Raw genomic sequence first — 56845 nt, forward strand, 5'->3', positions numbered from 1 at the left:
TACGTCAGGGGCGCGGGCGCTTGGTTACTTGGCGCTCTTCCAAGTGACCCGCCGTAAGGGCGGAACCAATAGCCGCCGTTACCCCAGTAATGGGTATGTACACCATCAAAAAACTCGTCACCAGACACACAGCCTTCGCGAGCAAGCCCGCTCCCACAAAGGTGCCGGATACATCCGCAGGACCACCCCGCTAACTGCGTTCTCAGGTAACAGCACTACTGCAATGACAAGGATTATTCAGCCCACACCCAACAATCATCGTGATCCCCCCCGCAATTCAAGATGTATCCGATTGTTAAAAACCCGCCAAATGGCTAACCTTCGCGCCTTCTACGACCCAATAGTCACGGGTCTTTCTGACGAAACGCAGTATTTGGATCTGTAACGCGCCGAGGATCAGGCGCAAGGTTTCGTTATGCATGGCAGGAGGCATCACATGCGTTCATTTCTTCTATTGCTGATGGGGTGGGTCTGCGCGACCGCAGCCTGTGCCGAACCGACAGCCGAGCTGTCGGAACCGGTGGGCGGCTGGCGCTACAACGGCCTGCTCGATCGCAGCGAAAACCCGCGAGTCGCCTACCCAACGCCGCCCATCGACCGGGGCGTACAGCGCAATCGCACGATGATCGAAGGCCAGCTCAAGGCCATCGGCACTCAACGCGGGCCGCACACGCTGGCGGTCAACGGCAATCCTCTGAACCTGTACACCGACGACCAGGGGCGTTTCGCCCGGCCGTACGCGTTTGGCGCGGGCTCCAACAGCGTCGAAGTGCGCAGCGTCGAAGGCCAATCCCTCAAGCGCGTCCAATTCTATGAAGCCAACAACCTGCGTACCCCGGCGCGGATTCGCGTGGTGCTGGGTTGGGACGATCCGAAAGCCGAGCTCGACCTGCACATCATTACCCCCGACGGCCAACATGCGTTCTGGGCTCGCCCGGCGATGAGCAACGGCGGCGGCCTCGACCCGGACGGCGTCGACGGCCCCGGCCCGGAAATGTTCACCATGACCGCGCCGCTGCATGGCACCTATCTGGTTTACGTGAACTATTGGGGCAACTTCGGCAGCGGCGGCTATAACTTCGATGAGACCAGCAACCAGAACGAGGTGATCACCTCGCAGATCAACCTGGTGCTGAACGAAAACACCGTCGACGAAAAACGCGAGACCTTCATCGTGCCCCTGCGCGCGATCGGTGACCTGCTGCTGGTCAAGACTTTCAACTATTAAGCATCCCGCTCCACGGATGAAATGGGCTTTGTGAACATGAGCGATAACACTGTTACCCCGGCCGCCGACGCACCTGCTGCCAAACCTTCCCGGCGCTGGCCGTTGCTGTTGGGCGGGCTAATCCTGGTGGCTGGCGTGGCTGCCGGACTTGGCTGGTTCATGCACAAACCCAAGGCGCCGGCGGCGCAATTGGCCAGCGACAAACTGGGCATGAGCCGCCCGGACGGCCTGCTCGAAGCCCATTCCTTGAGCCAATTGCCCAAGGACTTGCTGGCGGTGCCGTTCCTCAAGGAAACCCTGACCGAAGATTTCGTCTTCTATTACGAAGCGCATGCCGATCGCCTCGGCTTGATCGGCAGTCTGCGGCGGATCATCTACGAACATGACCTGAAGTTGCAGGACAGCCTGATCGAGCAGCTTTTCGATCAACCGGCGGATGTCGCGTTGTGGCGCGGGGCGGATGGTCGCCTCAAAGACTTTTTGTTGGTGATGGATCGCGGTGGTCTGGCCAAGGTGCTAGAGCCGTTGGCCAAAGTGGCGCTGGATGATTCGCAGCTGACACAACTCGGTGACATCAAGGTCACCGGCGAGACGGTGCCGCTGTATCAGCTCACCTACAACAACAGCAAGGCGCTGCTGTTTGCCTCTCATGGCGACAAGCTGGTGGTGCTGTCCAATCCTTCGAAACTGTACGACAACAGTAATGGCCCGATCGATGAGCCTGGGATGGTTTCGACTCAATCGCTGGAAGCATTGCTAGGCGGTCAGAAACTCTTCCCCGAAGCCTTCGGCCTGCCACTGCGCGCGCCGGAAGTGAAACAACGTCTGTCGGTCAATTCCAGCGTGCTGGCCATGGGTTACCAGCGGTTCATCCCGAACTTCGCCGGCCTGCGTTTCGACATGGACGACAAGGGCTGGCACAGCTTCCTCGCCATGGACGAACTGGAAAACCAGCCAGACTTCGATTTCAAACCGATCTGGCAAGCCATGCCGATGGGCGCGAGTGCTTGTGTGGCCCTGCCGCTCGCCGCCGAACAACAGAAACCGTTGCTGGTGAAACTCGGTGCCGAAGAAACCGTGGCCCAGGCGCTGACCGAACACATGGCCGGTGCCGCCGGCCTGTGCTGGTACGCCGATTCTCGGCTGTACACGCCGCTGCTGGTGGCCAGTCTGAATGACGACGACAGCGCCAAACTCGACGGTGACCTGGGCAGCTTGTTCAGCTCGATGGCCGGCGCCTACGAAGGCAACGTCGAAGAACACGCGTTCCCGGTGGTCGAGAAGCAGGAAGGTGAAAACCACCAGTGGCAGCGTCAGGTCAGTTCCAATTTCGGTCCTTACAAAGCCAAGGACGCCGAGGACCCGAACGCCATCACCGGCAAGGCCTTCATGCGCGTGAGCCTGGCGCGCCACGGTTCGACGCTGCTGTTCTCCCTCGACGACAAACTCGTGGACAAAGCCCTCGGCACCCTCGACAAACGCTTCCCGCCAATGGCCGACGTGGTGCCGAAAGACCTGTTGATGCCGGTCTACTTCGGCCCGGATTCCATGGCGCAGCTGATGCAACAGGAAACCCTCGACAGCCTGCCGCAGGACATGGAGCCGGTGTTCTACAACGCCGCGCAAACTTACCTGATCCCGAAACTGCGCAAGCTCGGCGGCTACGGCAAATACGCGCTGACGTTGCCGGAAGGCAGCGAGCCCGACGGCCATTGGCAATGGCTGCCGCTGGAATGGAAAGCGCTGTGACCGCACTTATCCGAGGTCTCGGCCTGCTGGCGATGTTGCTGGGCAGTCGGGCATTTGCCAGTGACGCCGCGCCGCTCGACGTGCAGCAATCCCAGGTGTTCCGCGCCTGGTTCGTGCGCATCGCCCAGGAACAACTGACCCAGGGCCCGAGCCCGCGCTGGTATCAGCAGGACTGCGCGGGGCTGGTGCGTTTTGCCGCCAACGAAGCGCTGAAAGTCCATGACGACAAATGGCTGCGCAGCAATGGCCTGTCCAACCGCTACCTGCCGCCGGAGCTGCAATTGAGTGATGCCCAGCGTGGCCTCGCCCAGCAATGGCAGCAGGGCGGCGGCAAGGTCGGGCCGTACGTCAACGCGATCAAACTGATTCAGTTCAACAGCCATCTGGTTGGCCGCGACCTGGCGCAAGCCCGGCCCGGCGACCTGATGTTTTTCGATCAGGGCGACGACCAGCACCTGATGATCTGGATGGGCCGCTACATCGCCTATCACACCGGCACCACCACCCCCACTGACAACGGCATGCGTTCCGCGAGCCTGCAGCAACTCATGACATGGAAGGACACCCGATGGATACCCGACGCAGCCAACCCCAACTTCATCGGCGTCTATCGACTGAACTTTCTCTCCCAATGACCGGTGCCCGCATGCTGCGTTTTCTGTCTCTACTGTTGGTATTGGTCCTGCCTTTTTCGGCAGTGAATGCCGAAGACACCGTCGAACCGAGCGGCTACACGCCGGTGGCCGGTGAAAGCTTTTTCCTGCTGGCGGACAGCAGTTTTGCCAGCGACGAACAGGCGATGGTGCGCCTCGAAGCACCGGGCCGTGACTATCGTCGCTTCCGCATGGAGCCTTACGGCGGCGCGGACATTCGTGTGTACCGCATCGACAAACCGCTGGATTTCCTCAAGCGCCAGAAGAACCTGCACCGCGTGGTCAGCGACGGCCAGTTCAAGGGTGAAGGCCTGTCGAACACCCTCGCGTACCTGTGGGACAACTGGTACCGCAAATCCCGTCGCGTGATGCAGCGGGCGTTTTCCTACGAGTCCCGTAAACAAGTCACCGAGGAAGTGCCGGAACTGAAGATGGGCACTGCCATCGCCGCGCCAACGCCTTACGACGCGCAGCCGCAATTCGCACTGATTCCGGGCCTGCCGGTGGTCAGTCAGTTCCGTTATCCACTGTGGCAAGCCAAACCGATCCAGCCGCCCGAGGGCGTGAACCTCGCCGGTTCGTCCAGCGAGTTCGTCACTGTCGCGCCGGGCAACGTGTACATCCCGTTGGGCAACCTGAAGCCGGGCCTGTACCTGGTGGAAGCGCTGATTGGCAAGTACCGCGCGACCACCATGGTTTTCGTTTCCAACACCGTGGCCGTGAGCAAGATTGCCGGTGATGAACTGCTGGTCTGGGCCGCACGCAAACACGAAGGCAGTTCGGTGCCGAAGGTCAATGTGTTGTGGACCGATGGCCTCGGCGTGATGAGCAGTGGCGCCACCGATGCCGATGGTTTGCTGCGCCTGAAACACGTCAGCCCGGAGCGTTCGTTCGTGATCGGCGAGGACGAAGAGGGCGGGGTATTTGTCTCCGAGAACTTCTATTACGACAGCGAAATCTACGACACCAAACTCTATGCGTTTACGGACCGGCCGCTGTATCGGCCGGGGGATTGGGTGTCGCTGAAAATCGTCGGTCGCGAGTTCAAGAACGCCCGTGACTCGGTGTTGCCGACGGCGGCTGATGTGAATGTCACGGTACTCGATGCCACCGGCACCGCACTGCAAACGCTGGCGCTGAAGCTGGATTCCAAGGCCGGCACACAAGGTCGTTTCCAGCTGCCGGACAACGCGGTCGCGGGCGGTTATGAACTGCGTTTCAGCTACAAGGATCAGGCCTACAGCAGTGCCTTCCGCGTGGCTGAATACATCAAGCCGCACTTCGAGATTTCGCTGAACCTGGCCAAGCAGGATTACCGCACCGGCGAACCGGTGAAAGGCAGCTTGGTGCTGTTGTACCCGGACGGCAAACCCGTCGCGAATGCCAAGTTGAGCCTGAGCCTGCGTGCCCAGCAACTGTCGATGGTCGATAACGAGCTGCAATACCTGGGGCAGTTCCCGGTGGAACTGACCAGCACCGAACTGACCACCGACTCCAAGGGCAACGCGACCCTCGACCTGCCCGCCGCCGAGAAACCGAGCCGTTACATGCTCACCGTTTTCGCCAGCGATGGCGCGGCGTATCGGGTCAAGACCACCAAGGAAATCCTCATCGACCGTGGCGCCGCGAGTTTCCGCTTGAACGCACCGCAGCGCTTCAGTGCGGTGGGCGACAAGGTTGCATTCAGCTACCTGAATGAGGGTGGCAGCGAGCAAAGCAAAGCGGTCACGCCAAGCGGCTACAGCTGGGTGCGTCTGGAAGATCAGACCACGGGCGAAGGCAAACTGGCGGCAAGCGATAAAGGCTTCACGTTGGCCTTCGAACGTCCGGGGACTTACAACCTGACGTTGAAGGATGACCATGGTCGCGTGGTCGGTGCCACGGGTCATTCGGTCACTGGCGATGGCGTCAAAGCCGTGCCCGGCACCGTGGAAATCGTCCTCGATAAACCCGAGTACAAGGCAGGCGACGAAGCCCTCGCGCTGATCACTTTCCCTGAGCCTGTCAGCGATGCCTTGCTGTCGCTGGAACGCGACAAGGTCGAGGCCACCGCGCTGATGTCGAAGGGCGGCGACTGGCTGAAAATGGAAAAACTCAGCGACACCCAATACCGCGCGCGCATTCCGGTGAAGGATAATTTCGCGCCGAACCTGACCTTCTCCGTGCTCTACACCAAGGGCGGTCAGTACAGCTTCCAGAACGCTGGCATCAAGGTGGTTGCGCCGCAAATCGACGTCGCCATCGTCACCGATAAAGAGGTGTATCAGCCGGGCGATACGGTGTCTGTGGACCTGACAACGCAGTTCGCCGGCAAGCCGATTCCGGCGCACCTGACGGTCAGCGTCGTCGACGAAATGGTCTACGCGCTGCAACCGGAAGTGGCGCCGACCATCGACCAGTTCTTCTACCATCCGCGCCGCAACAACGTGCGCACCAGCGCCAGTCTGTCGTTCATCAGCTACGACGTCGCGTTGCCGGGTAGCCCCGGTGCACCGGGCAAAGCCAATCGCAGCGAACGCGGTGTGAAAGTGCTGGAGCGGCCGCGACGTGAAGATGTCGACACCGCCGCGTGGCAGCCGGAATTGATCACCGACGCCAACGGCAAAACCCGCTTCACCTTCAAGATGCCGGACTCGCTGACCCGCTGGCGCATCACCGCGCGCGCCATCGCCGATGACGGTCAGGTCGGGCAGAAAAAGCAATTCCTGCGCTCGGAAAAGCCGCTGTACCTGAAGTGGAGCGGCCCGACCAAATTCCGCACTGGCGACAAACCGGATCTCGGCGTGTTCGCCTTCAGCCAGGCGGAAAAACCGGTCAAGGCTGAGCTGGTGATTCATTTCGCCGGCGCCGAACAACGGGTGCCAGTGACGCTGAACAACGGCATCAATTACATCGCGCTCCCGGCGTTCGACTTGGCCAGTGGCGAGTGGACCGCCGAGTTGGTGCAGGACGGCAAAACCGCTGACGCCCTGGCCGTGCGTCTGACCGCGACCGGCGAAGGTTGGCTCGTTACGCAGAGTCAAAGCCTGGACGTGGCCAGCGGTGATACGCCGCTGACCTTGCCGGCAGATGCGACGGACATTCGCCTGCGTCTGGATGACAGCCCGCAAGCGCTGTTCCGTTCGGCGCTGGATGATTTGCTCAGCTATCCGTACGGCGGCGTCGAGCAGACGGCCAGTCGTTTGTTGCCGTTGAGCATTGCCTACCCGACCTTGTCGTCGAACCCACAGATCCGCGATCGCTTGCGCCTGATCATGCAGAACAGCCGTCTGCGCCTGGTGCAAATGGCCGGGCCGTCGGCGAGTTTCACCTGGTGGGGCATGGACGGTGAGCCGGACGCGTTCCTCACCGCGTACGCCTATTACGCCGACTGGCACGCCAGCAAAGCGCTGGAACTGAGCCTGCCGCCGGAGCATTGGCAGCGGGTGCTGGAGGTGTATTCGAAGCAGGCGAAAAACACGCCGCTGTTGCAGCGTGCGTTGATCCTGTCGTTCGCCAAGCAGATGCAATTGCCGGTCAACACGTTGCTCAGTGGTTTGATGGATGATCTGGCGAAAGCGGGTGAGGGCAATGCCGCGACGCTGATGGAGGATGGCGAAGACAGCATTGTCATGAGCGATCCGGATTCGGCGTTGGGCCTGGCGGCGGCGCGTGCGTTGACCGCTTCTTTGGCGAAGCAGTCGAAGGTCACTTTGCCGGATGCCTTCAATCGGCAACTGGCGGATGCGCAACAGCGTCTGGCCGTCAGTTCGCAGCCGTTTGCCGAAGCCTTGAACCTGTCGCTGCAAAGCTTCGATCAGGCTCATGCGCAAGCGTTGTTGCAACGTTTGTTGCCACAGCAATCGACCCTGGAGCGCGCATTGGCGCTGACGTGGTTGCAACGCAGCATCGAGCAGGCTTCGCCCACCATCGCACTGGCACCGGGTGAAGGCTGGAAGAAAAAATACGGTGATACCGGTGAGATGTATTGGACGTGGCAGGGCGCTTCGTCGGTGCCGGCAGTGTTGTCGCTGAGCGGGACGCAAGAACGTCCGTTGCGTGCTGCGTTGAGTTTCCAGACCAAACAACCGCCGGTTGATCCGATGGCGGTGACCATCACCCGTCGCTTGTCGCGTCTGGTGCCGGGTGACGAAGCCTTCACCTTCAAACTGGAAGCGGTGGGCACCAAGCCGTTGTCCAGCGACAGCCTGTATCTGGACGAAGTGATCATCACCAGCAAAGCCGCGAAACCGCTGCGCTACGGCATGATCGAAGTACCGCTGCCGCCGGGCGCGGATGTCGAGCGCACCACGTGGGGCATCAAGTTGATGGGCAAGGCTGGCACTGAACCGACAGCGTTGGAGAAGGCGCGCTTCGAACCGGGGCAGATGGCTTACGGGGTTCCGGTGGATGCCTTGAGCGGTGAATTGCGTCTGCGTCACCTGGTGCGCTTCTCGCAGAAAGGCCAGTTCAACCTGCCGCCGGTGCGTTTCACTCAGGTCTACGCGCCGCAGCATCAGGCTCAGGAACAGAAACCGGCGCTTGGTCAGGTCACGGTCAACTGACATGACCCGGCGTTTGCTTTGGTGGCTGCTGTGTTTGATCCCTGCGCTGGCGACGGCGCAGGACGAGCCGCTGCGTCTGGGCTTCAAGGGTGAATTGCTGTCGCTGAGCCGGACTCAGGTGATTGCTCGCGAACCGTTGCCTTCGGATTTGCAAACGCCATTGGGCAGTCTGTGGAAGTTGTTTGTGTACGGCTGGCTGGTGGATACCAGCGCCCGTGAGCCCGCGTATGAGTGTCGCGGGCAGTCGAAAGAAGAAGTCTATTGCTGCACCGCAGGCGGCAAGATCGAGCGCGATCAGGCGTTGGTGAAGTCGTGTGGCTTGTACTTCGAGCCCGCGCGGTTGGGCATTGCTGGCGCTGATTGGCGCACGTATTGGCAGGCACGGCAGGCACCGGAGTGGTTGCTGGACTTGCCTTCATTGCAGCCATCCACGCGAGTGTCGGTGGTTGAATTGCTTAAAGTGCTGGCCGTGATGCCCGCGCAGGATCAGGCTCGGCGCGTGTTGCTGGACGTGGTGTTGAATGCCGCCGACGGCAATGTCGTCGGCGAACTCGGTGGCCGGTTGCGGGTGAAAACCTGGAGCTGGTTGGGCGACCAGGATCCATCGTCGCGTCAGGGTGGGTTTGCCGGTTGGATGGCGGATGGCACGCCGATCTGGGCGGGTGGGCGCGGGACCAGTCAAATGGTGCTGCGCAATTATGGTGAGGCGTTGGCTTCGGTGCTGCCGGTTGATTGGCCTCTGGATGCGGGGCGCTGCGTCGAAGTCGGCCTGTTTTCTCGTTATCCGATCGGGCGGATTCTGGCGGGGGATCGTGTTGTTTCTTCCGGACCACTGCAGGGCGATTTTCGCGTCGAGTTTTCTAATGGCAACCAACTCGATATCCACAGCGACGGAGAACTGTTTTTGGTGGGCGATAAATTGATCGCCCGTCTGGACCGCGAAGAATATGTCGCTCGCGTCCTGCAACGAGAAGCCAAGTCCGAACCTGCTGAAGCCGCCAAAGCGTTGGCCATCGCCATCCGCACCTACCTGCTGCAAAACGCCACCCGCAACGGCGACTGCCTGAGCATCGACGACAGCAGCAGCCGCCAACGCGTCGCCCCACGCCCGGCCACCGCCGAATCACGCAACATCGCCGCGTGGACCAGTGACCTGGTACTCGCCGGCAGCACCGTCACCTATCACTCCGATCAACCCGGCCCGGACAAACTCTCCTGGCAGCACGCCGTCGAACAAGCCAACGCCGGCCAGCGCTACGACGCCATCCTGCTGCACGCCTACCCGCGTGCGAGCCTCAGCCGCTGGGACAACCCCGTCGCCTCCTGCGAAGCACTGCCCGCCGCCCAAGACTGGCTGCAAACCCAACGCCGCGGCTGGCGCCAACGCCTCGAAAACGAAACCGGCTACAACGAAGTCAGCACCTTCGCCGTCTGCCGCCTGGCCTTCGGCCGCCCTTTTGTGGACCGCGAGCGTCAGCGCATTTACGTGCGCGGCGTGCTGTCGCTGCAAGACCGCCTCGACCTGACCCACGAATACCTGCACCTGGCCTTCGAAGCACACCCCAACGGCCAGGATGAAACCTACATCGAAGGGCTCGCCCGCCACCTCTTGCTGGAATAGGCCATGAAACTCCGTTATCCACAGGTCTTCCTGTTCCTTTGTTCTGTTTGCGTGTTGCCGACGATTTTTGCGGCTGAAAGCGCCGTCAAACTCGACACCCCCGTCGGCGGCTGGCGCACGGGCGCGGCCGAGGGCGAAGGCGAAAACTTCCGCCAGACCGTCAACTACCCGGCCTCCTCGGTGAACACTCCGGTGGGCCAAGCCAACACCGCACGCATCACCGGCCAGATCAAAGCCACCCCCAAGTCCACTGAACCGGGCCGGTTGATCGTCAACGGCGTCAGCATGCCGCTGAAAATCGATCCCGCTGGCCGCTTTGACCGACCGTTCTCCTTCCCCAACGGCAGCAACAGCGTCGAAGTCCGCAGTCCCGATGGCCAACAACGCCATCGCACGCAGTTCCTCAACGCCAGCGGCGGTGCGACACCGGCGAAATTGCGGGTGCTGCTGGCCTGGGACAGCGACGGCACGGATCTGGACTTGCACCTCATCACGCCTGATGGCGCGCACATCTGGTACGGCGATCGTGTTGCGCCCAATGGCGCGGCGCTGGATGTGGACGTGACGACGGGGTATGGGCCGGAAATCTTCGCCATGCCGGCGCCGATCAAAGGGCAGTATTTGGTGTATGTGAATTACTTTGGGGGCGGGTATCGGAGCGATGAAGACGGGCAGGAGGATGCGGTTCAGCCGCTGACGACGGCGCAGGTGACGGTGATTACCGAGGAAGGGACGCCGAACGAGAAGATGGAGACTTTTCTGGTGCCGATGCGGGCGGTGGGGGAGTTGACGTTGGTTAAGGGGTTTAGTTATCCGTGATTGGGCATTGCGTACTTTCTTTCAGGCATTAAAAAGCCGGCTTGTGGCCGGCTTCTCGGGGACTGGCTTGGTTCATTTTTGGTAAACCGCGCCAGCCTTCAAAACGTACACCCGGATCTTGCGTCCGGCTGTGGGACTCGGCGAGAAAATCATCTGCCTTGTCGGTGCGATCGGAGCCGCGGGGCGGGTCGATGCGCAAATGTGGGGCGCAGCATACTGATTTTTTTGGGGAATTCCCAGTGTGGTGTGCGGGGTAGAGCTGTTAGTTGCTTGGGATCGGGTAGCTGATCCGGGTTTTGAGGTGAATGTTCCACCGCCTTCGCGGGCAAGCCCGCTCCCACAGGTACTGCGCAATCCCTGTGGGAGCGGGCTTGCTCGCGAAGGGCGCGGCGCGGTGTTACAGGAACGGAATGGGCGGGCGACGCTTATTCAGCGTCGACCACCAAAACACCCATCCCAACACCCGGATGTTCTGCTCTTCAATTTGCGCGGCCCTGAAAGTCTCATCCGGGTACTCGGCGCTGTTGTGGCTGCGCATTCGCAATCCATTGCCCGGCATTCGGTGCAGGTATTTGATGCGCAGCATCCCGTCGTGTTCGATCGCATAAATTTCTCCATCGACAATCTGGGTCAGGCCGCGATCGATGGCGATGGTTGAGCCGTCTTCAATTTTCTCGGCCATGCTGTTGCCGATCATGTAGGCGCAGATGGCATCCGCATGGTTGATTTCCAGAGAGTCGAGGTGGCTTCGGGGTAGGCGGATGGGGTGGCTGGTGTCCTCGATCACGTGGGTTTTGCTGGAGCCGGGAGCGACGTGCGTTTCTTTGTAAAAGGGCAATTCGACATCAGTGGGTTCGATGACGGTGTAGATGCCGCGGAGGGCCTGGGCGTCGAAGGTGTTACCGGTGTCGCTGACCAGCCGCAGGTGTTTGGCGTCTTTCGGGCCTTCGAGATATTTGAGCCACTCGCTGTTGACTGAGAGTTTTCTGGCGACGGCTTCCATGCAGTGATCGGGCACACCGCGGGTGTACCAGTTGTGGACGTTTTGCGGCGCCGTGCCGAGGTATTCGGCGAATCCGGTCGTCGTGATGTTCGCTACTTTGAGGAGCGCTTTAAACCGTGGACCGCTAGTGTTTTTTTTCTTCATGGGCACGAGTTTACGGGCGTATGGCGAGGCTTTGAATAAACGAAGCGTTCAAAATACGAGGGAAATTTAAGACCGGATGTAAGACGTATCGAGTAAAAATTAAACAAGAAAAAACCGATTCACCGGATGGTTAAACGGCACGTTTAAAAGCTTTTCTGCGCGCACAAAAAACCCCGGATAAACCGGGGTTTTTTCAAGTCGTCAGTGGCGCAAGGCCAGTGGCGTCTCAGCCTTTATAGGCAGCAACCGACTTGGTGATCGCTTCGCGGGCGGCGTCTGCACCGGCCCAGCCTTCGATTTTCACCCATTTGCCTTTTTCGAGATCTTTGTAGTTCGCGAAGAAGTGCTCGATCTGCTGAATCAGCAGGGCTGGCAGGTCGGTGTATTCCTTCACGTCGACGTACAGCTGGGACAGCTTGTCGTGTGGGACTGCGATGACTTTGGCATCGCCGCCGCCGTCGTCGGTCATGTTCAGGATGCCGACCGGACGAGCGCGGATCACGGAGCCTGGAGCAACCGGGTAAGGGGTCACGACCAGCACGTCGAGGGGATCACCGTCGTCAGCCAGGGTGTTCGGGATGTAACCGTAGTTGGCCGGGTAGAACATCGGGGTGGCCATGAAACGGTCAACGAACAGGCAATCGCTGTCTTTGTCGATTTCGTATTTGATCGGCGCGTGGTTGGCCGGAATCTCGATAGCGACGTAGATGTCGTTCGGCAGGTCTTTGCCAGCCGGAATCTTGCTGTAGCTCATTGGGCGGTGCCCCCGTTAGTTGACCAAAAACACTTGGCCGGATTGACCAAAAAGTGGCGGCGATTATAGGCATATTCCGCAGCCGTTGCTATGGACCAGAGGTTGTGTAGACCTTAGTCGCGTGCCTGATAGACCGGGTCTTCGGCCAGAAGTTGCCGCAGCCGGGCCAACGGATCCTGTCGATAAAACAGACTCAACTGTTCGTAGACCTGTGGATAAGCCTCATGCAGCAAATCCGGGGCGCTGAAGAAGTATTCGCTGGTGACCGCGAAGAACTCGGCGGGGTTTTCCGCGGCGTAGGGGTCGATGGCGGTTTCGGCGTCCGGGTTGCGCTCCAGTTGCCCGTCGAGGTCGTCGTAGGCCTCTTGCATGACCTTGGCCCAGTCGCTGACGCGCATGTCCGCGTGCAGCGGCGGCAGGCCGTTGGCGTCGCCGTTGAGCATGTCGAGCTTGTGCGCGAGTTCGTGGATCACCAGGTTGTAGCCTTCCCAGCCACCACTGGCCATCACGCCGGGCCAGGCCAGGATGATGGGGCCTTGCTGCCAGGCTTCGCCGCTGTGTTCGCCGTCCCACTCGTGTTCAACGCCACTGGCGTCGCGATGGCGCTGCGGGCTGAGGAAGTCGTCGGGGTAGAGGACGATTTCGTGAAAACCCTGATACCAGTTCAGATCGCCCAGCTTCAGCAACGGTAATTGCGCCTGGGCGGCGAGCAGCAAACGCTGCTCCTGATGGAGTTCGACGCCGGGCAGGGCGGTCAGGTGCTTGTCGTCGAGAAACAGTACGCAGGCTTCGCGCAACCACTGGTCTTCAGCCGCGCTGATGCCGTCGAGGAAACTCAGGTGATGGCGCACCCGTTGCCACATATCGTCGGCAATAGGGTGCCTGGCCAGGATGCGCCGGCGACGCCAGGCGCTGAGCGACCACATCGTTCAGTGTGGTTCGGCTTTGGACGCGGCGCTACCGAAGCGGCTGCGAATCACGCCGATGATCATCGGCACCAGTGACAGCAGAATGATGCCCACTACCAGCAGCGAGAGGTTTTTCTTGATGAACGGCACGTTGCCGAAGAAGTAACCGAGGGTCACCAAACCGCCAACCCAGAGGATGGTGCCGAGGACGCTGAAAAAGAAGAAACGCGGGTAAGGCATTTTCGCCACGCCGGCGACGAACGGTGCAAAGGTGCGAATGATCGGCAGGAAGCGCGCCAGGGTCACGGTTTTGCCGCCGTGCTTGTCATAGAAGTCGTGGGTTTGTTGCAGGTAATCGCGGCGGAAAATTTTCGAGTTCGGGTTGCTGAACAGTCGCTCGCCCACCGTTCGTCCGATGATGTAGTTGGTGCTGTCCCCGAGGATCGCCGCCAGCATCAGCAGGCCACCGAGCAATACCGGGTCCATGCCGCCACCGGCCGCCACGGCACCGGCGATGAAAAGAAGGGAATCGCCTGGCAGGAAAGGCATCACCACCAGGCCGGTCTCGCAGAAGATCACCAGAAACAGGATGGCGTAGATCCATGGCCCGTAGTTGTTTACCAGCAAGTCGAGGTAAACATCGAGATGCAGGATAAGGTCGAGCGGGTTGAAATCCATGGAGGCACCTGTGGTGACGGCCCGACTCGGCAGGCCTGTGCGGATGACTTCGCGTAAGGCTACAGACGGGTGTAGTTTTTCTTACAAGCCGGAAAGGTCGGCATTATACGGGCTGAGAAGTGAAAAGCGCGTCGAGTTTGTAGCGAGGAGTGTCGCGCAAGACCGGCGGCGCGGTCTGTTTTTTTTTGTAGGAGCAGCCGGTCGACGCTCGATTGCTCGCGAAAGCGGTCGGGCATCCGGCGGATATGCTGAATGACATACCGCTTTCGCGAGCAAGCTTCGCTCCTACGAGGGCTCGGTGCGGATCAAAGCTCGTCGCTGATCGGCAACACGTAGTTTTTAAACTCAGTGTCTTCCTTGAATCCGATGGATTCGTAGGTTTTCTGTGCGATTTTGTTGTCGCTGCTGGTGGAAACGCGCATGCGCACGGCATTGGTTTCCTTGGCCATTTTTTTCGCGGTGCGCATCAGGTTGTCAGCCACTAACTGCCGGCGGGCGTCTTCGGCGACATAAATGTCGTTGAGGATCCACACGCGTTTAAGTGAAAGCGACGAAAAGCTCGGGTACAGCTGACAGAAACCCATCAGCTTCTTGTCGTCATCATCGGCCAGGGCCAGGTAGATCACCGACTCCTTGCGACGCAGGCGTTTCTCGAGGAACGCCCGGGACGAGTCCGGATACGGCAGGGAACCATAAAACTCGCGATATTTGACGAACAACGGGGTCAGCAGGTCCAGGTGTTCAAGGGTCGCTTGAATAATCCGCATCGATAGGTCTCGTCTTCAAGTGGCTGTCTTCACATGCTCTGACGGCGAACGGTTCTTCACTCGGGCAGCCGTGTTTCGATCCTGCCTGAAATTGAATCAGAAACGCAATGCGGAAACGGTTCAGGCATCCGGCAGGCTCAGTAGGAAATTACCTTTCATGTCCGCTCCTGCGTCCGACTCCAGCGTCTGAAGCTGCGCTTCGTCCTTCAGGTTGACCCCCGACAACTGCCGCCGACAGGCTTCGCGCATCAAATACAGCAATCGGTGTGCCGCCATGCCATAACTCAAGCCTTCCAGTCGCACATTGGAGATGCAGTTGCGGTAAGCATCCGTCAGACCGACCTTTGGATTGTAGGTGAAATATAATCCCAGACTGTCTGGCGAGCTGAGGCCAGGGCGTTCGCCAATCAGGATTACCACCATTTTTGCGCCCAGCAACTCGCCGATTTCGTCGCTTATCGCGACCCGGCCTTGTTCTACCAGAATCACCGGTGAAACCGTCCAGCCATCGACTTCGATCTGCTCTCGCATGCGCGAAAGGAAGGGCACGGTGTGGCGGTGCACAGCCAGTGCCGACAAACCATCGGCCACGACAATCACCAGATCGACGCCGCCGGGATAGGCTGAAGCATGGTTGCGCAGGATTTGTGCGGACTCATCGCTCAATTTCCGCCCCAAGTCAGGGCGCTGCAAATAACTGTCGCGGTTGGTGGCGGCGCTGTGCAGGAGCACACTTTCGTATCCGCATTCGGCCAATTGCGCGCTGAGCCCGGCATGGTCGAAGGGCAGGTGCACCGCGTCCCGAGCCTGGGCGTGGGCGTACTGGAAATCCAGCTGTGCGCTGGTCGGCATGCTGGTGCCGGTGCGGCCCAGGGCAATCCGTGCCGGGGTCAGGCGCCGCAGTTCCAGCAATGGATTTTCTAAATCAACAGGCGGTTTATCCATCTCGACACTCATCCCAGTTGCCCCATCGCCTGGCGGAAGGCTGGCGGCAGGCGCTCGCCGAAATGAATCTTGCCATCGGCCTGAGTGAAAATGCCCATTTTTGCCAGCCACTGTTCGAACTCCGGCGCCGGTTTCAAGCCCAGGGTTTGTCGGGCGTAGAGCGCGTCGTGGAACGAAGTGGTCTGGTAGTTGAGCATGATGTCGTCGGAACCGGGGATGCCCATGATGAAGTTGATCCCGGCCACGCCCAGCAGGGTCAGCAGGGTGTCCATGTCGTCCTGGTCGGCTTCGGCGTGGTTGGTGTAACAGATGTCACAGCCCATCGGCACGCCCAGCAATTTGCCGCAGAAGTGGTCTTCCAGGCCTGCACGGATGATCTGTTTGCCGTTGTAGAGGTATTCCGGGCCGATAAATCCTACGACGGTGTTCACCAAAAACGGTTTGAAATGTCGGGCAACTGCGTAGGCGCGGGTTTCGCAGGTTTGTTGATCGATGCCGTGGTGGGCGTTGGCCGACAGCGCGCTGCCCTGGCCGGTCTCGAAATACATCAGGTTTTGCCCAAGCGTGCCGCGATTCAGGCTCAAACCGGCGTCGTAACCTTCCTGCAACACGTTCAGGTTGATGCCGAAGCTGGCATTGGCCGCTTCTGTGCCGGCGATCGACTGGAACACCAGGTCCAGCGGAACGCCGCGATTGATCGCTTCGATGGACGTGGTGACGTGGGTCAGCACGCAGGCTTGTGTAGGAATTTCGTAGCGCTGGATGATCGCGTCGAGCATTTCCAGCATCGCGCAAATCGAGGCAATGCTGTCGGTGGCCGGGTTGATGCCGATCATCGCGTCACCGTTGCCGTACAGCAGGCCGTCGAGAATGCTCGCGGCGATACCGGCCGGTTCGTCGGTGGGGTGGTTGGGTTGCAGGCGGGTGGATAAGCGTCCCCGCAGGCCCATGGTGCCGCGAAAGTGCGTGATCACACGGATTTTCTGTGCGACCAGCACCAGGTCCTGCACGCGCATGATTTTTGATACGGCTGCGGCCATTTCCGGCGTCAGGCCCGGGGCGAGGGCGCGCAGGCTCTGTTCGTCGGCGGCATCGCTGAGCAGCCAGTCGCGAAATCCGCCAACGGTGAGATGGCTGACCACGGCGAAGGCTTGTTTGTCGTGAGTGTCGATGATCAGTCGGGTGACTTCATCGGCCTCGTAAGGAATCAGCACTTCCTGCAGGAAGTGAGTCAACGGGATATCAGCCAGGGCCATTTGCGCGGCGACGCGCTCGCCGTCGTTAAGGGCGGCGACACCGGCCAGGAAATCCCCGGAGCGCGCCGGGCTGGCCTTGGCCATGACCTCTTTGAGGCTGGCAAAGCGGTAGGTCTGGGCGCCGATGGAATGGGCAAATGTGGCCACGGTGTCCTCCTGATGTGTAGAAGTCTTGATTACCCTGACATTCCCTTGTGGGAGCCAGCCTGCTGGCGATTGCAGTGTGTCATTCAAAATCTATGCTGACTGTCAGACCGCAATCGCCAGCAGGCTGGCTCCCACAGGGGGAGCGATGTGCACTTCAATAAAGCAGGCGCCGGGGAGTTAGCCCGGCACCGGTGCAACTCAGGCGCCTTCGAGCATCGCATCCGCCGGCGCATCGAAGCGCTGCTTGGCGGTCAGTTGGAAATACAAATACCCGGCCGCCATGAAGCCGAGGAACACACAGCCGATCAGCGGGTTGAACCACGCCATCGCCACCAGGCACACCACGGCCAGAAACAGCGCAATCCCCGGCACGATCGGGTAACCCGGCGCGCGGAAGCTGCGTTCCAGGTTCGGCTCGGTCTTACGCAGCTTGAACAGGCTCAGCATACTGATGATGTACATCACGATGGCACCGAATACCGACATGGTGATCATCGCTGCCGTCAGCGTCATGCCTTGCAGGTTGACCAGGCCGTCGCTGTAGATTGCCGCGATGCCGATCACGCCGCCGGCCAGAATGGCCCGGTGCGGGGTCTGGAAACGTGACAGTTTGGCCAGCGAACGTGGCAGGTAGCCGGCCCGGGCCAGGGCGAAGAACTGACGCGAGTAACCGAGAATGATCCCGTGGAAACTCGCCACCAGCCCGAACAGGCCGATCCAGACCAGCATGTGCATCCAGGTCGAATTGTTGCCGACCACGGCTTTCATCGCCTGAGGCAGCGGGTCGTTGATGTTCGACAATTGACGCCAGTCGCCCACACCGCCGGCCATCACCATCACGCCGATCGCGAGGAACACCAACGTCAAAATGCCGCTGACGTAAGCCTTGGGAATCGTGCGTTTCGGGTCTTTGGCTTCTTCAGCCGCCATCGCCGCGCCTTCAATGGCGAGGAAAAACCAGATCGCGAACGGGATCGCCGCAAAGATGCCGGGGATTGAGGCGATGGTGAACTCGTTCGAACCCGACCAGCCGTTGAGCACGAAGTTGCTGAAGCTGAAGCCCGGCGCGACCACGCCCATGAACACCAGCAACTCGGCGACGGCCAGTACGGTCACCACGAGTTCAAACGTGGCGGCGATGCTGACGCCGAGGATGTTGAGCGTCATGAACACGAAATAGGCGCCAACGGCGGCAATCTTGGGGTCAAGTTCCGGGTATTGAACGTTCAGATAAGCGCCAATGGCCATGGCAATGGCTGGCGGCGCAAAGACGAATTCAATCAGCGTGGCAATGCCGGCAATCAAGCCGCCTTTCTCGCCGAAGGCCCGTCGGCTGTAGGCAAAGGGCCCGCCAGCGTGGGGAATGGCGGTAGTCAATTCAGTGAAACTGAAGATGAAGCAGGTGTACATCGTCGCCACCATCAGGGCGGTGACGAGGAAACCCAGAGTGCCTGCGGTGCCCCAGCCGTAACTCCAGCCGAAGTACTCGCCGGAAATCACCAGGCCGACGGCAATGCCCCATAAGTGCAGGGTGCCGAGTGTGGGTTTGAGCTGTGTGGAAGAAGTCATAAGTCCTCGCTGTCTTTTTTATTGTTTGATCTGTTGGACTTTCGGAAACTGGTTTTTGGTGTGGAGCGGGCACGCAAAGCCCGTGCCAGAGCGGCAGGGCGATTTTGGTGTGTCATTGAGGGCGCCTTCGCGGGCAAGCCTCGCTCCTACAGGTACGGCGTGATCCTGTAGGAGCGAAGCTTGCTCGCGAAGGCCGTTACGCGGTTTCGCGCCGGGTTAGAAGAAGCCCAACGGATTGATGTCGTAGCTCACCAGCAGGTTTTTGGTCTGCTGATAGTGATCGAGCATCATTTTGTGGGTTTCACGACCGACGCCGGACTTTTTGTAGCCACCGAACGCGGCGTGCGCCGGGTACAGGTGATAGCAGTTGGTCCAAACGCGACCGGCCTTGATGGCGCGGCCCATGCGATAGGCGCGGTTGATGTCGCGGGTCCAGAGGCCGGCGCCGAGGCCGAACTCGGTGTCGTTGGCGATGGCCAGGGCTTCGGCTTCGTCCTTGAACGTGGTGATGCTCACCACCGGGCCAAAGATTTCTTCCTGGAACACACGCATTTTGTTGGTGCCCTTGAGCAGGGTTGGCTGGATGTAATAACCCGTCGCCAGACTGCCCTCGAGTTTTTCCACTTTGCCGCCGGTCAGCAGCTCGGCGCCTTCGCCCTTGGCGATTTCCAGGTACGAAAGGATTTTGTCGAATTGCTGCTCGGACGCCTGGGCGCCGACCATGGTGTCGGTGTCCAGCGGGTCACCGCGTTTGATCGACAGGACTTTTTTCATCACCTCTTTCATGAAGTCGTCGTAGATCGATTCCTGAACCAGCGCGCGGGACGGGCAGGTGCAGACTTCGCCCTGGTTGAAGAATGCCAGCACCAGGCCTTCAGCGGCTTTCTCGATGAAGGACGGTTCGGCTTTCATGATGTCTTCGAAGAAGATGTTCGGCGATTTGCCACCCAGCTCCACGGTGGACGGGATGATGTTTTCGGCAGCGCATTTCATGATGTGCGAGCCGACCGGGGTCGAGCCAGTGAAGGCAATTTTGGCGATGCGTTTGCTGGTGGCGAGCGCTTCGCCGGCTTCTTTGCCGAAGCCTTGCACAATGTTGAGCACGCCAGGTGGCAGCAGGTCGCCAATCAGCTCGACCAGCACGGTGATGCCCAGCGGCGTTTGTTCTGCTGGCTTGAGCACCACGCAGTTACCCGCCGCCAGCGCCGGGGCGAGTTTCCACGCGGCCATCAGGATCGGGAAGTTCCACGGGATGATCTGCCCGACCACGCCCAGCGGTTCATGGATGTGATAGGCCACGGTGTTGCCGTCGATCTCGGCAGCGCTGCCTTCCTGCGCGCGGATGCATCCGGCGAAATAACGGAAGTGGTCGGCGGCCAGCGGGATGTCGGCGTTGAGGGTTTCGCGAACGGCTTTGCCGTTGTCCCAGGATTCGGTGATCGCCAGCAGTTCCAGGTTCTGCTCGATGCGGTCGGCGATTTTCAGCAGCACCAGCGAGCGCGCCTGGGCGGACGTGGCGCCCCAGGCATCGGCAGCGGCGTGGGCAGCGTCCAGGGCTTTGTCGATGTCTTCGGCCGTGGAGCGCGGGAATTCGGCAATCGGTTGGCCATTCACTGGCGAGGTATTGGTGAAGTACTGACCTTTGACAGGCGCGACGAACTCGCCGCCGATGTAGTTACCGTATTTGGCTTTGAACGAAACGATAGCGCCTTCAGTACCGGGGTGAGCGTAACGCATGGTGTTTTCTCCTTGGCTTTTGTACTTATTAGAGAGGCGCATGTGCGCTTGCTATAAGCGTAGAGCAAAGGTCGGGCCACTGCCCTGTGAGCTAGGCAAATCAAGGCCTTGCGCGTTTTTTGTCGGACGGATGGATGGCGGCTGTGACGCTTTCGGTACAGCCCCCGTGACAGTTTGTACCGCTTGTGGCACAAGCTGTGACTGACCGGTCTTGCCAGCATTGCAATGCGGGCTAGGCTGGAGGATGCTCGGGCATCACCTCAATACGGGTCACCGAGCCCCGGGGAGAATAATAAGAAATGCACGACAACCATTTGAGTCGCCATGCCCAGCAAGTGCTGACCGTGACCCAGGGGAAATCCCACCTGCACGGTCCCGGCAGCGATCCGTCCATTGCCCGTTCCTGGCTGCGTTGTCTTGAGGACTATCACCTCGACCCGGCCCTGACCATGGCGCCGACGGTGCTGGAGCATGGTCGTGTCCTCGAAAGCCGCGAACGCTTGCAGCAAGTGCTGCACATCGCCGGCAACGAAATGAGCAGTCTTCATCAGCAGCTGTCCGGCGCCGGTCATGCGGTGCTGCTGACGGATGCGCGCGGGGTGATCCTCAATTGTGTGACGGCACCCGCCGAGCGGAAGATTTTCGAGCGCGCCGGCCTCTGGCTCGGTGCCGACTGGAGCGAAGCCTGCGAAGGCACCAACGGCATCGGCACCTGCCTGGTGGAGCGTCAGTCGCTGACCATTCACCAGGACGAACACTTTCGTGGGCGTCACACTGGCCTGACTTGCTCGGCGAGTCCGGTGTTCGATCCGCATGGCGAACTGCTGGCGGTGCTCGACGTGTCCTCGGCGCGGCACGAGGTGTCGCGGCAAAGTCAGTTCCACACCATGGCCCTGGTCAATCTGTCGGCGAAGATGATCGAGAGCTGCTATTTCCTGCGTTACTTCGACAATCAATGGTTGCTGCGTTTTCACCTGCAGGCGGAATCCGTCGGGCTGTTCAGCGAGGGGCTGCTGGCGTTCGACGGCGAGGGTCGGATCAGCGCGGTCAATCAGAGCGCGCTGAACCTGCTGGGGCACAGTCGCGGCGGGCTGCTGGGCAAACCGGTCGAGGCATTTTTCGATTGCTCGCTGGATGAGTTGCTGGGACGGGCGAGTGTGAATGCCAGCGCCAGTTGGCCGTTGCGCGCACGTGACGGGCGCGGCCTGTTTGCCGTGTTGCGCGGTCAGCCGCGCAGCATTCCGGTGCCGGTAGTGACCAGTCGGGTCGTTGCCGAACCTGCGCGCCTGTCGGGCATTTGTCTGGGCGATGCGGGTTTGCAGGAAGACTTCCGCAAATCCCTGCGCGTGTTCGAACGGGATGTGCCGCTGTTGATCAACGGCGAAACCGGGTCCGGCAAGGAGGCCTTCGCCAAAGCGGTGCATCAGGCCAGTCAGCGGGCCGAAAAAGCCTTCGTCGCGCTCAACTGCGCGGCCATCCCGGAAAGCCTGATCGAAAGCGAATTGTTCGGCTATCGCGGCGGCAGCTTTACCGGCGCACGCAAGGAAGGCATGCGCGGCAAGTTGCAGCAGGCGGATGGCGGGACCTTGTTTCTCGATGAAATCGGCGACATGCCGCTGGCGTTGCAGACCCGGCTATTAAGAGTGCTGGAAGATCGGCAAGTGGTGCCGATTGGCGGCGAGCCGGAGGCGGTCAACGTGCGGATCATCAGCGCGACTCACCGTAATCTTCTGGAGCGGGTGCAGGACGGCAGCTTCCGTGAGGATTTGTATTACCGGCTCAATGGGTTGGAGATTGCGTTGCCGGCGTTGCGCGAACGCAGTGACAAATCGCAGTTGCTCGACTTCCTGCTGGCGGAAGAGGCAGGCGGGGAGACGGTGCTGATTGATGAGCCCGCCCGCCAGGCGTTGCTGGGTTTCGCCTGGCCCGGGAACGTGCGGCAGTTGCGTAACGTGCTGCGCACCTTGGCGGCGTTGTGTGATGGCGGGCGGATCGGGCTGGAGGATTTGCCGGCGATGATTCGACAGGCCAGGCCGGTGCCGGTTGTTGCCGTCGAACCGTCTTGCGAACATCCGCTGGATGATGCCGAGCGCCTGGCGTTGCTGAATGCGCTGGAGCATACCCGTTGGCACATGACCCATACCGCCGAGCAGTTGGGTGTCAGCCGTAACACCCTCTATAGAAAGCTGCGTAAACACGGCATCGCCCGGTGAATGCAAACCTGTAGGAGCCGGCTTGCTGGCGATGGCGGTTTCAAGGACGCCATCGCCGGCAAGCCGGCTCCTACAAAAAATGGGGTGTTTCCCATTCTTCGGTTAAAACGCCGGACCTGTAGGAGCCCGGCTTGCCGGCGATGGCGATTTCAAGGACGTCATCGCCAGCAAGCCGGCTCCTACAAAAAATGGGGTGTTTCCCATTCTTCGGTTAAAACGCCGGACCTGTAGGAGCCCGGCTTGCCGGCGATGGCGATTTCAAGGACGCCATCGCCAGCAAGCCGGGCTCCTACAGAGGCTGACACGAAACAAAGGTGCGATTTTCGCCTCCCTACGCTAACCTGCGGCCATGTTTTACGAGGTCGACTAATGCACATTCATATTCTTGGTATCTGCGGCACTTTCATGGGTTCGATGGCGGTTCTGGCCAAAGAGCTGGGCCATCACGTGACCGGCTCCGATGCCAACGTCTATCCGCCGATGAGTACTCAGCTCGAGGCGCAGGGCATTGAACTGACCCAAGGTTATGATCCCGCCCAGCTCGATCCGGCGCCGGATCTGGTGGTCATCGGCAACGCCATGTCCCGCGGTAACCCGGCTGTTGAATACGTACTGAACAAAGGCCTGCCATACGTCTCCGGTCCGCAATGGCTGGCCGATCATGTGCTGCAGGGCCGCTGGGTGCTGGCCGTCGCCGGTACGCACGGCAAAACCACCACCAGCAGCATGCTGGCCTGGGTGCTGGAACACGCGGGCATGAGCCCCGGTTTCCTGATCGGCGGCGTGCCGCAGAATTTCTCGGTGTCGGCGCGTCTGGGCGGCACGCCGTTCTTCGTGATCGAAGCCGACGAGTACGACAGTGCGTTCTTCGACAAACGCTCCAAGTTCGTTCACTACCGCCCGCGCACGGCGATCCTGAACAACCTGGAGTTCGATCACGCTGATATCTTCCCCGATCTACCGGCCATCGAGCGGCAGTTCCACCATTTGGTGCGGACCATCCCGAGCGAAGGCCTGGTGATCCATCCGACCACCGAGCCGGCATTGCAGCGCGTGATCGAGATGGGCTGCTGGACCCCGGTGCAAACCACCGGCGCCGGTGGTCAGTGGCAGGTCAAACTGCTGAGCGAAGACGGTTCGAAATTCGAAGTGATGTTCGAAGGCGTCGCTCAAGGCGTGGTCGATTGGGACATGACCGGCCAGCATAACGTTGCCAACGCACTGGCCACCCTGGCAGCCGCGCGGCATGTCGGTGTTGTGCCATCGATGGGCATCGCCGCATTGAGCGCGTTCAAAAGCGTGAAGCGCCGGATGGAAAAGGTCGCCGAGGTCCGCGGCATTACCATCTATGACGACTTTGCCCATCACCCGACGGCCATCGCCACGACCCTCGACGGCCTGCGCAAACGCATCGGCGACGCGCCACTGATCGCCATCATCGAGCCGCGCTCCAACTCCATGAAACTTGGCGCGCACCGCGACGGTTTGCCGGAAAGCGTGGTCGATGCCGATCAGGTGATCTGGTACGCACCGGCCAACCTCGGTTGGGATTTGGGCGCGACCGCCGCGCTGTGCAGTGTGCCGTCGATTGTCAGCGAATCACTGGAAGGCATCATCGACCGTGTGAAGAGCCAGGCGCAGCCCGGCACTCACGTGGTGATCATGAGCAACGGCGGCTTCGGCGGCCTGCACGGCAAACTCGCCGAGGCGCTGCAATGAACAACGGCCCGGAACGCATCACGCTGGCGATGACCGGCGCTTCGGGCGCCCAGTATGGTTTGCGCCTGCTGGACTGCCTGATCCGCGAAGACCGCGAGGTGCACTTCCTGATTTCCAAGGCTGCGCAACTGGTGATGGCCACCGAGACTGACGTCACGCTGCCGCCGAAAACCCAAATGATGCAGGCCTTCCTCACCGAGTACACCGGCGCTGCCGCCGGGCAGATTCGGGTGTACGGCAAGGAAGACTGGATGTCACCGGTGGCCTCGGGCTCCGGCGCGCCGTCGGCGATGGTGGTCGTGCCGTGTTCGACCGGTACGCTGTCGGCCATTGCCACCGGTGCCTGCAACAACCTGATCGAGCGCGCCGCCGATGTCACGCTGAAGGAGCGTCGCCAGTTGATTCTGGTGCCGCGTGAAGCGCCGTATTCGAGCATTCATCTGGAGCACATGCTCAAGTTGTCGAACATGGGCGTGACCATTTTGCCGGCGTCGCCGGGCTTCTATCATCAGCCGCAGACCATCGATGACCTGATCGATTTCGTGGTGGCGCGGATTCTCAACCTGCTGAATATTCCACAAGACATGCTGCCGCGTTGGGGCGAGCATCATCTGACCAGCGATGAATAAGCTGCTGACGATTGTGCTGGCGCTGCAACTGGCGGGGTGCGCCACGGCACGCACGCTGGATGCTGCCAAACCGGGGGCGCCGGTGGTGTATGCGGGGACGCGCCTGGACTTGTACGCCCTGAATGGCGGTTGCTGTGCGATGGATCGTTTTGGCGCGGAGGCGCCGAGTTATCCGGGTGTCGATCTGCCGGCCAGCGCGTTGCTTGATACGCTGCTGTTGCCGTTGTCGGTGTTGACGGTGATCGGCGTGAGTTTTCAGGCGACGGGTGGATTGTAGGAGAGCGCTTCGCGCTCTATCGCGAGCAGGCTCGCTCCCACATTGGATTTGTGAGCGACACAGATCAAATGTGGGAGCGAGCCTGCTCGCGATGGTTCATCCCTGACTCAACAAATTATTTGCCTAGCTTCCTCAACTCATCCGACTCGACAATCCGTATCCCATCCTGCTCTTCCAGCGCCAGTCGCCACATCGCCCTGGCCAGTTGGCAAGCTTCGATGCCGCGGTATTTGCCGGGGATCAAGCGGGACAACGGACCGGCGACCTGCTCGGCCAGACGCGGTTCGAGGCGCTCACCCAGCAACACCGAAGGTCGACAAATGGTCAGCTGTGGCCAGTTTTGTGCGCGCAATGCGTACTCCATCTCGCCTTTGACCCGGTTGTAGAAAACCGAGGATCTGCGATCGGCCCCCAGGGCGCTGATCACGATCAAGTGTCGTGCACCCATTTCCCGCGCCCGTTTGGCGAAGGCCACTACCATGTCGAGGTCGACCGCGCGGAACGCCGCTTCCGAGCCGGCCTGTTTGATCGTGGTGCCGAGGCAGCAGTAGGCGATGTCGACGCGACCGCTGAGTTGCGGCAGGAACATCGCCGGGTCGCCGACCGGGTTTTCCAGATGCGGATGCTCGGCCAGCGGCCGGCGTGAGGGGGCCAATACGCGCGTGATCGTGGGCTCGTTGAGCAGGCGATCAAGCAAGTGTTCACCGGTTAACCCGGTAGCTCCGGCAAGCAATACGTGCTGAGGCGTCAAGTACATAATATGTCCCCCTTGATACTGATCAGCTTAGTTGCTCTTTGCGTCCTTGCTGTCGATAGAGACACTTTGTAGCGCTTTTCGTGCCTGCTGTTTACGTAACAGCTGCCAATGGGAGAGAACGGTTTTCGGCGCCCAGATTTGCGGTTCAGAGGCTTCGAAACTGTCCGCCAATTCACGCTCGGCCACGGAGGCCTTGGCCAGCTTGAAGGCTTGTTCCAGGTCGTCGGTCTGGTTCAGGGCCTGGGCGAACAGCGCGTCGCCGAAGTAGGTGAAGTTGGCTTCTTCCGAGCACCCGAAGGACACGCGGTCGGCGCGCGACGCGGTCATGATCAGGGTGCGTTCGTCCTTCAGGGCGGGGATGAAACCACCGGAGTAGCAAGACGAAATCACGATGATCTTGTCGCGGTTTTTCAGCGGGGCGAGCACGGCGCCGAGTTCGTTGGCCGGCAGGTCGGACAGCTCCATGCGTGGCTGGTCGAGCACCAGTTCGTGCTCGCTGGTGCCGTGGCTGGTCAGGTAGATGAAGATCAGGTCTTCCGGGCCGCTGCGCTCGGCCAGCGTCAGCGCCGCACGGCGCAGGTTTTCCCGGGTGGCCATCGGCCGGTCGACGAGGTGGTCGCGATGGTTCACCAGGCGGATCTGGCCAAACGCACCGAAACGGCTGGTGAGCATGTTGCTGACGTAATCGGATTCACGCAGGAACACGCTCTGCTTGCCGTCACCGCCGACGGTCAAGGTGTACAACTCGATCGCCGGGGTCGAAGCCGGCACATTGGCCAGCGCGTCTTCGAGCAAGCGGCCCTGTGCCAGCAATCCGAGTTCAAGGCTGTCGGGCAACAGCTTGCCGTCGGCATCGCGTACTCGTTGGCCGTTGGCCCACGTGCCGCTCTGCACGGTGCCATCGGTCAGCACCAGCGTGCCGCGTCCCTGATAACTGTCGCCGTCGAACTGGCCGATGTAGAAGCTGCCATCTGAAAGGTTCAGTCGGCCCTGACCGGTGAAGCGCCAGTCGCTGAACTGGCCGATGTAGTGGCTGCCGTCGGCGCCGATCAACTCGCCTTTGCCATTCAGCGAGCCTTCCTTGAACTGGCCGAGCCAGACATCACCGTCGGCGTTTTCGTAGCGGCCCTTGCCGTGCAGTTGGTTGTTCTTGAAGCTGCCGACGTAAATGTCGCCTTCAGCGCTGTTGAATGTCCCGTTGCCTTCCAGCTGACCGTCCTTGAAATGCCCGGTGAACTGATTGCCGCTGGCGTCGCCACGCTGGCCTTCGCCGTTGGGTTTGCCGTGGGCGAACTGACCTTGATACGAGCTGCCGTCTTCGAGTTCCAGACGGCCGAGCCCCGAATATTGATCGGCCTTGAATTCGCCGCGGTAGGTCATGCCGTTTTCTTTGAGGGTGCCTTCGCCTTCGCGCCGACCCGCCTTGAAGCCGCCGGTGTAGCTGCTGCCGCTGGTGGTCAGCGTGCCCTGGCCGTCGAACAGCCCCAGGTTGAAATTGCCGCGATACAGCTCGCCGTTGCTGCCGTGCCATTCGCCCTGGCCGTGCCACTGGCCCTTGTCGAAACTGCCGGCGTACCAGCTGCCGTTCGGGTAATCGACGCGACCCTGGCCTTGCAGCAATCCGTTGACCAGGTCTCCGCGATAGCGGCCGCCGTCCGGCAGGCGCGCATCGGGCGGCAACAGCGATTCGCTGTCGCCGCAAGCGGTGAGCATCAGGGTCAAGGCAATGAGTGCAAGTGAGCGCATAGCGGGATCCGGGCAATTAGGCGACCGAGTATGCCGCAGCTCTATGACTGAGATATAGAGAGAGGTCGCGAAACAGCGTGAGCTGCTTCGCATCCGGGAGCGTTTACACGAAGCAGAGCGACAGTGGCTCGGCGATATAGGCCGGTTTGTCCGAACCTTCGATCTCGAGCGTGGCGGTGGCCTTGAGCAGCCATTGGCCGGGCTTCTTCTCGGTGACTTCGGTCAGGTCGACCTTGAGGCGCACTTTCGAATTGACCTTGACCGGCTGAATGAACCGCACGCTGTCGAGGCCGTAATTGACCACCATCTTCAAGCCTTCAGGCAGGATGAGGATGTCTTCCATCAGTTTCGGGATCAGCGACAGCGACAGGAAACCGTGGGCAATGGTGCTGCCAAATGGCGTTTGCGCGGCTTTGACCGGGTCGACGTGGATGAACTGATAGTCTCCAGTGGCTTCGGCGAACAGGTTGATGCGCTCCTGATCGATAGTTAGCCATTCGGAACGTCCAAGTTCCTTGCCGACATAATCTTTGAGCTCTGCAACTGGAACATAGGGCATTGAGACTCTCCTTGGGTTCATCGGTTTTATAGTTTTGAGGTGGGGGGATTTGACCTCCCGGATTACCACTTTAGATCAACATGGCAAATTGCTCCGGTCAACTGACCATGCTTTTGGCGAATGCCGGTCTATAGCGTTGGCATGCTTATAATGCCGGGCGCGATTTTTCGGGGGAGAGGACGGATGTTGTTACGTGGCCTGACCTGGCTGGTGTTGTTCCAATTGCTGGGCACCGCCATCAACCATTTGTTTTTGCCGGTGCTGCCGGGGCCGATCATTGGCCTGCTGCTTCTGCTGGTGTTCCTGATCAGCCGTGGCCAGGTCGGCGAGCCGTTGAGCCTGGCGGCCGGCAGCCTGCTGCGTTACCTGCCGTTGTTGCTGGTGCCGCCGGCCGTGGGCGTGATGGTTTACGCCAAGGACATTGCCGCGGACTTCTGGGCCATCGTCGGCGCACTGGTGTTGTCGCTGCTGCTGTCCATGGCGTTCGCCGGTGTGCTGATGCAGCGCATGGTCAAACGCCACGCGCACCGCGAGGACTCGCAATGATCTTCGACTGGCAGGGCGCCTGGGTGTCGGTGATTCATCATCCATTGTTCGGCATCGGCATCACCCTCGGCGCCTATCAGCTGGTGTTGGCGGCGTTCGAGAAAACCCGCTGGATTTTTCTGCAGCCGGTGCTGGTCTCCATGTTGTTGGTCATTGGCGTGCTGGTCGGCTGCGGCCTGACCTACGCCGAGTACCGCAAGAGCACCGAGATCCTCAGTATTTTGCTCGGCCCGGCCACCGTTGCGCTGGCCGTGCCGCTTTACCTCAACCTGCGGCGGATTCGGCAGTTGTTCTGGCCGATATTTACTACGCTGGTGATAGGTGGCGTGATTGCCACCGGCATGGGCGTGTTGCTGGGGTGGTCGTTTGGTGCCGAGCACATGATCCTGATGACCATGGCGCCGAAGTCGGTGACCTCGCCGATCGCGATGCTGGTGGCCGAACAGATCGGCGGCGTCGCGGCGCTGGCGGCGGTTTTTGTGTTGATCACCGGCGTGATCGGGGCGATCTTTGGGCCGAGCCTGCTGAACCGGCTCGGCGTCCACAGCCCCGAGGCGCGCGGCATGGCGCTGGGCATGACCGCCCATGCGGTGGGCACGGCCGTGGCGATGCAGGAAAGTGAAGAGTGCGGCGCCTTCGCGGCGCTGGCGATGAGTCTGATGGGCGTGGCCACGGCAGTGTTCCTGCCGTTGGCGGTGTCGATGGTGGTGTAAGGAAATGTCTATGAGCCTGCCGCTTTTCCCGCTGAATACGGTGCTGTTTCCGGGCTGCATCCTCGACTTGCAGATCTTCGAGGCGCGCTACCTGGACATGATTGGTCGCTGCATGAAACAGGGCGGCGGCTTCGGCGTGGTGTGCATCCTTGAGGGTGAAGAGGTCGGCATCGCCCCGTCAGGTTATGCGCTGGTCGGGTGTGAGGCGCTGATCACCGATTTCAAGCAGCAGGACAATGGCCTGCTGGGCATTCGGGTGCAGGGCGGGCGGCGCTTTCACGTATTGCGCACCGAGGTTCAGCGCGATCAGTTGACCGTCGCCGAGGTCGAGTGGCTGGAAGACGAACCGGAGCAACCCTTGCAGGATGAGGATGCCGACCTCGTCGCACTGCTCAAGGCCCTGGCCGAACACCCGATGGTCGAAGCGCTGAACATGGGCACCGAAGCGACCGGGCAACAGTCGCTGGCCAATCAGTTGGCGTACCTGCTGCCATTCGCCGAGGTGGACAAGATCGACCTGCTGCAACTCGACGATCCGCAGCAACGACTGGATGCGATCCAGGCGCTGCTCGATGAATTGCAGGGTGAGTTGTTCGCTTGAGAGCGAAGGGCTGATGAACGTATTTGGTAGCAGTTTGGGCCTCAGGCCAGCATTGTCGGAAGCAACGGATGCGCATAGTTTCAAGTCTGCCCACAGGAAGTGGGTTCACACTTGAAAAGGAAGATGTAAATGGATTCCGACGCAACACAAAAACAGGCTATCTGGGATCAATGCGCCGTTGAGGTCATGCTGGTCGTGCTGAAGAGTCAACAGCGATTCAACTATGAAGTCGCTGCTCAGGCTGCCGCCGATGCCGCGGATGCGCTGATCGAAAAACGCGAAGCTCGACGTACTTGAACAATTTCGCTGGATAAAAAAAGCCCGAGCAATGCTCGGGCTTTTTGTGTTCGATCAATAGGCATACCGCAACATTGCGTGCGGTAAATGCCGCAACGCAAAGAAGCCGAATAACACCACCATCGCCGGCAACACCAGCCACCAGACTTTGGGTGGCATGGCGTTGAGCGGTGTCTGGCGCTGACTCAACCCCAGGCTCGCCGCACACACGCACGCCGCCAGCATGGCGCCGGCCAGCACATCCGTTGGCCAGTGCGCGCCCAGGTACACGCGCGACAAGGCAATCGCCAGCGCCGGCAGGCAACCCAGCAGCAACCAGGTCAGGCGCATCCTTGGCGGTTGTCCGCGACCGGCCAGCACGGCGAGCGTCAGAAACAGCGCGAAAGAGCCCGAGGCATGGCCGCTGGGCATGCTGTAGCTGGTAAGCGGGTCGCTCAGGACTTCCGGGCGCAACCGGGCGAAAAAGTGTTTGGTGAGCGTATTGCCGAGTGCGGTGACGAGCAGCGTACTGCCGGCGAAAATCGCCTGTCGCCATTGCCGGGTCAGCAGCAGCAAAACGGTGAGCAGGGCGCTGAACAGCAGCATGTTGCGGAACTCGCCGATCAGGGTGAAAGTCACGGCGACTTCATCGAGCATCGGGCTGCGGTGTTCCTGCACCAGTGTCATCAAGCCCTGGTCGAGAGCGGTGAGGTGCGGGTAACCGATAAACAATCCGGCCAGAATCAACAAGCTCATGCTGGCGATCAGTATCGTGGCCTTGCGATGGCGGCGCAGGCTGCTGGTTGCGCTCAGGCCGATCATCACGGCGATGCTGCCGGCGACGATCCCGGCCTCAGGCCAGAAACCTTCCGGTAATGGCAAGCGAATCGCCGCGCCCGTGGCCCAGCCGGGCAGCAGGTAGGCGACGCTCCAGCCGGCAGTGGCCAGCAGGCTGACGGCGACGAAGCGCGGGAACGGCATGTCGAACATCCCGGCGACCATCGGAAGCATCGGCCTTAGTGGCCCGATGAATCGTCCGACCAGCAGGCTGGCGATGCCATAGCGCTGGAAGTAAGCCTCGGCACCGGCGATCCACTCCGGGTGATGGCGCAGGCCGGGCAGGCGCCGAATGTTCTGATGGAAATGTCGCCCAACAAAGTAGGAAACGATATCGCCCATCACGCCGGCGACGAATCCCAGCAGCAAGGTTTCGCTCAACGACAGCGCACCGCTGCCGGCCAGCACGGCGACGGCAAACAGCAACACCGTGCCGGGTACGATCAGTCCGGCAATCGCCAGGCATTCCACGAAGGCCACGATGAACACCGCCGCAGCCAGCCATTGCGGGTTGACCGTCAGCCATCCGGTCACGCTATCGAGCCATGGGCCCATAAAAACAACTCCATTGAATAATCAATTGGCCTCAAGGGCCGAACGCACTCTTCAAAACACTACAGACCCTTGTAGGAGCAAGCTTGCTCGCGATGGCGGAGTGTCAGGCAACATCTGCTTCGACTGTCAGACCGCTATCGCGAGCAAGCTTGCTCCTACAAGGGATTTTCATTGTTCAAGTGAGCAAAAAATAATCGCGACCTTCGACCTGCCCCCGTCGCAGCGGGTTTCGCGTGCAATACGGCGCGTAAGCTGCATCGACGAAGCGGTACATCAAATGCTCATCGCGCCCATGGGGAATGCCCAGGCGTGTGGTTTGAATAATGTGGCCCGGCGCCGGGCCGACATCTTCCACCAGCAGCACCTCATGATCGAAACGCTTGGCGTCCCATACCGGCACCTTCAAACCCAGCGCCTTGCACAACAGCGTTTGCCCGGCACAGAGTTTTTGCGACGGGCGAGGGCGGCCCTGGGCGTCGGGATTGTTCAGCAGCATCTGCGCCAGGCTTGCTGGGCCGCTCAACTCATCGACCCACGGATACGCGGATTTGATCAAAACCGCATTGCCCGGACCTTGAGCGCTGAAATTCAGGGAATCGCCGCCCCGGGCGTAATACATATAAATGTGGCCGCCATCCAGAAACAAAGCCTTACGCTTTTCTGTGTAGCCGAGAGAGGCATGGCTGCCTTTTTCTTCGAAGTAATAGGCTTCGGTCTCGATGATCCGGGCGCTGAGCCACAGTTCACCGACCCGATGCCGGATGACTTTGCCAAGTAAATCCCGGGCCAGCGTTTGCGCATCCCGGTCGAAAAATGCGTCCGGGAGCCCGGTGGGCAGGCCCGCAGCGGTCGCACGAACAGTCAGGTTGGACATGATGAACGGCATTTATCAAAGCTGATTGAGTCGTGATGATAACAATTTGCAGCTTAATCACGGCTGAACGTCGGCAAATTGCCCTCCATTTCGACCATCCGCCCGTCACCGCTGTTAGTCAGGGGACGCGACAGCTATAATCTGCCGCTTTCATCTTTGCCAAGATCACAGCAGACAATGACTGAGTCCGTTCTCGACTACATGACCCGCCTGGGTCGCGCCGCCCGTGAAGCGTCGCGCATCATCGGCCGTGCCAGCACCGCGCAGAAAAACCGCGCCTTGCAGGCGGCTGCCAATGCGCTGGATGCCGCGCGTGCCGAGCTGACGGCCGCCAATGAGCTGGATCTGGCGGCTGGTCGAGCCAATGGCCTGGAACCTGCGCTGCTGGAACGTCTGGCGCTGACCCCGGAGCGTATCGACGGCATGATCGTCGGTTTGCGCCAGGTTGCAGCGTTGCCGGACCCGGTCGGCGCCATTCGCGACATGAGCTTCCGTCCGTCGGGGATTCAGGTCGGCAAGATGCGTGTGCCGCTGGGCGTCATCGGGATCATTTACGAATCTCGCCCCAACGTGACCATCGACGCCGCCAGCCTGTGCCTGAAGTCCGGCAACGCGACCATCCTGCGCGGCGGTTCCGAAGCGATTCATTCCAACCGTGCCATCGCCGCCTGCATCCAGCGCGGCCTGGCCGAAGCCGATCTGCCGGCCGCCGTGGTGCAAGTGGTCGAAACCACCGACCGTGCCGCCGTTGGCGCGCTGATCACCATGCCTGAATACGTCGACGTCATCGTGCCCCGTGGCGGCCGTGGCCTGATCGAACGCGTCAGCCGTGATGCGCGCGTGCCGGTGATCAAGCATCTGGACGGTATCTGCCACGTTTACGTCAGTGCCCACGCCGATCTGCCGAAGGCCCAGCGTATTGCCTTCAATGCCAAGACTTACCGTTATGGCATTTGCGGTGCGATGGAGACGCTGTTGGTGGATCAAACCGTTGCCAAAGATTTCCTGCCATCGATGGCTGCCCAGTTCCGCGAAAAAGGCGTTGAACTGCGGGGGTGCGAGCGCACGCGGGCAATCATCGATGCCGCAGTGGCCACAGAAGAAGACTGGCACACCGAATACCTGGCGCCGATCCTCTCGATCCGCGTGGTCGACGGGCTGGACCAGGCCATCGAGCACATTAATAAGTACGGCTCCCATCACACCGATTCGATCGTCAGCGAAAACCTTGCAGACACCCGGCGTTTCGTCGCGGAAGTCGATTCGTCGTCGGTGATGATCAACACCCCGACCTGCTTCGCTGATGGCTTCGAATACGGATTGGGTGCCGAGATTGGCATTTCTACTGATAAGCTGCACGCCCGCGGCCCGGTGGGTCTCGAAGGTCTGACCTGCGAGAAGTACATCGTGGTCGGTGATGGCCAGTTGCGCGGCCAGGCGTCGGTCTGACTTGGGCGACCTTAATCCGTCGGCCCCGGTAACCACCAGCGAACCTGCGCCTCGGCGTATCGGCATGCTGGGCGGGACGTTCGACCCGGTGCACATCGGCCATTTGCGCGGTGCGCTGGAAGTCGCCGAAGCGCTGGCGCTCGACGAGTTACGCCTGACACCCAGTGCCAGGCCTCCGCATCGCGGTACGCCGCAGGTGTCGGCGAAGGACCGTCTGGCGATGGTCGAGTGCGCGGTGGCCGGTGTGGCGCCGTTGGTGGTGGACGCCCGCGAATTGCAGCGGGACAAGCCGTCCTACACCATCGACACCCTGGAACTGATGCGCGCCGAACTGGCCGCTGAAGACCAGGTTTTTCTACTTTTGGGCTGGGACGCATTTTGCGGCCTGCCCACTTGGCACCGCTGGGAAGAGTTGCTCCAGCATTGCCACATCCTGGTGCTGCAACGCCCGGATGCCGACAGCGAACCGCCGGATGCCTTGCGCAACCTGCTGGCAGCGCGCTCGGTGAGCGACCCGCTGGCCCTTAAAGGGCCGAGCGGACAGATTGCATTCGTCTGGCAGACGCCGCTCGCGGTATCCGCCACCCAGATCCGTCAACTGCTGGCCAGCGGTAAGTCGGTACGTTTCCTGGTGCCCGACGCGGTCCTGGCCTACATCGATGCGCACGGACTTTACCGTGCGTCGAACTGAAAAAAAGGGTGCGCTTCAAGGCGCGTGAATGCGTGTAGCGAAGCGCCCGAACATACGAGCAAAACGAGTTTTATATGACTGACAAAGACGTAGCTAAAGTAAAGCGCAAAGGCACATTCAAGAGCGCCCCGCTGCCAGTAGAAGCGCCAACCGGCCCTGAGCTGGCTGGCGAAGCGCTGGTCAAGGTTGCCGTGGCAGCCCTGGAAGACGTGAAGGCCCAGGACATCCAGGTCATCGACGTTCGTGAAAAGCAGAGCATCACTGACTTCATGATCATCGCTACCGGTACGTCCAACCGCCAGATCGGCGCCATGCTGGACAAGGTCCGCGAAGCCGTCAAAGCCCAGGGCGTCAAGCCTTTGGGTGAAGAAGGCAAGGGCGACAGCGACTGGGTCCTGCTGGATATGGACGACGTCATCGTGCACATGATGACCGCCTCGGCTCGCCAGTTCTACGACCTGGAACGCCTGTGGGCCGGTGCAGAGCAGAGCCGTTCGGCCAGCGCTGCGCATCACAGCCCGGAAAACACCCACGAGCATTTCACCAAGCTCAACAAAGACCAGCTGTAAGGGATTGCTGTGCGACTGCGACTGATCGCCGTCGGTTCACGCATGCCCAAGTGGGTGGAAGAAGGCTGGCATGAATATGCCAAGCGTCTTCCGTCCGAGCTGGCGCTGGAACTGGTGGAAATACCGCTCAACACCCGTGGCAAGAACGCCGACGTGGCACGCTTCATCCGTCAGGAAGGCGAAGCCATGCTGGCCAAGGTCGGGCCGAACGAGCGCGTTGTCACCCTCGAAGTCCACGGCAAGCCCTGGAGTACCGAGCAGTTGGCGGTCGAGCTCGATCGCTGGCGGCTGGACTCGCGCACGGTGAATTTCATGGTCGGCGGCCCCGAAGGGCTGGCGCCGGAAGTTTGTGCGCGGGCCGATCAGCGCTGGTCGTTGTCACCGTTGACGTTGCCGCACCCGCTGGTGCGGATTCTGATCGGCGAACAGCTGTACCGTGCCTGGACAGTTCTGTCCGGTCACCCTTACCACAAGTAGTTCTGCCTCATGTCCCAGCCGATCCGCATCAAGGACCACGAAAAAGACGCCCGTCTGGTGCGTGGCCGCGTCGTGTTCGGGGCTATTGCAGTGGTGGTGCTGATCGGCGTGCTGATCGCTCGCCTGTATTTCCTCCAGGTGATCCAGTACGAGTACCACTCGACCCTGTCGGAAAACAACCGCGTCCATGTGCAGCCGATTCCGCCGACCCGCGGATTGATCTTCGACCGCAATGGCGTGGTGGTGGCCGACAACCGGCCCAGCTTCAGCCTGAGCATGACCCGCGAGCGTTCCGGCGACTGGCAGCAAGTGCTCGACGTGATCGTCGAAGTGCTGGAACTGACGCCTGAGGATCGGGTGATCTTCGAGAAACGCATGCGCCAGGGGCGTCGGCCATTCGAGCCGGTGCCGATCCTGTTCGAGCTGACCGAAGAGCAGATCGCCCGCATCGCCGTGAACCAGTTCCGCCTCCCGGGTGTGGAAGTGGTTGCGCAGCTGGTGCGGCATTACCCGCAGGGCGCGCACTTTGCGCACTCGGTGGGTTACATGGGGCGGATCAACGAGAAAGAGCTGAAGTCTCTCGATCCGGTCAATTACAGCGGCACCCACCACATCGGCAAGACCGGCATCGAGCGTTTCTACGAGCCCGAGCTGCATGGCCAGGTGGGTTACGAAGAAGTCGAAACCAACGCACGAGGCCGCGTTCTGCGGGTGCTCAAGCGTACCGATCCGATTCCCGGCAAGGACATCGTCCTGAGCCTGGACATCAAGTTGCAGGAAGCGGCCGAAGCGGCACTCGGCGGTCGCCGTGGTGCGGTGGTCGCGCTGGACCCGAAAACCGGCGAAGTGCTGGCAATGGTCAGTCAGCCGAGTTTCGACCCGAACCTGTTTGTGACCGGCATCAGCTTCAAGGCTTATTCCGAACTGCGTGATTCCATCGACCGGCCGTTGTTCAACCGCGTGCTGCGTGGTCTTTACCCGCCGGGTTCGACCATCAAGCCCGCGGTGGCCATTGCGGGCCTGGACTCGGGCGTTGTCACCGCGTCGACCCGGGTCTTCGACCCCGGCTACTACATGCTGCCCAATTACGATCACAAGTATCGCAACTGGAACCGTACCGGTGACGGCTACGTCGATCTGGATACGGCGATCATGCGGTCCAACGACACCTACTTCTATGACCTGGCCCACAAGCTGGGGATTGATCGCTTGTCGGCCTACATGGGCAAGTTCGGCATCGGCCAAAAGGTCTCGCTGGACATGTTCGAAGAGTCGCCGGGGCTGATGCCGTCCCGTGAGTGGAAGCGCGCGACCCGTCGCCAGGCCTGGTTCCCGGGTGAAACGCTGATTCTCGGGATCGGTCAGGGATACATGCAATCCACGCCGCTGCAACTGGCCCAGGCCACGGCGCTGGTGGCCAACAAAGGCGTGTGGAACCGTCCGCACCTGGCCAAGACCGTCGAAGGCGAGCGGCCGAAGGATGACAACCCGATGCCGGACATCATCCTGCGCGATCCGTCCGACTGGACCCGGGTCAACCACGGCATGCAGCAAGTGATGCACGGTGCGCGCGGTACGGCGCGCAAGGCTTCGATCGGCGCGCAATACCGGATCGCCGGCAAAAGTGGTACCGCCCAGGTGGTCGCGATCAAGCAGGGCGAGAAGTACGACCGTTCGAAGGTTCAGGAACGTCATCGCGACCACGCCTTGTTTGTCGGCTTCGCGCCGGCCGACGACCCGAAAATCGTGGTGTCGGTGATGGTCGAGAACGGCGAGTCCGGTTCCGGTGTCGCCGCGCCGGTGGTGCGTCAAGTCATGGACGCCTGGCTCCTCGACCAGGACGGCCGACTGAAAGCCGAATACGCCAGCCCTATCAGTGCGGAGGCTACGGCCCGTGAAGAGTAATTTCGATCGCATCCTCTCCAGCGAGGATGTGATGCGTCGCCGTGCGACGCTGTTGCAACGCATGCACATTGACGGCCCGCTGCTGATCCTGCTGCTGACCCTCGCCGCCGGCAGCCTGTTCGTGCTGTATTCCGCCAGCGGCAAGAGCTGGGACCTACTGGCCAAGCAAGCCACTTCCTTCGGCATCGGTCTGGTGTCGATGATTGTCATCGCCCAATTCGAACCGCGCTTCATGGCCCGTTGGGTGCCGGTCGCTTATGTCGTCGGCGTGCTGTTGCTGGTGGTGGTGGACGTCATGGGCCACAACGCCATGGGCGCGACGCGCTGGATCAACATTCCGGGGGTGATCCGCTTCCAGCCTTCGGAGTTCATGAAGATCCTGATGCCGGCGACCATCGCCTGGTACTTGTCCAAGCGCACCTTGCCGCCGCAGCTCAAACATGTGGGCGTCAGCCTGTTCCTGATCGGTTTGCCGTTCATTCTGATCGTGCGTCAGCCCGACCTCGGCACTTCGCTGCTGATCCTGGCGGGTGGCGCATTCGTTTTGTTCATGGGCGGGCTGCGCTGGCGCTGGATCATCAGCGTACTGGCCGCCGCCGTGCCGGTGGCCGTGGGGATGTGGTTTTTCATCATGCACGACTACCAGAAGCAACGAATCCTGACGTTCCTCGACCCGGAAAGCGATCCGCTGGGCACCGGCTGGAACATCATTCAGTCGAAAGCCGCCATCGGTTCCGGCGGCGTGTTCGGCAAGGGTTGGCTGCTGGGCACGCAATCGCACCTCGACTTCCTGCCGGAAAGCCACACCGACTTCATTATTGCGGTGATGGGTGAAGAGTTCGGCCTGGTGGGCATCTGCGCACTGCTGCTGATTTACCTGTTGTTGATCGGTCGCGGGCTGGTGATTACCGCCCAGGCCCAGACATTGTTCGGCAAACTGCTCGCGGGCGCCCTGACCATGACGTTTTTTGTTTACGTTTTCGTCAACATCGGTATGGTCAGTGGCCTGTTGCCGGTTGTAGGGGTGCCGTTGCCGTTCATTAGCTACGGAGGAACTTCGCTGGTAACGCTGCTGTCAGCGTTTGGGGTTTTGATGTCGATCCATACCCATCGCAAGTGGATCGCACAGGTTTGAATAAGGTGAAGATTTCAATGCAAGTAATGCGTGGCTGGGCGACTCGATACGCGCCATGGGTCGGCCTGGTGAGCATCCTTGGCACAGCGCAGGACGCGTTGGCCGGCGATTACGAAGGCTCACCCCAGGTGGCCGGCTTCGTCGGTGAAATGACCCGCGACTACGGTTTCGCCGGTGAACAGCTGATGGGCGTGTTCCGCGAAGCCGAGCGCAAGCAGTCGATTCTGGACGCGATCTCCAAGCCCGCCGAGCGGGTCAAACAGTGGAAAGAATATCGCCCGATGTTCATCACCGACGCGCGCATCGCCCGCGGTGTGGATTTCTGGCGGCAGCACGAGGCGGTACTCGCCCGTGCCGAGCAGGAATATGGCGTGCCGGCCCAGGTGATTGTCTCGATCATCGGCGTTGAGACCTTTTTTGGTCGAAATACCGGCAATTACCGGGTAATCGACGCCTTGTCGACCCTGGGTTTCGACTATCCTCCCCGTGCCGAATTCTTCCGCAAGGAATTGCGTGAATTCCTGTTGCTGGCCCGGGAAGAGCAGGTCGATCCATTGACCCTCAAAGGCTCCTACGCCGGGGCGATGGGCTTGCCGCAGTTCATGCCGAGCAGCTTTCGCGCCTATGCGGTGGACTTCGACGGTGACGGCCACATTAATATCTGGACCAATCCGGACGATGCCATCGGCAGCGTCGCCAGTTACTTCAAGCGTCACGGCTGGGTGGCCGGCGAACCGGTGGTCAGCCGCGCCGATGTGCGTGGCGATCAGGTCGACGAAGGTTTGACCACCGGCATCGAACCGACTAAAACCGTCGGGGAGTTGCGGGCTCTAGGGTGGTCAAGTCATGATGCGCTGCGCGATGATATGCCGGTCACGGCATTCCGCCTGGAAGGTGACAATGGCCCTGAATACTGGATGGGCCTGACGAATTTTTACGCAATCACGCGTTATAACCGCAGCGTGATGTACGCCATGGCAGTACATCAACTGTCTGAACAGCTGGTCCAAGCACGGGGCGTCAAGTAATGCGGGCATTGCCTATGAATAAACCCCTGAAGCTGATGGCATTCGCCGCGTTGGCAGTGCTGGTCGCCAGTTGTTCGACCAGCCGCGCACCGTCACAGAAATCATCCACCGCCGTGCGCTCGGCGCCGGGGCTGGACATCAACCGCGCCCACAAAGATGGCGCACCGTGGTGGGACGTCGACGTATCGCGCATCCCGGATGCCACGCCGACCCTGCACACCGGTCCTTACAAGGCCAACCCGTACACCGTGCTGGGCAAGACTTACTTCCCGCTGCAAGAATCCAAGACCTACGTCGCCTCGGGCACGGCGTCCTGGTACGGCACCAAGTTCCACGGCCAGAACACCGCCAATGGCGAGGTTTACGACCTGTATGGCATGAGCGCCGCTCACAAGACCTTGCCACTGCCAAGTTACGTTCGGGTGACCAACCTCGACAACAACAAGTCAGTGATTTTGCGGGTCAACGATCGCGGGCCGTTTTACTCGGATCGCATCATCGACTTGTCCTACGCTGCCGCGAAGAAACTCGGCTACGCCGAAACCGGTACCGCACGGGTCAAGGTCGAAGGCATCGACCCGCAGCAATGGTGGGCGGCCAAAGGCCGTCCGGCGCCTTTGATGCTCAACGAGCCGCAAGTAGCGCAAAATGCCGCGCCGACGATTACCGCTTCTGCCGGCACGGTCGAGCAATGGACGCCGCCGCCGCAGCAACACGCCGCGGCCGTCGTACCCGTGCAGATCGATGCAAAAAAAAACGCTTCTGTACCAGCCTCTGGCCAGTATCTGCAGGTGGGCGCGTTCGCCAACCCGGACGCTGCAGAACTCCTGAGATCGAAGCTCAGCGGGATGGTGAGCGCTCCGGTGTTCATCAGCTCGATCGTGCGTAATCAACAGACACTGCATCGGGTGCGCCTGGGGCCGATCGGCTCGCCGGGTGAAATCCAGCAAGTGCAGAACAGCGTGCGCCTGGCCAATCTCGGTTCGCCGAGCGTGGTCACCGCCGAGTAATACGTAGTACTTGATTGACGGTTCACTTGCGGTTTTGAGGGGTGGACCTGGTTGTTGGCTCGTTGAAGAACAAAAGCCCGGCAAGGGTACTGAGTGAACGACTGAACACGCGATGGCCCGTCAGAAGGTCATCTAGATTAGTTTTGCCTTCGGGCAGTTTCCATTAGCGATTTCGAGAGACGGATGAACATCACCACCTTTGCCAAACGCCTGTGCCTTCTAGTCCCGCTGCTCCTCTCGCCTGCCGCTTTCGCGGTCGAGATGATGCCGTCGCCGCCACAACTGGCCGCCAAAGCCTATGTGCTCATGGATGCCAGCAGCGGCAACGTGCTGGTCGAGAACAACGGTGACCAGCGTCTGCCGCCTGCCAGCCTGACCAAGCTGATGACCGCGTACATCGCGACGCTGGAAATCCGTCGTGGCCAGATCGGCGAAAACGACCCGGTGACCGTCAGCGAAAACGCCTGGCGCACCGGCGGTTCGCGGATGTTCATCAAAGTCGGTTCGCAAGTGACCGTCAGCGACCTGCTGCACGGCATCATCATTCAGTCGGGTAACGACGCCAGTGTTGCGCTCTCCGAGCACATCGCCGGCAGCGAAGACGCTTTCGCCGACATGATGAACAAAACCGTGGCCGACCTGGGCATGACCAACAGCCACTTCATGAACCCGACCGGTCTGCCGAACCCTGAGCACTACTCGTCGGCTCACGACATGGCCGTGCTGGCTCGCGCGATCATCCACGAAGACCCGGCTCACTACGCGATCTACTCGCAGAAAGAGTTCTTCTGGAACGGCATCAAGCAACCTAACCGTAACCTGCTGCTGTGGCGCGACAAGACGGTCGACGGTCTGAAAACCGGCCACACCGACGAAGCCGGCTACTGCATGGTGTCTTCGGCCGTACGTGATGGCATGCGCCTGATCGCCGTGGTGTTCGGCACCAACAGCGAAGTGGCACGTGCGTCGGAAACCCAGAAGCTGCTGACCTACGGTTTCCGTTTCTTCGAAACCCAGACCTTCTATCAGAAAGGCGCCGAGCTGGCTCAGGCCCCTGTCTGGAAAGGCTCCACCAATCAAGTCAAGGCCGGCCTGGCTGAAGACCTGACCATGACCCTGCCAAAAGGCCAGCTGAAAAAGCTCGCTGCCAGCATGACCATGAACCCGCAACTGGTTGCGCCAATCGCCAAGGGCGACGTGATCGGTAAAGTCGAAGTCAAACTGGACGACAAGGTGGTGCACAGCGCTGACCTGATCGCTCTGGATGGCGTCGAAGAGGGTGGTATCTTCCGTCGCATGTGGGATAGCATCCGTCTATTCTTCTACGGCTTGTTCAACTGAATTAGTGTGCACCTGCATGGTCCCGCGCTCATCCGGCGCGGGGTCATGCCCGTCGCCACGGCTTACGCTTACGAGGCCGTTACGCCATGACCGATACTGAAGTAAAGGCGCCCAAGATCGAATTCCCCAACGTTGATTACCCGGTTAAGGTGATCAGCGATACCGGTGTTGGCAACAAAGACAGGATCATCGAGATCGTCAAGAAACACGCGACGATCAACCATGACCGTGTGGATGAACGCCAAAGCACCAACGGCAAATACACCACGATTCAATTGCACATCGTCGCCACCGACCAGGACCAGCTGTACAACATCAACAGCGAACTGCGGGCTACCGGCTTCGTGCACATGGTGCTGTGATGTCTGGCACGCTGGGCTTTCGCGAGCTCGGCCAGATGGCGTACGAGCCGGTCTGGCATGCCATGCAACGCTTCACCAACGAACGCGGCAGCGATGCCGCGGACGAAATCTGGCTGGTTGAGCACCCACCGGTGTTCACCCAGGGCCAGGCCGGCAAGGCCGAGCACTTGTTGCTGCCGGGGGATATTCCGGTGGTGCAGGTCGATCGCGGTGGTCAGGTGACTTATCACGGTCCCGGCCAGTTGGTCGCCTATCTGTTGCTCGATGTGCGCAAGCTGGGTTTCGGCGTGCGTGACCTGGTCACCCGCATGGAGCTCTGCCTGATCGAGCTGCTGGCCAGCTACGGCGTGACGGCTGCGGCCAAGCCGGATGCACCGGGTGTCTACGTCGATGGGGCGAAAATCGCTTCCCTGGGTCTGCGGATCCGCCACGGTTGTTCCTTTCATGGCCTGGCCCTGAACGTGGACATGAACCTGGAACCGTTTCGACGGATTAATCCCTGCGGCTACGCCGGGCTGGCGATGACCCAGCTGAGCGATCACGCAGGATCGATTGAATTTGCCGAGGTAAGTGCCCGGCTGCGCGCGCAGCTCGTCAAACACCTCGACTATGCTGAGCAGACGACCCTAACGGGCGGAATCGACTGATATGACTACTGATGCAGTGCAAACCATGATCCCGACGCTGGATGTCACCGAGCGTCCGGCCCCGCGTGCCAAGGTTGAAGCCGGCGTCAAGCTGCGCGGCGCCGAGAAGGTTGCACGCATCCCGGTAAAGATCATTCCTACCACCGAACTGCCGAAGAAACCTGACTGGATCCGCGTGCGCATCCCGGTTTCCCCGGAAGTCGACCGCATCAAGGCGTTGCTGCGCAAGCACAAGCTGCACAGTGTGTGCGAAGAAGCGTCCTGCCCGAACCTGGGCGAGTGCTTCTCCGGCGGCACCGCGACCTTCATGATCATGGGCGACATCTGCACCCGTCGCTGCCCGTTCTGCGACGTTGGCCACGGCCGTCCGAAACCACTGGACGTGAATGAGCCGGAAAGCCTGGCCATTGCCATCGCCGACCTGAAACTGAAATACGTAGTGATCACTTCGGTTGACCGCGACGACCTGCGTGACGGCGGTGCCCAGCACTTTGCCGACTGCATCCGCGAAATCCGCAAGCTGTCGCCGAACGTGCAGCTCGAAACCCTGGTCCCGGATTACCGTGGGCGCATGGACGTGGCGCTGGAAATCACCGCCGCCGAGCCACCGGATGTGTTCAACCACAACCTGGAAACCGTGCCGCGCCTGTACAAGGCTGCGCGTCCGGGTTCGGACTACCAGTGGTCGCTGACCTTGCTGCAACGCTTCAAGCAGATGATGCCGCACATTCCGACCAAGTCCGGCCTGATGCTGGGTCTGGGCGAGACCGACGAAGAAGTCATCGAAGTCATGAAGCGCATGCGCGAGCACGATATCGACATGCTGACCCTCGGCCAGTACCTGCAACCGTCCCGCAGCCACTTGCCGGTGCAACGTTTCGTGCACCCGGACACCTTCGCCTGGTTCGCCGAGGAAGGTTACAAGATGGGCTTCAAGAACGTCGCTTCCGGTCCGTTGGTACGTTCCTCGTACCACGCCGACGAGCAGGCGAAGCTGGTAAAAGCTGAACTGATCTCGTCGTTGTAACAATACGCCCGCAAGGCTTTTCAGCCTTGCGGGCATTTTTTTGCCGTGCCTACGGCAACTACAGTCTTTTCCTGCACGCTGTGGGGCGACTGTCCCTCTTCTGTTTATTCCCGTTCCTGACTACTGTGTGCAGAAGCTTTCGCGCAGGGAGATTCATGGATGACCGTTCGACCGACCCACACTCTTTTTCCCCACAAACCCGTTCCGGCCTTGCCCTCGCAAGGGATGATCGGCGTCATTGCGCCCGCAGGCCCCGCTGCACTGGACACCGATAAGGCCATCAGCTGGATGCGCGCGCGCGGTTACGCGTTGCGGATTTTCCCCGGTGTGTATGAGCAGGACGGCTACCTGGCCGGCAGCGACGATGTGCGGCTCAATGACCTGCACGCCGCGTTCGCGGACAGCGAGGTCGATGCGATCATTTGCCTGCGCGGTGGTTACGGCACGCCGCGTTTGCTCGATCGCATTGATTTCGAACTATTGCAGAACAACGCCAAGCCGTTCATCGGCTACAGCGATATCACGGCGCTGCACCTGGCGATCAGCCGTTATGCCGGGTTCGTGACTTTTCATGGCCCGCTGCTCAACGCTGATTTGTTGGGGGACAAGCAAAAGCCTACCGAGTCCTCGTTTTTCAACATGCTCAGGGGGCAGGTGAAGGCGGGCAGTGTGTTGACGCACCCGGTGGCTTACCCGTTGACCACAATCGAGCCAGGCATCGCTCACGGGCGCTTGCTGGGCGGTAACCTGTCGATGATTGCCGCGACCATGGGCACGCCTTATGAAATCGAGGCCGAGGGCGTGATCCTGCTTCTCGAGGACATCAACGAGCCGTTGTATCGCGTCGACCGATTGCTGACTCATCTGCGTCTGGCCGGCACGCTGGGCAAGTTGCGCGGGGTTCTGGTGGGGGATGTGGCCGGGGTCGATTCGATTGCGCTGGAGCGGTTGCTCAAGCAGACGTTCGAGCCGTTGCGGATTCCGGTGTTGTCGGGGTGGCGCAGCGGGCATTGCGATCCGAACCTGACGTTGCCGATGGGGGCATTGGTCCGGTTGGATGCGGGCAATAAGGAATTGGTGTTGGAGCAGGATGTAGTCATCAAGCGATAGTTTTACAGCGCCTGATAGTCAGTCTTCGCGGGCAAGTCGGATCGCCGCACCGCTCGCTCCTACAGGTGTTACATGTTTCCTGTAGGAGCGAGCGGTGCGGCGATCCGACTTGCCCGCGAAGCTTTTAGCGGTTACGCAAGCCTTCGAGCAACTTGTGCGTCGGATACCCGTCCGCCGGCCAGCCAAACGACTGCTGGGCGCTGCGGATCGCTTTGCGGGTGTTGGCGCCGATGATGCCGTCGGCGGTGCCCGCTTCGTATTTCTGCGCGCTCAACAAGTTTTGCAGCTCGATCCGTTCGGTACGGCTCAGCGGCAAATCATCCTTGGGCCAGGTGCCATTGATGAACCCCGCGCCGTTGAAGCGCTCGGACAACAAACTGACGGCCAGCGCATAGGACGACGAGTTGTTGTACTTGAGGATCGCACGGAAGTTGTCGAGCACCAGGAATGCCGGGCCACGATAGCCCGCCGGCAGCAGCAGGGCCGCCGACAGGTGTTCCGAGCCGGCCGGAACCTGGCCGCCGTTAGGCAGCGTGACGCCCAATTGCTGCCATTCGGCGACGCTCTTGCGAATCGAGCCATCGGCCAGCACGTAGTTGAAGCTGCCCGGCAGCTGCACTTCAAAGCCCCATGGCTGGCCTTTCTGCCAGCCAGAGCTTTGCAGGTAGTGCGCGGTCGACGCCAGGGCGTCGGCAGAGCTGCCCCAGATGTCGCGACGGCCGTCGCCATCAAAGTCCACGGCGTGGGTGTTGTAGGTGGTCGGGATGAACTGGGTCTGGCCCATGGCGCCGGCCCAGGAGCCGAGCATTTTCTCCGGCGCGATGTCGCCCTGTTGCAGGATCTGCAGGGCCGCGATCAATTGCGCGTGGGCGAAACCAGGGCGCCGGCCTTCGTAGGCCAGCGTCGCCAGGGAGTTGATCACCGACTTGCTGCCCTGAAACTGGCCGAAGTTACTTTCCATGCCCCACACCGCGACCAGTGCCTGACGATCGACGCCGTAGCGTTGTTCGATGCTTTGCAGGATGTCGGCGTACTGGCTGACCAGTGCCTGACCTTTGCGCACGCGCAGCGGCGACAGGGCGCCATCGAGGTATTCCCACACCGGGCGGGAAAATTCCGGTTGGCTGCGGTCGGCACGGATCACGCTGGTGTCCAGGCTGACATTGGCGAAGGCGCGGTCGAACAGGTCGGCGCGGATGCCGGCGGCCAGCGCATCCTTGCGGAAACCCGCCTGCCATTCGGCAAAGGTCTGGGTCGGCTGGATGTCGAGATTTTCACCGGTCGGCACCACGGGCGGGATCACCGCAGGGGCTGTCGCGACGGGAAGGGTCTGAAGCGGTTGGGCGTCGGCGGCGGTCGGTTTTTCCGCGCAGGCGACAAGCAGAACGAGGCTGGAGGCAGCAATCAATTGGCGCAAATGCCAACGACGGGAAATACAAAGGGGCATGCACGGGTCCAGGGAATACGGATCAGGTGCAGACCTTAACATGTTGAGCGATGGCTTGCCTTTCAGGCCGCCAGAAAGTAAGAAGCCTCCCAGTTGTCAGACTGGAAGGCTTCGCGGCGGTAGCTGCCTTTGCCCTTGCCGGCTCGTTCCTGACGGCTGCGGAACAGTGGCTGGGCGATGATGGATTTTGCCTTGTTGGGGCCATGTTTAGATGGCTTTTTGCTCATGATCGGATCTCTCGATTGAGTGGGGTTTTGCGGGGGGAAATAATCTGCCGAAGTTGGGGTTCTGTCTAGACCCCACATTGCGTAGGACCTTTCGGACGTCTTCGCGGGCAAGCCTCGCTCCTACAGGTTTAGCATCGGATCTGTAGGAGCGAGGCTTGCCCGCGAATGGCCGTGATGCGGTCGAACGCCTTACTCGGCAGGCAATGTCAGCCGCTGTCCGGCCATCAACAACGACAACCGACTCAAACTCATCCACGGCGAACCCGCCGCCTGACCTTTGATCTGTGCGTCGATGCGCTGTGCTTCCAACAACAACTGTGCCCAGCGTTGCGCCGAGTAACGTTGCAAGGCTTTGCTCATCAGCGGTTTGCGTTTGTCCCAGACCGGCGGTCGGGCAGAGCTGAAGGCTTTGTCCAGCGGCACGCCCTGGCTGTATTGCAGCGAGAGGTTGGCCAGCAAGCGCAGTTCCCGGGCCAGCGCCCAGAGAATCACCGGCGGTTCGACGCCTTCACCGCGCAGCCCTTCGAGCATGCGCAGGGCGTGGGCGGCTTCGCCGTTGAGAATCGCGTCGGTCAGGCCAAAGACATCGAAGCGCGCGCTGTCGGCCACCGCGGCTTGCACGGTTTCGACGGTAATCTGCCCGCCTTCGGCCATCAGCTTGAGCTTTTCGATCTCTTGCGCGGCCGCCAGCAAGTTGCCCTCGACTCGCGCGGCGATCAGTTCCACGGCGTCCTGGCTGGCGGACAGGCCTGCCTGGGACAAGCGCTGCCGGATCCAGCCCGGCAACTGGCTGGCGTCCACCGGCCAGATTTGCACGAATTGAGTGTGCTGACCTTCGACCAGCGCCTTGCCCCACTTGGTTTTCTGCGCGCTGCCGTCGAGCTTCGGCAGGCTGATCAGCAGCACAGTGTCTTCGGCCGGTCGCGAGCAGTACTCGATGAATGCGGCTGCACCTTTGTCACCGGGTTTGCCGGACGGCAGACGCAGTTCCAGCAGGCGTTTTTCAGCGAACAACGACATGCTTGCGCCGGCTTGCAGCAGCGTTCCCCAGTCGAAACTGGCTTCGGCGGCGAACACCTGGCGTTCATCGAAGCCCTGTTGACGGGCGGCTGCGCGAATGGCGTCGGCGGCTTCCTGACACAGCAGTGGATCGTCGCCACTGATGATGTAGACCGGCGCGAGCGTACCTTGCAGGTGTTTGGCGAGTTGGGCGGGGGCGAGTTTCATAGGCGAGGGCAAACGGGGCGCCTGAGCGCCCCGTAAGTCTTATTGCTGCGGGATTTCGACAGGCGACTGACGCGGCGTTTCCGCTTCAGCCTTTTGCGCTGCTTCAAGTGCCGCGGCTTCAGCCTTGGCCCTGGCTTCGGCAGTCTCTTGCAACTGATCCAGCTGAGATGGCGTGAGCTGTTGCATGCGGATCATCATGCGTTGAACCATTTCACGACGCGTGTCCCTGCGGGCATCGGCGGCTTCCTGGTCGGAACCCACCAGGTTGTTGCCGTCGTGAATGAAGACTCGCTGCGTTTCAATCTTGTCGCTCACCAGCAGCAGGTCGTTCCGACCCAGGATGACGTAGTCGAGCACGGTATTCAGTTCATACTCGCCAGTACGGCCGGCGCCTGCGTAGCTGAGAATGCGCTGGGTTTCTTTTTCGTCGGCCAGCACCAGTTTGTAAGGTGCGCCGCTGTGGACATTGATGCCGCTGTTTTCCATCACCTGACGCATGAGCGTCACGGTTTCACCGTAGGAATTGCGCGCGCTCAGGTCGATTTCCTTGATCGCCATTTCATAGGTGCCGGTGCCGCGCAGCTGGAAACCGCAGGCGCTCAACAGGACCGCGAGGCCCATCACCAGCAAATTGCGTTTGATCATCTTGTTGCTCCCCTTGAAACCATGTGGGCCGATCATGCGGCCCGAAAGGTTTTACTCGGCGCCAGGCTCACCTGGCGCCTGATCCAATTAGCTGGCGACGATATTGACCAGTTTCCCGGGCACTACGATCACTTTACGAATAGTCAGGCCGTCGACAAAACGCAGCACGTTTTCGTTGATGCGGGCAGCGGCTTCGATCTCTTCACGAGTCGCGCTGGCCGGCATTTCGATCTGGCCGCGCAGCTTGCCGTTGACCTGGATAACCAGTGTCAGGCTGTCCTGCACCAGTGCGCTGTCGTCCAGCACTGGCCAACCGGCGTCGATCACCGGATCGGCGTGACCCAGGCGATGCCACAGCTCATGGCTGATGTGCGGGGTGATCGGAGCCAGCAGCAGCGTCACGGTTTCCAGACCTTCGTGAACCAGCGCGCGATCCTGTTCGGTCGCTTGCGGGGCTTTTTCCAACACGTTCATCAGCGTCATCACCTGGGCGATGGCGGTGTTGAATTTGTGGTTCTGGCCAACGTCGTGGCTGGCCTGTTTGATGGCCTGGTGGATCGAACGGCGAATGACTTTCTGCTCGTCGTTCAGGCTGGCGATGTCCAGTTTGCCCGGCAGGCCCTGAGTCACGTGGGCCTGAGCCAGGCGCCAGACGCGCTTGAGGAAGCGGTGCGAACCTTCTACACCGGAGTCGGACCATTCCGCGCTCATGTCAGGCGGCGAGGCGAACATCATGAACAGGCGGCAGGTGTCTGCGCCGAACTGGTCAATCATCGACTGAGGGTCAACGCCGTTGTTCTTCGACTTGGCCATCTTCTCGGTGCCGCCGATTTCCACCGGCAGGCCGTCGGCGATCAACTTGGCGCTGATGACCTTGGCCTTGCTGTCGCGTTCGAGTTCAACATCTGCCGGGTTGAACCAGGTGTAAGCACCATTGGCTTCGCGACGATAGTAAGTCTCGGCGATCACCATGCCCTGGGTCAGCAGGTTCTTGAACGGCTCGTTGGAGCTCACCAGGCCTTCGTCGCGCATCAGCTTGTGGAAGAAGCGCGCGTAGAGCAGGTGAAGAATCGCGTGTTCGATACCGCCGATGTACTGATCAACCGGCAGCCAATGGTCGGCTGCGGATTTCTCCACCAGGCCGCCTTCATAGTGCGGCGAGGCGTAACGGGCGTAGTACCACGAGGACTCGACGAAGGTGTCCATGGTGTCGGTTTCACGCTTGGCCGGTGCGCCGCATTTCGGGCATGTGCACTCGTAGAACTCGGGCATGCGGGCCAATGGCGAACCGGCGCCGTCCGGAACCACGTCTTCCGGCAGTACGACAGGCAGCTGGTCTTCCGGGACCGGCACGTCACCGCAGGTGCCGCAGTGGATGATCGGGATCGGGCAGCCCCAGTAACGCTGACGGCTGATGCCCCAGTCGCGCAGGCGGAACTGGGTACGCGATGCGCCGAGGTTTTTCTTGATCAGCGCGACTTCGATGGCGTCGAAAGCGCCTGCGAAGTCGAGGCCGTCAAATTCGCCGGAGTTGATCAGCGTGCCGTGTTCGCCGTAGGCGTCTTGCCACGGCGCCGGGTTGGTGTCGCCTGAACTGGTGCGCACCACCGATTTGACCGGCAGGTTGTACTTGTGGGCGAACTCGAAATCACGCTCGTCGTGCGCTGGAACCGCCATGACGGCGCCGTCGCCGTAGTGCATCAGCACATAGTTGGCGACCCACACCGGCAGCTTCTCGCCGGTCAGTGGGTGCTCGACGAACAGGCCGGTCGGCAGGCCTTTTTTCTCTTGGGTGGCGACGTCGGCTTCAGCGACGCTGCCGCCCTTGCATTCAGCGATGAACGCTTGCAGCTCGGGATTGTTCTGTGCGGCCAGGGTAGCCAGGTGGTGTTCGGCGGCCACGGCGACGTAGGTCGCGCCCATCAGGGTGTCCGGACGGGTGGTGAAGACTTTCAGCGCGCCCGCTTCGCCGATGGAATCGACGTTGTACGGGAACTGTACTTCCATGCCGCGGGACTTGCCGATCCAGTTGCGCTGCATGGTCTTGACCTGTTCAGGCCAGCCCGGCAGATCGTCGAGACTCTCCAGCAGTTCATCCGCGTACGCGGTGATCTTGAAGTAGTACATCGGGATTTCGCGTTTTTCGATCAGCGCGCCGGAGCGCCAGCCGCGACCGTCGATCACTTGCTCGTTGGCCAGGACGGTCTGGTCGACCGGGTCCCAGTTCACGGTGCCGCTCTTTTTGTAGATCACGCCTTTTTCGAACAGGCGAGTGAACAGCCATTGTTCCCAGCGGTAGTAATCGGGCTTGCAGGTGGTCACTTCACGCGACCAGTCCACCGCCAGGCCCAGGCTGCGCAGCTGGGATTTCATGTAGGCGATGTTTTCGTAGGTCCACTTGGCGGGCGCTACGTTGTTCTTCATCGCGGCGTTTTCCGCCGGCATGCCGAAGGCGTCCCAACCCATGGGTTGCAGGACGTTCTTGCCTTGCATGCGCTGGTAGCGGGAGATCACGTCGCCGATGGTGTAGTTGCGCACATGCCCCATGTGTAGCTTGCCGCTGGGGTAAGGGAACATCGACAGGCAATAGAACGTCTCCTTGCCTGGCTGTTCACTGACTTCAAAGGACTTTTGCTCGTCCCAGAACGACTGGGCGGCGGCTTCGATTTCACGGGGCTGATATTGTTCGTGCATGGCTACTTTTGAACTGAATAGGGGTGGCCTAATCCTCTTCAATGCGACGCTGGACGGTGATCACGCCAAATCGGCGTTTCGGTGCCCAGACGAGCTGGAAGTGGAGTTACAGGAAGCGCCGTAGCATACATGACCGCACTCTACCGAGGGAAACCCTGATTACTGCCGCGCGTCTCGCAGAAATGGCTGCGAGGGCCGTTGGTCGCGGCGTTCAGCCGGTTTGTTCATGGAAGCTAAGCTCTAAATGGGGAGTGAGTCTTATCTTCAATGAGGTGAGGGATGGTTGAGTCACAGCAAAAAGTTACAAAACCAGAGTTGTACGAAAGACTGATCGATCGTCTGGGATTGGCCTTGGACGCGGCAAAAACCGCTGGCCGGTTGCGCGATGAACGTCCCCTGGAGCTGGAACTGCGTGGCCTGAGCCCCGCAGAGTTTGAACTGGTCAAGGCGTATCTGGATCGCAGTGAACGTGAAACACACGGATGCTTGTCAGAAGCAGTGAAGCAACTCGACGCACCACGTTCGGCCAAGATCATCTGGCTCAAGGACAAGGCACCCGGCAAAGACGCGGTAAAGGTCCGGTCTCTGCAATTCAAGTAAGGGCACTTGAACCCATGGCGTGTGGTTTTTTAAAGCATAGTCCTTTCGCATTTGTTGTCGCATTGCGTCAACCCACTTAGGCTTCGAGCATCTTCAGGAGATGCTCGATGCCTTTTCGTTACTTCGTTAAACACCTTCTCATGCCGCCCGGCATTTTGTTGCTGTTGTTGGTGCTTGCCTGGTGGTTTCGCCGCTCAAGACCGCGCCTTGCCGGTGTGTGCTTTGCGCTGGGGGCGGGCGGCTTCTGGCTGATGAGCCTGCCGGTGGCAGTGCAATGGGGCGCCAAAGCCCTGGAGCGTGAACCGCCGCTGGCTCGCGAGGAGTGGGCAACCCTGGCTCAGCGCGCCGACGCGATCATCGTGCTCGGTGCGGGGCGCGAACGTGGCGACCTGGCCTGGGGTGCCGACCAGCCGACCGGTGTCGCGCTGGAGCGCGAACGCTATGCGGCGCGGCTGGCGAAGGCGTCGGGCTTGCCGATCCTGACCAGCGGCGGATTGCATTACGGGACACCACCGAGCGAAGCCAGGTTGATGGCCGATTCGTTGCGCGATGATTTCGGCGTGACCGTGCGCTGGCAGGAAGAGCGCAGCCGCACCACGTGGGAGAACGCTCAATTCAGTGCTGAGGTGTTGTTGCCGGAAGGGGTCAAGCGCGTGGTCGTTGTCACCCAGGCCTGGCACATGCCGCGAGCGGTCTGGAGTTTTCAGAAGGCGGGTTTTGAGGTGGTGGCGGCGCCGATGGGGTTTCTCGGGGTGGATAATGCCCGGCCGTTGGCGGGCTGGGTCCCGGAATTCAAGTCGGTGTGGCAAAGCGGGATGTTGTTGAATGAGGCGGCGGGGCAGGTGGGGTATCCGCTGTTTTACCGATAACCCAAAACTTGCACATTCCCTGTAGGAGCGAGCTTGCTCGCGATGAGTCTGAAAGCGGCGCTTGTTTGCGGCAAACACGCGTCATCGTTCACGTCCATCGCGAGCAAGCTCGCTCCTACAGAGATTCAGACGGTTTTGGCCATCCGGTTCGCGACCAGCGCCCAGCCGAACAACAGCACGCACACGATGATCAGCGGCCACGAACGCCATTCAAGATACGGCGTCAGGTTGTGCATTGGCACCACTTCGCCATACAGAATGCCGCGTTCGAACTGTGGGATCTGGACAGTGATCTGCCCAAACGGGTTGATCAGGCCGGTGACGCCGTTGTTGGTGGCGCGGATCATCCAGCGACCGGCCTCAAGTGCGCGCATCTGCGCCATCTGCAAGTGTTGCAGCGGGCCGATGGAGGTGCCAAACCAGGTGTCGTTGCTGATGGTCAGCAACAGATCGCTGCGAGCGGCAAGGCTGGCGGCGAATTCCGGATAAACCACCTCGTAGCAGATGAACGGCGCAATCTGATAACCCTTGGCTTGCAGCATCGCCTGGTCGGCGGGGCCGCGGGCAAAGTCCGACATCGGCAAATCGAAGAACGCGATCAGCCCGCGCAGCACTTCCTGCAACGGTACATACTCACCGAACGGCACCAGTTTTTGCTTGAGGTACGTGCCATCGCCTTCACCCACTACGGTAATGCCGTTGTAGAAGCGCTTCTGATGGTGAACCTCTTCACGGATCGGTACGCCGGTAATCAGCGCGCTCTTACGTTCCGCGGCGAAGTTTCCCATCATGTTCAGGTAACCCTGGGCGGACTCCTTGAGCACCGGGACGGCAGTTTCCGGCCAGATCAGCAGGTCGACCGGTTTGGAGCTGAAGCTCATGTCGCGGTACAGCGCCAGTTGCGCATTGAGCTGCGCCGGGTCCCACTTCATGCTTTGTTCGATATTGCCTTGAATCGCCGCGACGCTCAGCGGCTCACCGGCCGGGGTGGTCCAGGCATGGCCCTTGAGTGCGATGCCGGCGACCCAAGGGCCGAGCAACAGCAATACGCCGGCGGCGATGAAGGCTTTACGACCCGCTTTCACCAGGCGCAAGGCGTTGTAGATCAGTGCGGCGGTCAGGGCCAGGGTGAAGGAAATCAGCCACATCCCGCCCACCGGGGCGAGCCCGGCCAACGGGCCGTCGAGCTGGCTGTAACCGGAGTAGAGCCACGGGAAACCGGTCAGGAACCAGCCACGAAACGCTTCCTGGCCGACCCACAACGCCGCAAATGCCAGGGCATCGGCCAGCGGCGCCTCGTTGCGTCGCAGCCAGCGCGCCCAGATCCAGGCGGGCAGGGCGAAAAACCAGGCAATCGCTGCAGTGAAGAGCAGCATCAGGAACCCGGCCAGCAGCACGGAAGCGCCACCGAAGTTGTGAATGCTGTAGTAGATCCAGCTGGTGCCCGCGCCAAACAGGCCAAAACCGAAACACCAGCCACGGCCCAGGGCCTGACGTGGGTTCAGTTCGCGCAAACCGGCATAAAAGAACCCGACCGCCAGCAGTGCCAGCGGCCAGATATCGAATGGCGCCAGGGCCAGGGTGGTGAGTGCACCGGCCGCCACGGCCAGCAGGTTACCGGGCCAGCCGGGGCGGGTTGCGCGGAGCATGTCAGTCCTTAACGGGCAATAGGTGTCAGGCGCAGCAAATGAATCCGACGGCTGTCGGCGTTCAGGATGCGGAAGCGGTAAGGGCCGATTTCAGTGATTTCGTTGCGTTTTGGCAAGTGCCCGAACGCGCTCATCACCAGGCCGCCAACGGTGTCGAATTCGTCGTCGGAGAACTCGCTGTCGAAGAATTCGTTGAAGTTCTCGATCGGCGTCAGGGCCTTGACCAGGAAATCACCGCTGGGCAGCGGCTTGATGTAGCTGTCTTCCTCGACGTCATGCTCGTCTTCGATGTCGCCGACGATCTGTTCCAGCACGTCTTCGATGGTCACCAGACCCGCCACGCCGCCGTATTCGTCGATGACGATGGCCATGTGGTTGTGGTTGGCGCGGAATTCGCGCAGCAGCACGTTCAGGCGCTTGGACTCGGGCACGAAGGTGGCCGGGCGCAGCAGGTCCTTGATGTTGAAGCTGTCGCCGTTCTCCCTGAGGATCAACGGCAGCAAGTCCTTGGCCAGCAACACGCCCATCACGTCATCGTGGCTTTCGCCGATGACCGGGTAGCGGGAGTGGGCCGAGTCGACCACGGCGGGCAAAAACTCGCGGGGTGTCTGGGTCGCCTTGATGCTGATCATCTGCGAGCGTGGGACCATGATGTCCCGTACTTGCAGGTCTGCAACCTGGATGGCGCCTTCGACGATGGCCAGCGCTTCGCTGTCCAGCAACTTGTTTTGATGTGCATCGCGCAGGAGCTCCAGCAGCTCCTGACGGTTCTTCGGCTCGTGGGCAAAAGCCTGGGTGAGCTTACCCAGCCATGACTTCTGCCCGTTGCTCGATCGATCTTCGCTCATAGCGATTACTCTGAATCCTTTGTTGTAACGATAGGGGATGTTTCTGTTTCGTCGTCCGCGTACGGGTCGGGGTAGCCCAACTCAGCAAGCAACGTTCGTTCCAGTGCTTCCATTTCTTCGGCTTCGTCGTCATCTATATGGTCGTAACCCAGCAGATGCAAGCAGCCGTGAATGACCAGATGTGCCCAGTGGGCCTTGGGTTCCTTGCCTTGTTCGGCGGCTTCGCGCTCGACCACCGCCACGCAGATCACCAGATCGCCCAGCAGAGGGATGTCGAGAAATTCGTCAGGCACATCGGCAGGAAACGACAGCACGTTGGTGGCGTAGTCCTTTTGCCGCCAGGTGTGATTCAGCTCGCGACCCTCGGCTTCGTCGACCAGGCGAATGGTCATTTCGGAGTCGGCGGTGCGCTGGCGCAAGGCCAGTTCACACCATTGGCGGAACTCGGCTTCACTTGGCGCAGATGCTTCGGTGGCCAGTTGCAGATCAAGCTCAAGCATCGCGGCGGCTGTCCTTTGGTGTTTCGTCTACCCCGCGATTCTCGAAGCGCTCGTAGGCTTCGACGATCCGCTGCACCAGTGGATGGCGCACGACGTCCTTGGGCATGAAATGGGTGAAGCTGATGCCCGGTACGTCTTTCAGCACTTCGATCACATGGTGCAGCCCGGACTTGGTGCCTTTCGGCAGGTCGACCTGGGTGATGTCACCGGTGATGACTGCTGTGGAACCGAAGCCGATCCGGGTCAGGAACATCTTCATCTGCTCGACGGTGGTGTTCTGGCTTTCATCGAGGATGATGAAGCTGTTGTTCAGCGTGCGACCGCGCATGTAGGCCAGCGGCGCGACTTCGATCACCTGGCGCTCGATCAGCTTGGCGACGTATTCGAAGCCGAGCATTTCGTAGAGTGCGTCGTAGAGCGGTCGCAGGTACGGGTCGATCTTTTGCGACAGGTCGCCGGGCAGGAAGCCGAGTTTTTCGCCCGCTTCAACCGCTGGGCGCACCAGCAGGATGCGGCGGATCTGCTCGCGTTCCAATGCATCTACCGCGCAGGCAACGGCCAGGT

At 60.8% G+C, this 56845-nt stretch carries 52 protein-coding genes (1 of these 52 cut by a window edge); 29 read left to right on the plus strand and 23 right to left on the minus strand.

Annotated features, from left to right (window positions below; all coding sequences use genetic code 11):
* Positions 1–436: 436 nt before the first annotated feature.
* From J4E42_RS14115 to J4E42_RS14140, 6 genes are read left to right on the plus strand one after another with little or no spacing between them, the layout of a single operon-like run.
* Positions 437–1228 carry a YfaP family protein gene (locus J4E42_RS14115; protein WP_207285471.1) on the plus strand — a complete coding sequence of 264 codons (792 nt, stop codon included), beginning with the start codon at positions 437–439 and terminating at the stop codon, positions 1226–1228.
* A gap of 36 nt (positions 1229–1264) precedes the next feature.
* The gene (locus J4E42_RS14120) at positions 1265–2977 is read left to right on the plus strand and encodes a DUF2138 domain-containing protein (RefSeq protein WP_207285472.1); all 1713 of its coding nucleotides are present in this window, start codon (positions 1265–1267) and stop codon (positions 2975–2977) included.
* Positions 2962–3612, plus strand: coding sequence for a DUF1175 family protein (locus J4E42_RS14125; protein WP_207285473.1), 651 nt, complete (start codon positions 2962–2964; stop codon positions 3610–3612). Before J4E42_RS14120 ends, J4E42_RS14125 begins: the two co-directional genes overlap by 16 nt.
* Positions 3609–8174, plus strand: coding sequence for an alpha-2-macroglobulin (locus tag J4E42_RS14130; protein ID WP_207285474.1), 4566 nt, complete (start codon positions 3609–3611; stop codon positions 8172–8174). Before J4E42_RS14125 ends, J4E42_RS14130 begins: the two co-directional genes overlap by 4 nt.
* Before the next feature lies 1 nt (position 8175).
* The gene (locus tag J4E42_RS14135) at positions 8176–9795 is read left to right on the plus strand and encodes a DUF2300 domain-containing protein (protein ID WP_207285475.1); all 1620 of its coding nucleotides are present in this window, start codon (positions 8176–8178) and stop codon (positions 9793–9795) included.
* A gap of 3 nt (positions 9796–9798) precedes the next feature.
* A complete protein-coding gene (locus J4E42_RS14140) occupies positions 9799–10614 on the plus strand; it encodes a YfaP family protein (RefSeq protein WP_207285476.1) in 816 nt (271 codons plus the stop codon).
* Between the two features lie 397 nt (positions 10615–11011).
* On the opposite strand, the gene J4E42_RS14145 is transcribed toward J4E42_RS14140, so the two are convergent.
* From J4E42_RS14145 to J4E42_RS14185, 9 genes are all read right to left on the minus strand, one after another.
* Positions 11012–11761 (minus strand): S24 family peptidase, encoded by a 750-nt coding sequence (locus J4E42_RS14145; protein WP_207285477.1) that lies wholly within the window; start codon positions 11759–11761, stop codon positions 11012–11014.
* 226 nt (positions 11762–11987) lie between these two features.
* A complete protein-coding gene (gene ppa, locus J4E42_RS14150) occupies positions 11988–12515 on the minus strand; it encodes an inorganic diphosphatase (protein ID WP_007990564.1) in 528 nt (175 codons plus the stop codon).
* 113 nt (positions 12516–12628) lie between these two features.
* Positions 12629–13441 (minus strand): zinc-dependent peptidase, encoded by an 813-nt coding sequence (locus tag J4E42_RS14155; RefSeq protein ID WP_008042987.1) that lies wholly within the window; start codon positions 13439–13441, stop codon positions 12629–12631.
* 3 nt (positions 13442–13444) lie between these two features.
* Positions 13445–14101 carry a DedA family protein gene (locus tag J4E42_RS14160; protein ID WP_008042985.1) on the minus strand — a complete coding sequence of 219 codons (657 nt, stop codon included), beginning with the start codon at positions 14099–14101 and terminating at the stop codon, positions 13445–13447.
* Positions 14102–14406: 305 nt separating this feature from the next.
* The gene (locus J4E42_RS14165) at positions 14407–14868 is read right to left on the minus strand and encodes an N-acetyltransferase (protein ID WP_008042983.1); all 462 of its coding nucleotides are present in this window, start codon (positions 14866–14868) and stop codon (positions 14407–14409) included.
* 120 nt (positions 14869–14988) lie between these two features.
* On the minus strand, positions 14989–15813 hold the full coding sequence (gene eutC / locus J4E42_RS14170) for an ethanolamine ammonia-lyase subunit EutC (RefSeq protein WP_207285478.1): 825 nt from the start codon (positions 15811–15813) through the stop codon (positions 14989–14991).
* A gap of 8 nt (positions 15814–15821) precedes the next feature.
* Positions 15822–17216, minus strand: a complete 1395-nt coding sequence (locus J4E42_RS14175; protein ID WP_192228058.1) for an ethanolamine ammonia-lyase subunit EutB — start codon at positions 17214–17216, stop codon at positions 15822–15824.
* A gap of 198 nt (positions 17217–17414) precedes the next feature.
* Complete coding sequence (gene eat / locus J4E42_RS14180) at positions 17415–18785, minus strand: ethanolamine permease (protein WP_008035770.1); 1371 nt, start codon at positions 18783–18785, stop codon at positions 17415–17417.
* A gap of 216 nt (positions 18786–19001) precedes the next feature.
* Positions 19002–20522: an aldehyde dehydrogenase family protein gene (locus J4E42_RS14185; RefSeq protein WP_008035766.1), complete on the minus strand. Its 1521-nt coding sequence runs from the start codon at positions 20520–20522 to the stop codon at positions 19002–19004.
* 299 nt (positions 20523–20821) lie between these two features.
* On the opposite strand from J4E42_RS14185, the gene J4E42_RS14190 reads away from it, so the two are divergent.
* The 4 genes from J4E42_RS14190 to J4E42_RS14205 all read left to right on the plus strand — a co-directional run bounded on the left by J4E42_RS14190 (position 20822) and on the right by J4E42_RS14205 (position 25360).
* Positions 20822–22735 carry a sigma-54-dependent Fis family transcriptional regulator gene (locus tag J4E42_RS14190; protein ID WP_207285479.1) on the plus strand — a complete coding sequence of 638 codons (1914 nt, stop codon included), beginning with the start codon at positions 20822–20824 and terminating at the stop codon, positions 22733–22735.
* 369 nt (positions 22736–23104) lie between these two features.
* Positions 23105–24454: a UDP-N-acetylmuramate:L-alanyl-gamma-D-glutamyl-meso-diaminopimelate ligase gene (mpl, locus tag J4E42_RS14195; protein WP_207285480.1), complete on the plus strand. Its 1350-nt coding sequence runs from the start codon at positions 23105–23107 to the stop codon at positions 24452–24454.
* Positions 24451–25083 (plus strand): flavin prenyltransferase UbiX, encoded by a 633-nt coding sequence (gene ubiX / locus J4E42_RS14200; RefSeq protein ID WP_008035761.1) that lies wholly within the window; start codon positions 24451–24453, stop codon positions 25081–25083. Before mpl ends, ubiX begins: the two co-directional genes overlap by 4 nt.
* Entirely contained in the window at positions 25076–25360 is a 285-nt protein-coding gene (locus J4E42_RS14205) for a YceK/YidQ family lipoprotein (protein WP_008035760.1), read from the plus strand. The genes ubiX and J4E42_RS14205 overlap by 8 nt, the downstream gene beginning before the upstream one ends.
* A gap of 115 nt (positions 25361–25475) precedes the next feature.
* Here the strand turns inward: J4E42_RS14205 and J4E42_RS14210 are convergent, their stop codons facing one another.
* From J4E42_RS14210 to J4E42_RS14220, 3 genes are all read right to left on the minus strand, one after another.
* Positions 25476–26117, minus strand: coding sequence for an oxidoreductase (locus J4E42_RS14210; RefSeq protein ID WP_008042977.1), 642 nt, complete (start codon positions 26115–26117; stop codon positions 25476–25478).
* 27 nt (positions 26118–26144) lie between these two features.
* Positions 26145–27863: a C13 family peptidase gene (locus J4E42_RS14215; protein ID WP_192230193.1), complete on the minus strand. Its 1719-nt coding sequence runs from the start codon at positions 27861–27863 to the stop codon at positions 26145–26147.
* A 103-nt stretch (positions 27864–27966) separates the two neighbouring features.
* Positions 27967–28422 (minus strand): MaoC family dehydratase, encoded by a 456-nt coding sequence (locus tag J4E42_RS14220; RefSeq protein ID WP_008035756.1) that lies wholly within the window; start codon positions 28420–28422, stop codon positions 27967–27969.
* A 183-nt stretch (positions 28423–28605) separates the two neighbouring features.
* Between J4E42_RS14220 and J4E42_RS14225 the strand changes: the two genes are divergently transcribed.
* From J4E42_RS14225 to J4E42_RS14240, 4 genes are all read left to right on the plus strand, one after another.
* Positions 28606–28968, plus strand: coding sequence for a CidA/LrgA family protein (locus J4E42_RS14225; protein WP_008044533.1), 363 nt, complete (start codon positions 28606–28608; stop codon positions 28966–28968).
* Positions 28965–29681: an LrgB family protein gene (locus J4E42_RS14230; protein ID WP_008035079.1), complete on the plus strand. Its 717-nt coding sequence runs from the start codon at positions 28965–28967 to the stop codon at positions 29679–29681. Before J4E42_RS14225 ends, J4E42_RS14230 begins: the two co-directional genes overlap by 4 nt.
* Positions 29682–29691: 10 nt before the next feature.
* Positions 29692–30282, plus strand: a complete 591-nt coding sequence (locus J4E42_RS14235; protein WP_008035081.1) for an LON peptidase substrate-binding domain-containing protein — start codon at positions 29692–29694, stop codon at positions 30280–30282.
* Positions 30283–30411: 129 nt separating this feature from the next.
* Positions 30412–30579: a hypothetical protein gene (locus J4E42_RS14240; protein ID WP_008044534.1), complete on the plus strand. Its 168-nt coding sequence runs from the start codon at positions 30412–30414 to the stop codon at positions 30577–30579.
* A 54-nt stretch (positions 30580–30633) separates the two neighbouring features.
* On the opposite strand, the gene J4E42_RS14245 is transcribed toward J4E42_RS14240, so the two are convergent.
* Together J4E42_RS14245 and J4E42_RS14250 are read right to left on the minus strand one after the other, a co-directional pair.
* On the minus strand, positions 30634–31950 hold the full coding sequence (locus tag J4E42_RS14245) for a bifunctional DedA family/phosphatase PAP2 family protein (protein ID WP_207285481.1): 1317 nt from the start codon (positions 31948–31950) through the stop codon (positions 30634–30636).
* Positions 31951–32125: 175 nt separating this feature from the next.
* On the minus strand, positions 32126–32824 hold the full coding sequence (locus J4E42_RS14250) for a DNA-3-methyladenine glycosylase (RefSeq protein WP_032832881.1): 699 nt from the start codon (positions 32822–32824) through the stop codon (positions 32126–32128).
* Positions 32825–33001: 177 nt separating this feature from the next.
* Here J4E42_RS14250 and J4E42_RS14255 point away from each other — a divergent pair, with 177 nt between their 5' ends.
* From J4E42_RS14255 to J4E42_RS14315, 13 genes are all read left to right on the plus strand, one after another.
* Entirely contained in the window at positions 33002–34273 is a 1272-nt protein-coding gene (locus J4E42_RS14255) for a glutamate-5-semialdehyde dehydrogenase (RefSeq protein WP_008035088.1), read from the plus strand.
* A gap of 1 nt (position 34274) precedes the next feature.
* Positions 34275–34964, plus strand: a complete 690-nt coding sequence (nadD, locus tag J4E42_RS14260; RefSeq protein WP_085988415.1) for a nicotinate-nucleotide adenylyltransferase — start codon at positions 34275–34277, stop codon at positions 34962–34964.
* Between the two features lie 74 nt (positions 34965–35038).
* Positions 35039–35533, plus strand: coding sequence for a ribosome silencing factor (gene rsfS, locus J4E42_RS14265; RefSeq protein WP_008035092.1), 495 nt, complete (start codon positions 35039–35041; stop codon positions 35531–35533).
* 9 nt (positions 35534–35542) lie between these two features.
* On the plus strand, positions 35543–36010 hold the full coding sequence (rlmH, locus tag J4E42_RS14270; protein ID WP_007937439.1) for a 23S rRNA (pseudouridine(1915)-N(3))-methyltransferase RlmH: 468 nt from the start codon (positions 35543–35545) through the stop codon (positions 36008–36010).
* A gap of 9 nt (positions 36011–36019) precedes the next feature.
* Positions 36020–37915, plus strand: coding sequence for a penicillin-binding protein 2 (mrdA, locus tag J4E42_RS14275; protein WP_008035095.1), 1896 nt, complete (start codon positions 36020–36022; stop codon positions 37913–37915).
* A gap of 31 nt (positions 37916–37946) precedes the next feature.
* A complete protein-coding gene (rodA, locus tag J4E42_RS14280; protein ID WP_050550375.1) occupies positions 37947–39050 on the plus strand; it encodes a rod shape-determining protein RodA in 1104 nt (367 codons plus the stop codon).
* Positions 39051–39067: 17 nt separating this feature from the next.
* Positions 39068–40078 carry a lytic murein transglycosylase B gene (mltB, locus tag J4E42_RS14285; RefSeq protein ID WP_008035098.1) on the plus strand — a complete coding sequence of 337 codons (1011 nt, stop codon included), beginning with the start codon at positions 39068–39070 and terminating at the stop codon, positions 40076–40078.
* Positions 40078–41088 (plus strand): septal ring lytic transglycosylase RlpA family protein, encoded by a 1011-nt coding sequence (locus J4E42_RS14290; RefSeq protein ID WP_008044546.1) that lies wholly within the window; start codon positions 40078–40080, stop codon positions 41086–41088. The genes mltB and J4E42_RS14290 overlap by 1 nt, the downstream gene beginning before the upstream one ends.
* A gap of 183 nt (positions 41089–41271) precedes the next feature.
* Complete coding sequence (locus J4E42_RS14295) at positions 41272–42429, plus strand: D-alanyl-D-alanine carboxypeptidase family protein (RefSeq protein ID WP_008035100.1); 1158 nt, start codon at positions 41272–41274, stop codon at positions 42427–42429.
* A gap of 86 nt (positions 42430–42515) precedes the next feature.
* Positions 42516–42791 carry a DUF493 domain-containing protein gene (locus J4E42_RS14300; protein WP_008022933.1) on the plus strand — a complete coding sequence of 92 codons (276 nt, stop codon included), beginning with the start codon at positions 42516–42518 and terminating at the stop codon, positions 42789–42791.
* Entirely contained in the window at positions 42791–43438 is a 648-nt protein-coding gene (gene lipB / locus J4E42_RS14305; protein WP_008044547.1) for a lipoyl(octanoyl) transferase LipB, read from the plus strand. Before J4E42_RS14300 ends, lipB begins: the two co-directional genes overlap by 1 nt.
* A 1-nt stretch (position 43439) precedes the next feature.
* On the plus strand, positions 43440–44465 hold the full coding sequence (gene lipA, locus J4E42_RS14310) for a lipoyl synthase (protein ID WP_008035102.1): 1026 nt from the start codon (positions 43440–43442) through the stop codon (positions 44463–44465).
* 159 nt (positions 44466–44624) lie between these two features.
* Positions 44625–45575 carry an LD-carboxypeptidase gene (locus J4E42_RS14315; RefSeq protein WP_207285482.1) on the plus strand — a complete coding sequence of 317 codons (951 nt, stop codon included), beginning with the start codon at positions 44625–44627 and terminating at the stop codon, positions 45573–45575.
* A 124-nt stretch (positions 45576–45699) separates the two neighbouring features.
* Here the strand turns inward: J4E42_RS14315 and J4E42_RS14320 are convergent, their stop codons facing one another.
* The 5 genes from J4E42_RS14320 to leuS all read right to left on the minus strand — a co-directional run bounded on the left by J4E42_RS14320 (position 45700) and on the right by leuS (position 51815).
* The gene (locus J4E42_RS14320) at positions 45700–47022 is read right to left on the minus strand and encodes a lytic murein transglycosylase (protein WP_192228051.1); all 1323 of its coding nucleotides are present in this window, start codon (positions 47020–47022) and stop codon (positions 45700–45702) included.
* 62 nt (positions 47023–47084) lie between these two features.
* Positions 47085–47249 carry an alternative ribosome rescue factor ArfA gene (gene arfA, locus J4E42_RS14325; RefSeq protein WP_008035105.1) on the minus strand — a complete coding sequence of 55 codons (165 nt, stop codon included), beginning with the start codon at positions 47247–47249 and terminating at the stop codon, positions 47085–47087.
* Between the two features lie 189 nt (positions 47250–47438).
* On the minus strand, positions 47439–48476 hold the full coding sequence (gene holA, locus J4E42_RS14330) for a DNA polymerase III subunit delta (RefSeq protein WP_008035107.1): 1038 nt from the start codon (positions 48474–48476) through the stop codon (positions 47439–47441).
* A 39-nt stretch (positions 48477–48515) separates the two neighbouring features.
* Positions 48516–49121, minus strand: coding sequence for an LPS assembly lipoprotein LptE (lptE, locus tag J4E42_RS14335; protein WP_008044550.1), 606 nt, complete (start codon positions 49119–49121; stop codon positions 48516–48518).
* Between the two features lie 87 nt (positions 49122–49208).
* Positions 49209–51815, minus strand: a complete 2607-nt coding sequence (gene leuS, locus J4E42_RS14340) for a leucine--tRNA ligase (RefSeq protein ID WP_008044551.1) — start codon at positions 51813–51815, stop codon at positions 49209–49211.
* 279 nt (positions 51816–52094) lie between these two features.
* On the opposite strand from leuS, the gene J4E42_RS14345 reads away from it, so the two are divergent.
* Both J4E42_RS14345 and J4E42_RS14350 read left to right on the plus strand, forming a co-directional pair.
* The gene (locus tag J4E42_RS14345; RefSeq protein WP_008044553.1) at positions 52095–52415 is read left to right on the plus strand and encodes a hypothetical protein; all 321 of its coding nucleotides are present in this window, start codon (positions 52095–52097) and stop codon (positions 52413–52415) included.
* A 107-nt stretch (positions 52416–52522) separates the two neighbouring features.
* A complete protein-coding gene (locus tag J4E42_RS14350) occupies positions 52523–53284 on the plus strand; it encodes a YdcF family protein (RefSeq protein ID WP_008044554.1) in 762 nt (253 codons plus the stop codon).
* A 125-nt stretch (positions 53285–53409) separates the two neighbouring features.
* Here the strand turns inward: J4E42_RS14350 and lnt are convergent, their stop codons facing one another.
* The 4 genes in view from lnt to J4E42_RS14370 are tightly spaced (at most 8 nt apart) and all read right to left on the minus strand, a layout consistent with a single transcriptional unit that may run on beyond the window.
* Positions 53410–54933: an apolipoprotein N-acyltransferase gene (gene lnt / locus J4E42_RS14355; protein WP_207285483.1), complete on the minus strand. Its 1524-nt coding sequence runs from the start codon at positions 54931–54933 to the stop codon at positions 53410–53412.
* 8 nt (positions 54934–54941) lie between these two features.
* Positions 54942–55781 carry an HlyC/CorC family transporter gene (locus tag J4E42_RS14360; RefSeq protein WP_008035118.1) on the minus strand — a complete coding sequence of 280 codons (840 nt, stop codon included), beginning with the start codon at positions 55779–55781 and terminating at the stop codon, positions 54942–54944.
* Between the two features lie 5 nt (positions 55782–55786).
* Positions 55787–56281 (minus strand): rRNA maturation RNase YbeY, encoded by a 495-nt coding sequence (ybeY, locus tag J4E42_RS14365; RefSeq protein ID WP_008035119.1) that lies wholly within the window; start codon positions 56279–56281, stop codon positions 55787–55789.
* A protein-coding gene (locus J4E42_RS14370; protein ID WP_207285484.1) for a PhoH family protein crosses the window boundary here: on the minus strand, positions 56274–56845 show its 3' portion. 433 nt of this gene lie beyond the right edge of the window; only the last 572 of its 1005 coding nucleotides appear in the window; the start codon falls outside the window, past its right edge; it ends in the stop codon at positions 56274–56276. Before J4E42_RS14370 ends, ybeY begins: the two co-directional genes overlap by 8 nt.

It is taken from the genome of Pseudomonas sp. FW300-N2A2, from assembly GCF_017351735.1.
GTDB lineage: Bacteria > Pseudomonadota > Gammaproteobacteria > Pseudomonadales > Pseudomonadaceae > Aquipseudomonas > Aquipseudomonas migulae.

What these genes read in the sequence shown, in the direction of transcription:
- J4E42_RS14115 (WP_207285471.1), top strand. Translation starts at nt 437, where the DNA reads ATGCGTTCATTTCTTCTATTGCTGATGGGGTGGGTCTGCGCGACCGCA.
- J4E42_RS14120 (WP_207285472.1), top strand. Translation starts at nt 1,265, where the DNA reads ATGAGCGATAACACTGTTACCCCGGCCGCCGACGCACCTGCTGCCAAA.
- J4E42_RS14125 (WP_207285473.1), top strand. Translation starts at nt 2,962, where the DNA reads ATGGAAAGCGCTGTGACCGCACTTATCCGAGGTCTCGGCCTGCTGGCG.
- J4E42_RS14130 (WP_207285474.1), top strand. Translation starts at nt 3,609, where the DNA reads ATGACCGGTGCCCGCATGCTGCGTTTTCTGTCTCTACTGTTGGTATTG.
- J4E42_RS14135 (WP_207285475.1), top strand. Translation starts at nt 8,176, where the DNA reads ATGACCCGGCGTTTGCTTTGGTGGCTGCTGTGTTTGATCCCTGCGCTG.
- J4E42_RS14140 (WP_207285476.1), top strand. Translation starts at nt 9,799, where the DNA reads ATGAAACTCCGTTATCCACAGGTCTTCCTGTTCCTTTGTTCTGTTTGC.
- J4E42_RS14145 (WP_207285477.1), bottom strand. Translation starts at nt 11,761, where the DNA reads ATGAAGAAAAAAAACACTAGCGGTCCACGGTTTAAAGCGCTCCTCAAA.
- ppa (WP_007990564.1), bottom strand. Translation starts at nt 12,515, where the DNA reads ATGAGCTACAGCAAGATTCCGGCTGGCAAAGACCTGCCGAACGACATC.
- J4E42_RS14155 (WP_008042987.1), bottom strand. Translation starts at nt 13,441, where the DNA reads ATGTGGTCGCTCAGCGCCTGGCGTCGCCGGCGCATCCTGGCCAGGCAC.
- J4E42_RS14160 (WP_008042985.1), bottom strand. Translation starts at nt 14,101, where the DNA reads ATGGATTTCAACCCGCTCGACCTTATCCTGCATCTCGATGTTTACCTC.
- J4E42_RS14165 (WP_008042983.1), bottom strand. Translation starts at nt 14,868, where the DNA reads ATGCGGATTATTCAAGCGACCCTTGAACACCTGGACCTGCTGACCCCG.
- eutC (WP_207285478.1), bottom strand. Translation starts at nt 15,813, where the DNA reads ATGGATAAACCGCCTGTTGATTTAGAAAATCCATTGCTGGAACTGCGG.
- eat (WP_008035770.1), bottom strand. Translation starts at nt 18,785, where the DNA reads ATGACTTCTTCCACACAGCTCAAACCCACACTCGGCACCCTGCACTTA.
- J4E42_RS14185 (WP_008035766.1), bottom strand. Translation starts at nt 20,522, where the DNA reads ATGCGTTACGCTCACCCCGGTACTGAAGGCGCTATCGTTTCGTTCAAA.
- J4E42_RS14190 (WP_207285479.1), top strand. Translation starts at nt 20,822, where the DNA reads ATGCACGACAACCATTTGAGTCGCCATGCCCAGCAAGTGCTGACCGTG.
- mpl (WP_207285480.1), top strand. Translation starts at nt 23,105, where the DNA reads ATGCACATTCATATTCTTGGTATCTGCGGCACTTTCATGGGTTCGATG.
- ubiX (WP_008035761.1), top strand. Translation starts at nt 24,451, where the DNA reads ATGAACAACGGCCCGGAACGCATCACGCTGGCGATGACCGGCGCTTCG.
- J4E42_RS14205 (WP_008035760.1), top strand. Translation starts at nt 25,076, where the DNA reads ATGAATAAGCTGCTGACGATTGTGCTGGCGCTGCAACTGGCGGGGTGC.
- J4E42_RS14210 (WP_008042977.1), bottom strand. Translation starts at nt 26,117, where the DNA reads ATGTACTTGACGCCTCAGCACGTATTGCTTGCCGGAGCTACCGGGTTA.
- J4E42_RS14215 (WP_192230193.1), bottom strand. Translation starts at nt 27,863, where the DNA reads ATGCGCTCACTTGCACTCATTGCCTTGACCCTGATGCTCACCGCTTGC.
- J4E42_RS14220 (WP_008035756.1), bottom strand. Translation starts at nt 28,422, where the DNA reads ATGCCCTATGTTCCAGTTGCAGAGCTCAAAGATTATGTCGGCAAGGAA.
- J4E42_RS14225 (WP_008044533.1), top strand. Translation starts at nt 28,606, where the DNA reads ATGTTGTTACGTGGCCTGACCTGGCTGGTGTTGTTCCAATTGCTGGGC.
- J4E42_RS14230 (WP_008035079.1), top strand. Translation starts at nt 28,965, where the DNA reads ATGATCTTCGACTGGCAGGGCGCCTGGGTGTCGGTGATTCATCATCCA.
- J4E42_RS14235 (WP_008035081.1), top strand. Translation starts at nt 29,692, where the DNA reads ATGAGCCTGCCGCTTTTCCCGCTGAATACGGTGCTGTTTCCGGGCTGC.
- J4E42_RS14240 (WP_008044534.1), top strand. Translation starts at nt 30,412, where the DNA reads ATGGATTCCGACGCAACACAAAAACAGGCTATCTGGGATCAATGCGCC.
- J4E42_RS14245 (WP_207285481.1), bottom strand. Translation starts at nt 31,950, where the DNA reads ATGGGCCCATGGCTCGATAGCGTGACCGGATGGCTGACGGTCAACCCG.
- J4E42_RS14250 (WP_032832881.1), bottom strand. Translation starts at nt 32,824, where the DNA reads ATGTCCAACCTGACTGTTCGTGCGACCGCTGCGGGCCTGCCCACCGGG.
- J4E42_RS14255 (WP_008035088.1), top strand. Translation starts at nt 33,002, where the DNA reads ATGACTGAGTCCGTTCTCGACTACATGACCCGCCTGGGTCGCGCCGCC.
- rsfS (WP_008035092.1), top strand. Translation starts at nt 35,039, where the DNA reads ATGACTGACAAAGACGTAGCTAAAGTAAAGCGCAAAGGCACATTCAAG.
- mrdA (WP_008035095.1), top strand. Translation starts at nt 36,020, where the DNA reads ATGTCCCAGCCGATCCGCATCAAGGACCACGAAAAAGACGCCCGTCTG.
- rodA (WP_050550375.1), top strand. Translation starts at nt 37,947, where the DNA reads ATGCGTCGCCGTGCGACGCTGTTGCAACGCATGCACATTGACGGCCCG.
- mltB (WP_008035098.1), top strand. Translation starts at nt 39,068, where the DNA reads ATGCAAGTAATGCGTGGCTGGGCGACTCGATACGCGCCATGGGTCGGC.
- J4E42_RS14290 (WP_008044546.1), top strand. Translation starts at nt 40,078, where the DNA reads ATGCGGGCATTGCCTATGAATAAACCCCTGAAGCTGATGGCATTCGCC.
- J4E42_RS14295 (WP_008035100.1), top strand. Translation starts at nt 41,272, where the DNA reads ATGAACATCACCACCTTTGCCAAACGCCTGTGCCTTCTAGTCCCGCTG.
- J4E42_RS14300 (WP_008022933.1), top strand. Translation starts at nt 42,516, where the DNA reads ATGACCGATACTGAAGTAAAGGCGCCCAAGATCGAATTCCCCAACGTT.
- lipB (WP_008044547.1), top strand. Translation starts at nt 42,791, where the DNA reads ATGTCTGGCACGCTGGGCTTTCGCGAGCTCGGCCAGATGGCGTACGAG.
- lipA (WP_008035102.1), top strand. Translation starts at nt 43,440, where the DNA reads ATGACTACTGATGCAGTGCAAACCATGATCCCGACGCTGGATGTCACC.
- J4E42_RS14315 (WP_207285482.1), top strand. Translation starts at nt 44,625, where the DNA reads ATGACCGTTCGACCGACCCACACTCTTTTTCCCCACAAACCCGTTCCG.
- J4E42_RS14320 (WP_192228051.1), bottom strand. Translation starts at nt 47,022, where the DNA reads ATGCCCCTTTGTATTTCCCGTCGTTGGCATTTGCGCCAATTGATTGCT.
- arfA (WP_008035105.1), bottom strand. Translation starts at nt 47,249, where the DNA reads ATGAGCAAAAAGCCATCTAAACATGGCCCCAACAAGGCAAAATCCATC.
- holA (WP_008035107.1), bottom strand. Translation starts at nt 48,476, where the DNA reads ATGAAACTCGCCCCCGCCCAACTCGCCAAACACCTGCAAGGTACGCTC.
- lptE (WP_008044550.1), bottom strand. Translation starts at nt 49,121, where the DNA reads ATGATCAAACGCAATTTGCTGGTGATGGGCCTCGCGGTCCTGTTGAGC.
- leuS (WP_008044551.1), bottom strand. Translation starts at nt 51,815, where the DNA reads ATGCACGAACAATATCAGCCCCGTGAAATCGAAGCCGCCGCCCAGTCG.
- J4E42_RS14345 (WP_008044553.1), top strand. Translation starts at nt 52,095, where the DNA reads ATGGTTGAGTCACAGCAAAAAGTTACAAAACCAGAGTTGTACGAAAGA.
- J4E42_RS14350 (WP_008044554.1), top strand. Translation starts at nt 52,523, where the DNA reads ATGCCTTTTCGTTACTTCGTTAAACACCTTCTCATGCCGCCCGGCATT.
- lnt (WP_207285483.1), bottom strand. Translation starts at nt 54,933, where the DNA reads ATGCTCCGCGCAACCCGCCCCGGCTGGCCCGGTAACCTGCTGGCCGTG.
- J4E42_RS14360 (WP_008035118.1), bottom strand. Translation starts at nt 55,781, where the DNA reads ATGAGCGAAGATCGATCGAGCAACGGGCAGAAGTCATGGCTGGGTAAG.
- ybeY (WP_008035119.1), bottom strand. Translation starts at nt 56,281, where the DNA reads ATGCTTGAGCTTGATCTGCAACTGGCCACCGAAGCATCTGCGCCAAGT.